This is a genomic window from Thermorhabdus hydrogeniformans (genome assembly GCF_049310025.1).
Classification (GTDB): domain Bacteria; phylum Bacillota; class Thermosediminibacteria; order Thermosediminibacterales; family Tepidanaerobacteraceae; genus JBJYKD01.
Map to the genome: position 1 here is coordinate 1 of NZ_JBJYKD010000017.1, position 56,323 is coordinate 56,323.

Consider the following 56,323-nt stretch of genomic DNA (forward strand, 5'->3'; position numbering starts at 1 on the left):
TCTACGTGACCTATGGTCCCTACGTTGACATGCGGTTTTGTCCTCTCGTATTTTTGCTTTGCCATATTTATCCTCCTTGATATGTAAGAATATAAAAAATAAGCTTCTAAAGCCCGTCCACATATATTATAACAAAACTCACACAATTTTACAACTTCGGACCAGCGACCGAAGCGTTTTTACCGCCGCACAAAAAAAAATATTCATTTAAAAATGGAGCCCACGACCGGGATTGAACCGGTGACCTCCGCCTTACCAAGGCGACGCTCTGCCGACTGAGCTACGTGGGCACTGGTGGCGGGGGCTGGATTTGAACCAGCGACCTCCGGGTTATGAGCCCGACGAGCTACCAGACTGCTCCACCCCGCGATATTGTGATGTGTGATGTGCGACTAACGCCGCATTTTTCAATGGAGCGGGAAACGGGATTCGAACCCGCGACACCCAGCTTGGAAGGCTGGTGCTCTAGCCAACTGAGCTACTCCCGCACATTGGAAATCAGATGTCGAAAATCAGATATCAGTACTCGGATTCTTGTCGGATTCTCCGAACGCAAATTCTTCTACTCCGACTTTTCACCTCTGAGTTCTGTGATGGTGGAGAGAGGTGGATTCGAACCACCGAAGGCATTGCCAGCAGATTTACAGTCTGCCCCCTTTGGCCAGCTCGGGAATCTCTCCACACCTTATATATTATAAAAGGAAAAACGACGCCGGTCAATAGTAAAATGTGCCTTTTTACAGATTTAACTCCCTTACTTCCAGGTATTTCTCCAGTTTTCTTTTAACCCTCTGGAGGGCGTTGTCTATGGATTTCACATGCCTCCTCAGGTCCTTCGCAATCTCCTGGTACGACTTGCCTCCAAGGTATGACATCAATACCTGCCATTCCAGCTTGCTGAGGATCTCCCCCATTTTTCCTTCAATATCTTCAAACTCTTCCCTGCTTATTATGAGCTCTTCGGGGTCCGATATCTTAACGCCTGAAAGAATGTCCAGTAAAGTCCTGTCGGAATCTTCATCGTAAATGGGCTTGTTGAGCGATACATATGAATTCAAGGGGATATGTTTCTGGCGCGTGGCGGTCTTAATAGCCGTTATGATCTGCCTGGTTATGCAAAGTTCGGCAAAGGCTCGAAAAGAAGAGAGCTTTTCGGGGTTGAAGTCCCTTATGGCTTTGTAGAGGCCGATCATCCCCTCCTGGATTATGTCTTCCCTGTCTGCACCTATTAAGAAATACGATCGGGCTTTGGATTTTACAAAGTTTTTGTACTTGTTTATCAGATACTCCAGAGCCTGGTGACTCCCCCTTCTGGCTTCATAGACCACCTCTTCATCCATCATATCTTCATAACATGCATAGTCCTCTTTTGGTAGCCCGGCATTCAATACAATCGCCCCCATATAATATTAAAGAGGAACAGAGCTCTTTTTAAATTATATCTCATTTAATCAAATGTAGTCAAGCTTATGTTAACCGTCGTCGCCCGCTCCGTCCTTTAAATGTCTTTCCAGGGTCTCCCATATCCTGGGGTCAATCCTGTCGCCCAGCGTCTCCCGGTTCTCCCGGTTCTTTTTTTCCCTTATTCTGCGCTCTTCCACCAGGCCCCTTACCTCCCGGTACAACTCCATGGCCGAGATGCGCGTGGCCCCCCTTCCCAGGACTATCTGCTGTTCGATCCAGTCGGACGTGGCCACCCTTACCTTCTGCTCCCGGCCAATGGCATCCACCACCTTTTCAATATAATGGTCCGCCGTTTCCCCCTCTTTAGTGAAAACCACTTCCACGCCGTTTATTATGTAACTGGCCCGGCGGCTGTTTTCCACCTGATGGGCGTCAAAGACCACTATCACCGGGATGTTCATCTGGGCCGAGTAGTCGGCCATGATTTCGATCAGTTTTTCCCTGGCGGCTTCAAGGCTGATTTTTTTGGCCTCGTTCAGTTCGGACCATGCATTAATAATATTATAACCGTCGATCAGCAGGATTTCTTCAGGATCTCTGGCCATGTTTCATTTTCCTCTGTCTCATTATGTCGTAACCCAAAATTGCCGCGGCTACAGCAGCGTTAAGCGAATTTATCCTCCCTTTCATGGGTATCCGTACAAGGACGTCGCACCGCTTCTTCACAAGTTTTCCCAGGCCCCGGTCTTCTCCGCCTATTACCAGCGCCGCAGGGCCGGTCAGGTCCGTCTCATAGCAATCCCCGCCTTCGGCGTCGGCCCCATAAATCCATAAACCCCTGCGCTTTAACTCTTCCAGGGTGGAGGGAATATTTGTGACCCTGGCCACTTTGACGTACTCGGCGGCTCCGGCCGATACCTTGACCACCGCCGGGGTTATCCCGCACGCCCTGTGTTTGGGAATTATCACCCCGTGAACCCCCAGGCAGTCGGCGGTGCGGAGAATGCTGCCAAGATTTTGCGGGTCCGTAAGCTCATTTAAAACCATTATAAACGGGTCCTCTTTTAACTCCGCGGCATACTCCAGTATGTCGTCAACGGTGGCGTATTCTCCGGGCGAAACAACGGCCACTACCCCCTGGTGCCCCGGGGTCTGCACCACTGAATAAAAGGCGCCGGCTTCGATTTCCTGCACGGGAATGCCTGCTTTTTTTGCCATATCCAGTATTTTAAATATGGAACCGTGCCGCTCGCCTTTCTTTATGTAAATTTTATTTACGGGCCGTCCCGACCGCAGGGCCTCCATCACGGCGTTTCTCCCTTCAATCCTGTCGTCGCGGATGTCAATCACTCCTCTTATCCTGAAGATCGCTTTTGACGGTTGAGGCGGCCTGGCCGTCACGAACCACCTGCGATGCGTTTTTACACTGGTAATCAAATATCGAAAACAAGCAGAGATATATGTGATATAATTTAAGATAAGGGTTTGTACAAATAATATTTTAATTTTCTATAAAAGTCAAGGAGGTAAGCCATGAAGGTCACCGTTTTAACACACACCCCCGAACCTGAAAAAACCGTCGCGGCCGCTGCGCGCCTTTGCTATTCCAATACGAGCGCGTCAGAACTCATGGAGAATTTTACCGAAGAAAAAGCGTCTTCCTTTATAAAAAAGCTGATGGAAATGGGCCATATGTCTCCCACGGAACATGTCAGCTTCACCTTTGCCATTGACGGAGTGAGCCGCACCCTGCTCGCCCAGCTGACAAGGCACCGCATAGCTTCCTATTCGGTGCAGAGCCTGCGGTACAACAACCCCTTTAAAGATGATATGTCATCCCGGGAAGCGAGCGGGCTGAACCTGCCCGAAAACCTTTATTATCTGGAAGGACTTGCATACGCCGGGGGTAATTCCCCTGAAAAAAACAAATCCAACCCCGATCCGTTACGGAAATACGGCATCCGGGGCAAAGGGCCCGGAGATATACCCTGCCATTATTTCCCCGCATACCTCAGGGGAATTTACGACGGCGCCGGTGTCGCAACCGAAAACCCCGAGCTTGCCATATCCTTCCCCGACAGCCTGACCCCGGTTTTTAGCGGATCTCAATTTAATTTTACTCAAAAGGACGGCAAATTATTATTAAAAAATGACGGAGCCCTGAATTTCGTCCGGTTCATTTACGCCCACCTGGATTTTGTAAACAGCTTTTACCGCGAAGAAAAACTCGTCGAGTTTTGTAAAATGTCCCGGGAGTTTTTCGACATGATATTGAAGGCCGCCGGTGATTACATTGATTCCCGATACTATGCCACCCTGCCCGAAAGTATCGCAAGAAAGCCGGAAGCGGTGATGAAATACATAAAGGGCCTGGAGGCATGCAAGAAAAACTACATAGACCTCGTAAAAATGGGCGTGGACCAGGAAGACGCGCGGTACATCCTGCCCATGGGCACGCAGACCAGGCTGGTGATGACCATGAATGTGAGGAGCCTGTATAACTTTTTCAACCTCCGCTGCTGCCGAAGGGCGCAGAGCGAAATAAGAGAACTTGCCAACCTCATGCTGGCGGAGGTAAAAAAAATAGCCCCCGGCCTTTTCGAAAAAGCCGGGGCTCCGTGCGAGGCCACAGGCTACTGCCCCGAAGGCAAGTTCAGCTGCGGGCGCTTTCCGGCGCAGCCCAAAATCACATAAAGGTGCTGCTTTTTTCAGCAAAAAAGCACTGTTGCTTACGGACTTCAATTCAAAGTTGTTCCCCTCTTCTCTGCCGGAGGCGACCCTGCACCGCAGCTCTCTCCCATTCTAAGGTTCAGCCCTGCTGGTGCGCATCATCCCCCGGGGTTTCCCCGCCGGGGTTATTTTTGCCTTTACCGGTAAATTTTGGTGGTAAATCTTGGGTCCTCGCCAGTTCATATGATGCCATCAGGATTTTATTTAATCTCTCGTTCTGGCCCGTGAGGTACAGATACCCCAGCAGGGCTTCAAAACCGGTGCTGTAGTGATAGTCCATGATGTCCGCGTTTTTGGGGACGGTATTCACTTTGGCGTTGCGGGCGACTCTTACGATATCCTTTTCCCTGTCGGTAAGATACCTCTCAATTTTTCTCAATATGCCGGCCTGAGCCGAGGCCCTCACAAAATTTACGGCGTCTCTGTGAAGGTCTCGCACCTTCTTACCGCTTCCCACCAGCATGGTCCTCACAAACAGGTTAAACACCGCATCTCCCACAAAAGCCAGCGCCAGTGAAGAAAGCCCGTCCGCGTCGACGCCCGGCCTGCCGTTGTTTTGTTTATCACCCATCCAAAGCTCACTCCAAACATAATTTCTACAGGCGCTTCCAGCGGACGCCCGCGGGGGTATCCTCGAGTATGATGCCCCTGGCTCTGAGCTCATCCCTTATCTTATCCGCCAGGGCGTAGTTTTTTGCCCTGCGGGCTTCCTGCCTGAGCCGTATCTTTTCCTCTATCTCCTCATCCAGCAAAAGTTTTTCCGCAAATTTCTTGAAAAACCCGAGGACACCGCCGAGGGAAAGCAGCAGCTCCCTGGTGGACGTTATAACCTTTCGGGCGGAATTTTCATTTACATTCATGTTGAACTCCCTAACCATGTCGAAAAGCGCCGCTATGGCGCCGGCTGTATTAAAATCGTCATCCATGGCCTCAATGAATTTTTCCCTGTTCTGATGCTGGACCGTTAAATACCGCTCTTCTTCCCGGGTAAGGGTTCGTTCCGCTGCCACCTTTTCCAGATGCTCCATGCTGTAAAGGGCATTGTAAAGGCGTTCCAGGGAGCTTTTGGCCTGTTCCATCAGATCCTGGCTGAAGTTGATGGGGCTGCGATAGTGAGATGAGAGCATGAAAAATCTCAGCACTTCGGGATCGTATTTTTTCAATATATCCCTTACCGTAAAGAAGTTGCCGAGGGATTTGGACATCTTCTGGTTGTTTATATTGAGGTAGCCCACATGCATAAAAAATCTGGCGAAAGGTTTGCCGGTGGCGGCTTCACTCTGGGCGATCTCGTTTTCATGATGGGGGAAAATCAGGTCCGGGCCCCCGCCGTGAATATCGATGGTTTCCCCCAGGTACTTCATGGCCATAACGGAGCACTCAATGTGCCAACCGGGCCGGCCCTCGCCCCACGGGCTCGGCCAGGCGGGCTCGCCGGGCTTTCTGGCCTTCCACAGCGCAAAATCCATGGGGTCTTTTTTCTTCTCTCCCGGCTCTATCCTGGCGCCGGCCTCCAGTTCATCCAGGTTCTGGTGGGACAGCTTGCCGTAATCCTTGAATTTTCGGGCCTCGTAGTATACGTCTCCATCCACTTGGTAGGCGTAACCCTTTTCCTGCAGGACCTCGATTATATTTATTATATCGTCTATATGTTCGGTGGCCCTGGGGTGGACGTCGGCCCTCTCTATACCGAGAGCGTCCGCATCGGTGAAATATTCTTTTATAAACCTGTCGCCCAGTTGCTTTACGGTTATCCCCTCTTCATTCGCCCTTTTTATCATCTTGTCGTCGATGTCGGTAAAGTTCTGGACGAATTTCACGTCATATCCCCTGAATTTAAGGTAATTGCGGACCATGTCAAAGGTGATGAAGACCCTGGCGTTGCCCACATGGAAAAAATCGTACACCGTGGGCCCGCAGGTGTACATGGTGACAGTATTACCTTTAAGCGGCACAAATTCTTCTTTTTTACGGGTCAGAGTGTTGTATATCCTCATTTGCAGCAATTCCTCCCTCCAATCTTGCGATGCGCGTCTCCAGGTCTTCCAATTTTTTCTGCAGCGACCGCAGCATGTCGGCCACCGGGTCGGGCAACAGGTGATGGTTTAAATCCACCTTTGTAAAATCCGCCTCGGAATAATCCACCTTTTCCCTCACCACCGCCTTCCCGGGCACCCCCACCACCGTGGAGTTGGGCGGCACGTCTTTTAAGACGACGGCCCCCGCTCCGATTTTGGAGTTGTCGCCTATTTTCACCGGCCCAAGGACTTTGGCCCCGGAACCCACGACAATATTATTCCCGAGAGTGGGATGACGCTTGCCTTTTTCCTTACCGGTGCCGCCCAGAGTAACGCCCTGGTACAAAGTCACGTTGTCGCCGATCTCCGTAGTCTCGCCTATGACCACGCCCATTCCGTGGTCTATGAAGAACCCCTTGCCGATTTTAGCTCCGGGGTGTATTTCAATCCCGGTGATGAACCGGTTTATCTGGGATATTATCCTGGCTATGAGCAACAGGTTCTTTTTATAAAAGAAATGGGCTATCCGGTGCATCAAAATTGCGTGAAACCCGGGGTAACACAGGATAACTTCTATCACGCTTTTTGCGGCCGGGTCTCTCTCAAATACAACTTTTATGTCTTCTTTTATTGTGTTAAACATGCCATCCTCCTCCCCAAATCAAAAAGCCTTTCACCCCTTCAGAGGCGAAAGGCTCGCGGTCCCACTCTGTTTTTTTACTTTATCCTTAACGGCCAAAGCCGCAGTGCCTCTACTTACTTCAAGGCCTGAGCTCCGGGGTGCAATTTCGGTCTCGCCTTCCTTAAAACCGCTCTCAGCCGGTGGCGGTTTCTCTCTGTAAGAGGTCCCGAGCCTACCATCCCCATCAATGCTTATCTCCTTATTAAGTTTTGTTTATATAGTATTAAAATTTTCTATTAAAGTCAAGTGCCCATATATTTCAAATTATAAAACCCAATTAATTAAAAATTGCGTATATCAAAGATAAATGCCGAACATTTTCGCAGCCCAATTCATATAATAGATTGCCTAAAAATCTATCCGGAGGGGAGGGGAATTAGTTTGGGTGAAATTTACCGGCCAAAATACAAGGTAAATGATGCCAAAAAGGTTTACGGCAAAAATAATTTTTTTTCCAGTTCAGTAAAATCCCCCGAAACTTCTGAAAAAGTACTGCTGAATTTTAACAATTTCCTGCCAGTTCCTCTTTATTCCATATATAATATAAATCAGAACGGCACAGCAAATTCATTTAGGAAAAAATCGTGGGAACCCGATGCGGAAGGAAGTATGAAAAACCCTTCTTTATCTTAACGACTATATCTTACAGTTAATTTAAATTACAATAGCATTATTCAGCTTTCAATCATATATTAATATAGAAAATATAGAAATAACAGCAGCAGGGGCACAATCGCCTGCTGGAGTTTATTGCTTCAGTCATATATTAATCAGTCATATATTAATACAGAATACCAGCCGGGGGGTATCGCATTGGGAAAAAATCAACATTTTGATTTCCACAATAAAAAAGAAAATGCACCTCTGTCATCAAAAACAACAGGGTCCGGCATGAGCACAGAAGGTGTCGGGTGGGATTTTGACGATGACCTGAAAACCCTGATTCTGTGGATCTACAATATCAACCAGAACGGAACCGGTAATGCCTTTAAAGAGGAAATAAGTAAATATTTTACCGGTAACGGATTCGGCTGCCTGTCGATTAGAGATCTGAGCAGGGAAGAGCTGGCCAGATTCTTCAATAATTTGAGCACGGCTAAAGAAATAAAACTTCCTGATCTGGGCTTGCGCTTACTCTTGTTGATCTATAACTGCAATCAAAACGGCGCCTCCAACCTTGCCGAAATAGCCAACCCGGGTGTTAAAGCCCTCTAAACGCAGAAAACTGCTCCTCAATTCAACCGGGAGGTGTACACAACGCCCCTTGTTTTTTTATAAATTCGCAAATGGCCCGTCCCGGCGCGAACCACCTCCAAAGCCGCAGGCCGAAGGAATCCCACATCCACGGAAAGCAGAGCGATTTGAAAAATCACTTCTATATTATGGGGAACATTTTCGGGTCGTTCTTTCATAATATATAGCGTAAACGAAACCTTACCCCCGGGGTAAGGTTATACTGAAAAAGGAGGGAAAAACATGACAGAAAAAGATGAGGTAAAGGATAAAGAAGAAGTTAAGCAATCCCTGGCGGAGTTCGAAGAGTATTTTACGGAGTACAATAAATTCCTCGAGGATAAGTTAAAGGATAAGTTTAAGGAAGTCGAGTTCCAGATTCCTGAAGCCGTAGCATGGGGTTTGGCCGCTGCGGCATCCGCCGCCGCCATGTCCAAGTGCAAGTGCAATAACCTCAACATCAACGGCTCCGGCAACAGCGGCAATATCTAGGTAAAAGGCTTTACGATAAAAAGGGCTCCACACTGGAGCCCTTTTGGTTTACTGTTTCAGCGGCCACGCCGTCAGGAAGCGCGGGAGAAAAAGGCGGGTCACCGCCATACAACAAACAGGCCCATGCCCTTCATAAAAGCTCAATATGCGTATAACCTGCCGTAAGGCCTGCTGCTCCTGGGTGACAGCTTGATAAAGGGAGAGGACAATATGTCGTCAATTTCCGTCACCCCAAAATACCTGCAGAAGGCTTCTATGTCACTTTTAATAACAGTTTTTTCTTCATCTCCGACTTCTTCTACGGCCACATCCCTGCCCAGCTGATTTTTGTTGACACCACCCCGGATGTAGATGGCGCCCCCGTGCATACCCGTGGCTATGTAGCGGCCGGCCACGGGGTCTTTTTCCTTCTTAAAGATTCCCAGCACAATGAGTTTTCCGCCGGCCATGTACTCGCCGAGAAAATCGCCGGCCTTGCCCCCGACCACAATAACCGGGCACTGATCTTTATAAGCCTTCATGTGAATGCCTACCCTGTACCCCACGCTGCCTTTCACAAAAATCTTGCCGGTCCTCATGGAAAGCCCTACAACGTTGCCCGCGTCACCGTGGATGGCAATGATGCCGCCGTTCATGGTATTGCCTATGTCGTCCTGTCCGCTGCCGAAAACGTTAATCCGGGGACCGTCCATAAAAGCCCCGAGATCGCTGCCGGGAGTTCCATAAATATTGAGAGTGACCTCCCTGTCAAGGCCCGTGCCGATATACCTCTGGCCCAGCACGTTCACAAGGTCGATCTCCTTAACCCCCTGGGCCACCGCATCGTGAATCCGCTCGTTCAGTTCACGGTAATTTAACCCCTTCGCATCGATTTTCATCCTCATACACCCCTTCCTAAATTTTTTTATATTTTAAAAGCCGCGATTTCCGTTACCTCCCCGCGGGTTTTATGCCCAGTATATCCAGATAAACCTCGTCCAGATCGATGCCCCGGAGCCTCTCCCTGCTGCCCCGGAGGCTTTCAATGGAGTTTACCCCAAGGGCTCCGAGGATTTCCTTGATTTCCAGATTCCATGCTTTTATCATGTTGGTAAGCCTTTTCGCCCCTTCCTCCACATCCAGGCGTTTCACCAGTTCGGGTTTCTGGGTGGCTATGCCCCAGGCGCACAGGCCCGTATGGCACTTCTGGCAGAGGTGACACCCCATGGCGATCAGGGCGGAAGTCCCGATGGCCACCGCATCGGCCCCCAGGGCTATGGCCTTCAAAACATCGGCGCTCTGCCTTATGCCTCCGCTGGCTATGATGGAAGCCATGTGCCTTATGCCCTCCTTCCTGAGCTGTTCGTCCACCCGGGCCAGTGCCAGCTCAATGGGAATACCCACATGGTCCCTTATGGCCTGGGGGGCCGCGCCCGTTCCTCCCCTGAACCCGTCTATGGTAAGTATGTCGGCCCCCGCCCTGACCACTCCGCTGGCGATGGCCGCCACGTTGTGCACCGCCGCAATTTTTACTCCAACGGGCTTTTTATACCTGGTGGCCTCCTTCAAGGCGTAGATGAGCTGCCTTAAATCCTCTATGGAATAAATGTCGTGATGGGGCGCCGGCGATATGGCATCTGTACCGGCGGGAATCATCCGCGTCCTGGAAATATCTTCGGTAACCTTTTCACCGGGCAGGTGTCCGCCTATGCCGGGCTTCGCCCCCTGGCCTATCTTTATCTCTATGGCAGCGCAGGAGTTCAGGTATGAGAGATTTACCCCAAACCTCCCGGAGGCGCACTGAACTATGATGTTATCTTTATATGGAAGAAGCTCCTGCGGCAGGCCGCCTTCTCCGGTATTCATGACCGTGCCCAGTTCCCTGGCGGCTTTTGCCAGTATAAGCTGCACGTTCAAACTTACGGCTCCATAAGACATGCCCGCAAATATGATGGGTGTCTCCAGCTTTATCTGAGGCTCCATCACCGTCGTGAGCTTAATCTCGCCCTTCTTATCCCGCCAGAACTCCAGTCTATCCGGCTTCTTGCCTATATAAGTCCTGAGTTCCATGGGCTCCCTCAGCGGGTCTATGGATGGATTTGTCACCTGACAGGCATCCAGCAGCATTCTGTCCCAGAAGACCGGATACGGCCTGTCGTTTCCCGCCCCGGTAAGTATCTTGGCCCCGGATTCCGACTGCTTCCACAGGTTTCTCATTATTTCCGGGCCCCACAGGCTGTTTTCCTTATACGCCAGCGGAAATTTCACGACGGTTATGGCCCCGGCGGGGCAAAGGCTGACACAGCGGTGGCACGCCACACACTTTTCGTGTTCGGCGACAATCCTGTCTTTATCGAACTTTAAAGCTCCGAAACTGCACTCGCTCACACATCTTTTGCATTTGATGCAATTTTCGTCTATTTTCACCATAAACTCCGGCGGTATCATCTTCATGCTCTCTCCTCCAATCTGGCGTAAACCGGTTCTCCGCCCTGGGGGCTCCAGACTTCGTCGGGGTCCGGGCACACCTCCCTGATGGCGGCCTCCTCGGAAGACATGTAAACCGTATCCTGCTTCCTGGCCACCACCAGCGGCCTCAGCATAATCCTGTCCGTAAGGCCGATCATCGAATTGGTGTTGGAAATGATTATGCTGAAAGGCCCGTTTAAAAGCGCGCTGCCGTATACCATCCTCAGAGCGGTCATGGCCTCCTTCTTGTTTTTATCCATCTCGTCTATTTCCCGCCAGAAAGGGGGGGCAAGGGCCGTGAGGGCTATTTCCTGCGGCAGATTGTGCTTTCTCAACAGCAGGTCCAGCATGTAAACTATTACTTCGGTGTCGGTCATGAGTGTGCACTCATAACCGAACATCTCCAGGTATCTTTTATTGATGCCGTAGGAGGAAATCTCGCCGTTGTGGACCACCGCCCAGTCCAGGAGCCCGAAGGGATGGGCCCCTCCCCACCAGCCGGGGGTGTTGGTGGGAAAACGGCCGTGAGCTGTCCAGAGATACCCCTCATACTCTTCCAGCCTGTAAAAGCGGCTTATCTCCTCCGGATATCCCATTCCCTTAAACACCCCCATATTCTTGCCGCTGGAGAACACAAAAGCGCCATCAAAACGGGTGTTTATTCTCATCACCACCGAAACCACATAATCCTCCTCCGACACCCCCGACAGGAGTTTGCTCTTGGGCACCTCCAGGAAATACCTCCAGAGTATCGGAGTATTAGGCAGGTTCATCTTTTTTCTAATGGGGATGGCCTCGCTTTTGACCAGCACCATTTTTTCCTGCAAAAAGTTTTCCACCGATTCTTTTATTCCTTCATCTTCATAACTTACGTGAAATGCGTAATAGTCCTTGAATTCCGGATATATGCCATAGCCCGCAAATCCGCCTCCGAGGCCGTTGGACCTTTCGTGCATTACCGCAATGGCGTTTGTTATGACATCACCCCGGATGCATTTGCCTTTCTCATTCATTATGCCGACAATGGCGCAGCCCGAAATATCTTTTGACTCCGCTCTTTTATACACCTTTTCTCCTCCCCGTTTTGTCTATAATAAAAAGCCTTTCGAAAGATTCAAAAACTGGAACCTTCCGAAAGGCTTTTATCCTCACGGTGTAACCGGCTACGCCGGCCGGTGCCGCTCGGTCCAGACGCTCCTGCCGGAACCCTAGGCACCCTTCCAATAATCGTTATACTTGCATACGATTATTTATCAATATTTTTTTATAATTATACTTTCGGCTGTATAACTATGTCAAGTTTTTATGTCAGGTTTTATGTTAAATTTGTGTAAAGTTTTTTATCATGCACACGGCCTGAGCGGATATCCCCTCGCCCCGTCCTTCAAAACCCATGCCCTCGGTAGTGGTGGCCTTCACGCTCACCTTTTCCACCGCAATGTTCAACGTCTCGGCAATATTTTTACGCATGTCTTCTATGTAAGGGGCAAGTCGCGGTCTTTCGGCGCAAATTACCGAGTCTATGTTCACCACCACGAAACCCGCTTGCTGCAAAAGCTGGCCCACTTTTTTTAAAAGCAAAAGGCTGCTTATGTCCCTGTACTTCATGTCGCTGTCGGGAAAATGCCTGCCGATATCCCCCAGTGCCGCCGCCCCCAGGAGAGCGTCGTTTATGGCGTGCACCAGCACGTCGGCGTCCGAGTGCCCCAGGAGGCCCTTTTCAAAAGGGATTTCAACACCCCCGAGCACCAGTTTTCTTCCTTCCACCAGGCGGTGGGCATCGTATCCAATTCCTATTCTCACACCGTCACCTCCTGAAATCGCCGTAGCCCAGAGCCACAAAAGTTTCAGCTATTACTATATCTTCCGGCGTGGTTATCTTGATGTTTTCATAGGCCCCCTCTATGACCCGGACCGGAAGCCCCAGCCGCTCCACCAGCACCGTGTCGTCGGTGCCGTAGAACCCCTCGCGTCTCGCCTCTTCATGGGCCCGCAATATGAGGCCGTAATCGAAGGTCTGGGGAGTCTGCATGGCCCACAGGGTTTTCCTGTCGGGGGTGCTTTTTATAATATTCCCTTCCCCCACCACCTTGATGGTGTCCTTCACCGGCACGGCAACCCCCACAGCTTTGTGCTCCCGGGCGGCTTCGATGCTCTTTAAAATTATATCCCTTGTAATAAAGGGCCTTACGCCGTCGTGGATAACAACAATATCGGTTTGAGGAGAAATTTCCCTCAAACCGTTGTAGACGGAATCCTGGCGTTCGGCGCCGCCCTCAACTATTTTTACCTTTTTAAACCTGTACCTATTCACTATTTCCTCCCGGGCATACGGAATGTCCGGTCCTCCTACCACGAGGACAATTTCCTCTATCCGGTCGAGGAATTCGAACACGCTTAAAGTGTAGTAAAGAATTGGATATCCTTTTATCATCAAGAACTGCTTGCTCATGCTGCTTTTCATGCGCTTTCCACGGCCGCCGGCGGCTATTACGGCGCTCACCCGCATAAGCGTTCACCTCAAAGTTACATGGATTTGGGTCTGGCAAAAATCATCCTCCCGGCGGCGGTCTGAAGCACACTGGTCACCATTACGCCTATGGTCTCGCCTATATGCTTTTTGCCACCGTCCACCACAATCATGGTGCCGTCGTCCAGGTATGCCACTCCCTGGCCCGTCTCCTTGCCGTCTTTTATGACCTGCACCACCATTTCCTCGCCGGGCAATACTACGGGTTTTACCGCATTGGCCAGTTCGTTTATATTGAGCACCGGCACGTTGTGAAGTTCGGCCACCTTGTTCAGGTTGAAGTCATTGGTGATTATCTTGCCGTCCAGCACCTGAGCCAGTTTAACCAGCTTGCTGTCAACTTCCGCCACATCTTCAAAATCGCCTTCGTAAATCTCCACATCTACATTTAGCTCTTTCTGTATTTTGTTTAAGATGTCAAGGCCCCTCCTGCCGCGGTTTCTTTTCAATGTGTCGGAAGAGTCGGCTATGTGCCTCAGTTCTTCCAGCACAAAAGACGGTATCACGAGGGTGCCTTCTATAAAGCCGGTCTTGCAGATATCGGCTATGCGGCCGTCGATGATGACGCTGGTATCGAGGATCTTGGGCTTGACCCAGTTTACAATGGTGGGGGGCAGGTTCTTTTTCTGGTTTAATATGCCAGGAATGTTTAACATGCCGGACAGCTCTTCCTTTTTCTTCAGGGCAATGCTCGCCCCCAGATAACCCAGCACCAGGTTGGCCATTATGGGCAGATATCCCCCTATCCACGGGATTGTCACAAAAGCCCTTACGAAAAGATTGGCCACCACAAGGCCCATCAAAAGGCCCAAAAAACCGTATAATATATCTCTTAGAGGGGTTTTCTGCAACCTGTTCTCAATCCACTCTTTCGCCCTGGTTCCACCCCTTATCAGCCCCGGACTTAAAAGATAAAAAATAATTGCAAAAATCAAAGCTCCGGTAAGTTTGATTACCAGTACGGGAGCGGCCTCCAGTCTGAATAAATTGATCAGATCGTTTAAGTAAAACACCAGGGTCAAAATTTCATAACCCAGGAAGAAACCGGTGAGTAACGAAATAACCCGAATAATGGTGTATAACATGGGTTCACCTCCTATTTTAAGTATAGCCTTTTTTCAAGGTTATTTTCTCTATTGCATTCATTATATAACAAAATTTCGTTTTAATCCATATTAACTAGTAAATTTTGGCATGGCCTGAGGGTGAAAAAAAAACAGCACTTCAGTTGAATGCGCTATCAATCAAACGAAGAGCTTCCTGTTCATCTATATTTTTACTTAAAACGATCTCGCTGGCCAGAATCTGCTTGGCGTTCTCAAGCATCTTGCGTTCCCCGGTGGACAGACCCTTTTCCTTTTCCCGCAGAGCCAGGTTCCTCACGACTTCCGCCACCTGAAATATATTCCCGCTCTTGATTTTTTGCATGTTGGCCCGGTAGCGGTGGTTCCAGTTTGACGACATCTTGCTCTTTTCTCCCCGCAGGATGTTGAAGACCTCTTTTATCTCTTCTTCTCCCGCTATCTCCCGCACACCGATTTCTTTAATGTTTTTCAGCGGTATCATAACTTTCATATCCCCGATGGGCATCCTCATGATATAATATTTCTGCCTTTCGCCGAGGATTTCTTTTTCTTCTATGGCTTCAATTATCCCGGCGCCGTGCATGGGATAAACAACCTTGTCGCCAATATTGAACATTTTGAAATTGCCTCCCCGAAACAGCCTTAATAAAAAAATAACATATTCCGAAATTTTTGTCAAGTTAAATTTTAATTATACTACAAAGACAATATCATGTCAATCCAGTTTTTTAGTTTTCATCATAAAATTATTCAATAAATTCATATCTTTCGTTTGACAAATGCCACAGCCCGCGTCTATAATAAATTCAGGTAGAAAAATATTGGGGGGAGTTTAAATGAAAGACGCTATATGCGACGAATTTCAAGACATCGTTTCCACCTGCCTTGTGAGGCACAGGAGCATTATAGATGTACTTACCAAAATTCAGGAAACTTCCGCCAGGGTAAACCGGGCCGTAGCCAAGTCGGTCACCGGTTGCGGTTGTCTGGAGATAGCCGCAAAAAAGCAGCAGATCCCCGCCGAGATAAAGCTTCAGGAACTTTCTTCCTATATGGACACCCATCTTAAGGGAAACTTGTGTCCCAATTGCCGGGAGGTGGTGGAACAGGAACTGGGGAACCACCTGTTTTACCTGGCCGCCCTTTGCAATCTCCTGGACTTAAATCTTTACGACATCCTGCTCAGTGAAAGCGAAAAACTTTCCACACTGGGAATTTACAATATGTCATGATTTCTCAAAAAAAAATACCGGTCCTTACGGCCGGTATTTTACTTAATATGAAGGGGCTTAAAGTCGTTCGCCAAAGTGAAAACGCTGCGCCGTCTTCAAACAGTAGTTACGGCTGAATCAGATAAGCGCCGCTTCGACGGCTTCTTTTACCGTTTTTACCCCCTGGATCCTGATCGTCGAAGTTGCGAATTCCGCCGCATTTTCAAAAGGAACGACAGCCTCCGCAAATCCCAGTTTTGCCGCTTCCTGGATCCTTTTTTCCATGTAACTGACGGATCTCACCTCTCCCGCCAGGCCCACTTCCCCTATGACAACCATATTTTCCTTTACGGGCCGGTTTTTGAAGCTGGAGGCCACGGCGACAGCTACCGCTAGGTCCGCCGCCGGCTCTTCTATCTTTATCCCTCCGGCCACGTTGATGAAGACATCCTCATGGCTTAAGGAATAGCCCAGCTTCTTTTCCAGCACAGCGATAAGGAGCGCCGCCCTGTTGTAATCTATTCCCGATGTCTGCCTGCGCGGTAGGCTGTAGCCGGAAGTCGTCACAAGGGCCTGAACTTCCACCAGAAGGGGTCTTGTGCCCTCCAGCGTACACACAACGGCGGACCCGGCGGTTCCCCGGGGCTTCCCAGAAAGCAGGTACATGGAAGGGCTTTCCACCTCCTGCAGACCTCTGTCCCTCATTTCAAAAATCCCTATTTCGTTGGTGGAGCCAAAGCGGTTTTTTACCGCCCTGAGCAGGCGGTAGGAGTGGTATCTTTCCCCTTCAAAATAAAGCACGCAATCCACCATGTGCTCCAGCAGCCTGGGGCCCGCCAGATTGCCTTCTTTCGTGACGTGGCCTATGATGAATATGGCCGGCCCCAGTTCTTTGGCCATCCTGAGGAGCCTCACGGTGGCTTCCCTTATCTGGCTCACACTGCCGGGGCCCGAATCCATATCCGGCAAATAAACGGTCTGAATGGAGTCGATGACCACCACATCCGGAAAAAGCTCTTTGATGCCGGCCTCTATGGCGCTTAGGTTGTTTTCGGCGGCTATGTAAAGCGATCCGCCCGCCACTCCCAGCCGGTCGGCCCTCAGTTTTATCTGTTTGGCGGACTCTTCGCCGGAAACGTAAAACACCTTTTTATCCCTGCTCAAATTGCCACAGGCCTGGAGCATCAGCGTCGACTTTCCTATACCGGGGTCTCCGCCAATCAGCACCAGGCTGCCGGGGACTATGCCCCCGCCCAGGACCCGGTCCATCTCCCTGATATGGGTGGAAATGCGCTCGTCTTCGGAATACATAATTTCATCCAGCAGCTCGGGTTTTTTATAAGGCGCCGGAGTTTTCTCCACATGATGTACAACTTCTTCCACTATGCTGTTCCAGCTCCCGCACTCGGGGCAACGGCCCATCCACTTCGGGGCGAGCGCACCGCACTGCTGGCATACATATCGCTTTTTATCCTTCACGGCCTCTCCTGGTTCAAAAAACTTAACTGTTTTACAGTTAACGGCCTTCCCCTGACCAGGTTCTCCTCCTTTTGATAAATTTACCCTTTCGGGTATGGAAGACAGGAAGACCGGGCTGGCCCCTAATTATGGAGGCAAATAGCTGTTTATAAAATCATTGTAACAAATTTGTTTTTTAAAGTCCAAGTCAATCTTCATGCAGAATGTTTCTTCAGCAACCGAAATGCCTAAAACCGCCAAAAAGAAAAAGCCCGGTAAACGGGCTTTTTCTTCAGCGATTGGTTAATGTGAGCTCCTTTCTTGCAAAAGTGAGCTCTCCGTCTTTTTCGTCGATGACAACCACATCCCCGCGGGAAATGTTGCCCTTCAGAAGCTCTTCCGAAAGCCTGTCTTCGATTTTTTTCTGAATCACCCGGCGCAGCGGCCTTGCACCATACATGGGGTCAAAGCCCTGTTTCGCCAGGAGATCCTTGGCTTTATCGGTTACTTCAATGGATATGTCGTTTTCCTTCAATCTCTCATTTACCTCGTTTATCATGAGGGATACTATGGCCCTTATGTGCTCTTCGTTCAGGGCGTGGAACACTATGATTTCATCCACGCGGTTCAAAAACTCGGGCCTGAAGGTCTTCCTGAGCTCTTCCATGACGCGGTCCTTCATGCTGGCATAATCTTTGGCTTCGTCGAGGTCGGGGGCAAAGCCCAGCACCCTGGACTTCTGGATGAGGTTGGCTCCCACGTTGGACGTCATGATGAGTATGGTGTTTTTAAAGTCCACAGTCCTGCCCTTGGCATCGGTCAGCCTTCCGTCTTCCAGGATCTGCAGCAGGATGTTGAATACGTCGGGGTGGGCTTTTTCTATTTCATCGAACAGCACCACCGAATACGGCCTCCTGCGGACTTTTTCGGTGAGCTCACCGCCTTCTTCATAGCCCACGTAGCCCGGAGGAGCTCCTATCATTCTGGACACGGCGAATTTCTCCATATACTCCGACATGTCCAGCCTTATCATGGCGTCTTCATCGCCGAACATGGCATCGGCCAGCGCCCTCGCCAGCTCGGTTTTGCCGACTCCGGTGGGGCCGAGGAATATAAAGGAACCTATGGGTCTTGATGGGTCCTTAAGGCCCGCCCTGGCCCTGCGCAGGGCCCTGGCTATGGCTTTTACCGCTTCATCCTGCCCGATAACCCTCCTGTGCAGTATCTCCTCCATCTTCAACAGGCGCTCGGATTCCTCCTCGGCCAGGCGTTTTACGGGGATACCGGTCCAGCTGGACACGATCTGGGCGATATCCTCCTCGGTCACCGTGGTATTGTCCAGCTTGTGCTCATGCTGCCACTTTTCCTTGAGGCTTTCCACCTTGGCCTTGATTTCCTGTTCCTTGTCCCGCATTTTTGCGGCTTTTTCAAACTCCTGGGCCCGTATGGCGGCGTCCTTCTCTTTTCTTATGGCCTCCAGTTCGTCTTCCAGCTCCTTTAGTTCCGGAGGCGCCGTCAGTGTTTTGAGGCGGACTCTCGATGCGGCCTCGTCGATGAGGTCAATGGCCTTGTCCGGCAGGAACCGGTCTGTGATGTACCTGTGGGAAAGTTTTGCCGCAGCTTCCAGGGCTTCGTCGGAAATCTTCACCCGGTGATGGGCCTCGTAGCGGTCCCGGAGCCCCTGCAGGATTTTTACGGTGTCCTCCACGGTGGGCTCTTCCACCATGATGGGCTGGAACCTGCGCTCCAGGGCCGGATCCTTTTCCACATGCTTCCGGTATTCATCAAGGGTGGTGGCGCCAACGGTCTGGAGCTCTCCCCTGGCCAGGGCGGGCTTTAATATGTTGGAAGCGTCTATGGCGCCCTCGGCGGCTCCGGCGCCGATTATGGTATGCATTTCGTCGATGAAAAGTATCACGTTCCCCGCCTGTTTTATTTCATTTATTATTTTCTTTAATCTCTCTTCAAATTCCCCGCGGAATTTGGTGCCTGCCACCAGTGAAGCCATGTCGAGACTTACGACCCTCTTGTCCTTTAAAATCTCCGGCACGTCCTGATCCACTATCCTCTGGGCCAGACCCTCCACCACGGCGGTCTTGCCGACACCGGGTTCACCTATGAGGCAGGGGTTGTTTTTGGTGCGCCGCGTCAGAACCTGAAGCACCCTTTCAATTTCTTTCTCGCGGCCTATGACCGGGTCCAGTTTGCCTTCGGCGGCAAGCTCCGTCAGGTCCCGGCCGAACTGGTTCAAAGTCGGGGTGTTGGCCGGTTTTTTATAGACCCCTGAAGCTTTGGTGTCGGCTCCCAGAAGATTGAGCACTTCCGCCCGCGCTTTATCCAGGCCTATGCCAAGGTTGTTCAGCACCTGGGCCGCCACTCCTTCCCCCTCACGTATGAGCCCCAGCAGTATGTGTTCCGTCCCCACGTAATTGTGCCCGAGCTTCCTTGATTCATCTAGGGCGAGCTCCAGGACTCTCTTGGCTCTGGGCGTATATCCTATGGGTCCCTGAATTATAAACGGACCCACTCCTATCATCATTTCCACCTGCTGGCGGACTTTTCTGAGATCAACCCCCAGGTTTTGCAGGGCTCTGGCCGCAACGCCCTCGCCCTCCCTTATGAGCCCCAGCAGCAGGTGTTCGGTGCCCACCACGTTGTGGTTCAGGCGCCTGGCCTCATCCTGCGCGTAACCTATGACCTTTTGAGCCCTTTCGGTAAACTTCTCGTTCATTTTTTCACCTCATTTCAATATTTTTTTCCTGATGAAATCCGCCCTGCTCAGATCCCTTTCCAGAGGGGATAGGGATCTTCTCGCCATCTCCTGAATACAGGCGGGACCCGACAGTATAAACAGCACGTTGAGGTCATCCGGTTTTAAATCCCTGATGACGCCCATATCAACACCCAGCCTGACATCGGAGATATAAGTCATGGCCTCCTGGGAGGATACAAGCTTTGCATTGGTGAGAAGACCGTAGGATCTCATTATCTTGTCTTCCAGCCGCAGCCTGGCCTCACCCGACAGGTTACGGCGCGCTTTGCGCTCGCTGGATATTATCTGGCGGGCCACCCCTATGAGATTTTGTATTATGTCTTCTTCGGATTTGCCCAGGGTTATCTGATTGGATATCTGGTAAAGATTACCTGTAGCCTGGGTGCCTTCGCCGTAAAGTCCCCGCACCACGAGGCCCACCTGAGAAATGGTGGAAAATATCTGGGCGGTTTGATTTAACATGGTAAGCACCGGCAAGTGCATCATTACCGATGCCCGTATGCCGGTCCCCACATTGGTGGGGCACGCCGTCAGGTAACCGATCTTTTCATCAAAGGCAAAGTCCAGTTTTTCTTCAAGAACATCGTCTATCTTGCTGGCCAGGTCGAAAGCCGCCTCAGGCTGGAGGCCTGAAAAAACCGTCTGTATCCTCAGATGGTCTTCTTCGTTTATCATAATGCTGACCGTCTTGTCTTCGTTTATGATGACGGCGCCTTTATTTGAAGCCGCCATGTCGGGGCTTATGAGGTGCATTTCCACCATGAGGCTTTTTTGCCCTTCCGATAAATCTCTCATGATGTAAAGTTCCGTATCGCGGGATAGTACCGCATTCGCCCTACATGCGCCGTATATCTTTTCTATGACTTCCTGCGCCCGGGATTCGGACAGGAGGTGGGGAAAAGGGACATCCTTTAGGTTTCGGGCAAGCCTAATGCGGCTGCTTATGACAATATCGCTGTCTGGCCCGCTGGAATTTATCCATTTAATTCGGGAAGGGTCCATGAGCCTTTCTACATCCATTTGCCCACCCCCTATTCCTTATTTTTCTTTTGTTCCAGCTCTTTTATTCTGTCCCGAAGCACCGCCGCCCTCTCGTATTCTTCGGCGTTGATGGCTTCCTGGAGTTCCCGCTTCAATCTGTTCAGCTCGTTTTTAATCCTTATTTCGCTGCCGCTGCGGCGAGGTACCTTGCCCACGTGGAAGGTCTTCCCGTGGATTCTCCTCAGCATGGGGTCCAGCTGCCCTTTAAAGGCATCGTAACAGTGGCTGCAGCCGAACCGCCCCGTCTGCGTAAACCTGGGGAAGCTCAGGCCGCACCGGTCGCACTTGAGGCTGTCAGGCGTTTGTTTATAACCCTGGTTTTCGGGCTCGAAGAAGCTTGAAAGCAGCTTGCCAATGGAAAAATCGGTTTCATCGTCAAAACCAAAGGGGTTCAGCCCGGCCGAAAATCCCAGGTGCTTTTCCCTGGCGCATTCCTCGCACAGGTGCATTTGAGATTTTTCGCCGTTGACTATTTTTGTAATGTGAACGGTGGCCGGCCTTTTTTGACATTCCTGACACATCATGATAAATTTCCCCCTTTTCTTGCTTGAAAATCCATAATTGTGGTAATCATGGCCTTCAAAATCCCGGCCCTGATTTTATCCCGCTCGGGAAGGCCGATATGCAGATTGTGCCGGTTCACGGCCGCCCTGAGGATATGGGCCTCCCGTTCGGTTACTATGCCTTCTTCCCATAATCTGTTGATGACCGCCAGCGCCCTGGTCCCTGATATGGAATCCCCTATAAAATCTATGATTTCCCTTAAAAATTCATCTTCCCTTATTTTTAACTTTTTGATTCGAATATATCCTCCGCCGCCCCGGCGGCTTTCGACAAAGTAACCCCTCTCCAGGGTGAAGCGGGTCGTCAGCACATAGTTTATCTGAGAGGGAGCGCAGCCGAACCGGCTGGCCAGCTCGTTTCTCTGGATCTCAAGTATGCCGCCGGGCATTTCCCGGAACATCTCTTTTATAAAATTTTCGATGATGTCCGCAAGGTTTGCCATGAAATCCCCCTCTCTGTTAGGGCTTTATGTAATTTGACTTTCTTTGACCTTCAGTTCAGTTATATTATATTTTAATATGGGGAAATTTGCAAGGGCTTTAAATAACTTAATAAAAATTCAGAGGGAGAAATTCCAGCTTCTCCCTCCAAGCGGCGCTATCTGTCCTTTACTTTCTTCTTTTTTTAGACGAGATTTCTTCGGATATTTCTATCAGGCGGTTGGTCCTTTCTTCCTGTTCTTCGGAAGAAGTCCAGCCCATGAGGCTGGGGATTATTTCCCCGTACATGGTGTCGTCTAAAAGTTCGTCCTCTACCACACTGTCAACCTTTTTCTTGTGGAGGTCCTCAACCCGGTCCGGAGTGTGCCTCACGCGTATTTTCGGGGTTTTGCCCATAATGCGCCCTCCCTTTTTTTATATTTTAAGTTTTTCCTGAAAAAAAAACTTAAATACTCGCAAAGGGAAGGCATATTATGGAAATCCTTAGCCCGCCGCCTGGTTGGCCTCCTGTATTATCTTTTCGGCAAGCTGCGAAGGCACTTCTTCGTAATGGCTGAACTCCGAGGTGAAGGAACCCCTGCCCTGGGTCATGGACCTCAAGTCGGTGGCGTAGCGGAACATCTCCGCCATGGGCACCTGGGCTTTTATGTGCTGCACACCGTCCCTGAGCTCCATGCCCATTACCCTGCCGCGGCGCTTATTGAGGTCGCCGATGATGTCGCCCATGTAGGTTTCGGGCACCACCACTTCAATGTTCATGATGGGTTCCAGCAGCACGGGTTTTGCCTGGGCGGCGCCCTTCTTGAAGGCCATGGAGGCGGCTATCTTGAAGGCCATTTCCGAAGAGTCCACGGGGTGGAAGGAGCCGTCGTACAGCACGGCCTTTACACCCACCACCGGGTAACCGGCAAGGACGCCCTCTTTCAGCGCCTCCCTTATACCCTTCTCTACCGCCGGGATGTATTGCTTCGGCACCGCACCGCCGAAAATCTTGTCCTCGAATTCAAATCCGTCTTCGGAATCCAGCGGCGAAAGTTCGAGCCACACGTGGCCGTACTGGCCGCGGCCGCCGCTCTGTTTTTTGTGCTTGCCTTCCACCTTGACGGTGGCCCTAATGGTCTCGCGGTAAGGCACCCTGGGTACATCCAGCACCACTTCGGTGCCGAACTTATTCGCCAGTTTCCCTGCCAGTACCTCGAGGTGAATTTCTCCCATTCCGGATACCAGGAGCTGGCCGGTTTCGGTGTTTTTGATGACCTCAAAGGTCTTGTCTTCTTCCATAAGGCGTGAAAGCCCCGCGGATATTTTTTCCTCATCGCCCTGGGCCTTGGGCTGCACCGCCATTGCCAGCACCGGTTTGGGAAATTCAATACCGGCAAGCACCACGGGGTGTTCCCTGTCGCTTAAGGTATCGCCTGTGGAGGTGTACTGTAGTTTGGCCACTGCAGCAATGTCTCCGGCCACCACTTCGCCAACGCTTTCCTGTTTTTTGCCTCTCATCACATATAGCTGGCCGAATTTTTCCGTTTCCCCTTTGGTGGCGTTGTATACGAGGGAATCGGATTTTAAACTGCCGGAAAACACTTTGAAGAGGGTCAGTTTGCCCACGAAGGGGTCCGCCATGGTCTTAAACACCAGTCCCGAAAAAGGCGCGTCAACCCTGCATTCCCTTGTTTCTTCCTGCTTTGTGACGGGATTCATTCCTTTTTCTGCGGGTTTATCCTGCGGTGAGGGCATGTAATCGCAAATGGTGTCCAGCAAAAGCTGAATCCCCCTGTTGGTCAAAGCCGAACCGCAAAGAATGGGGTAAATCTGGCCGGTCATGACGCCCTGACGGAGGCCCTTCTGCACCTCGTCATCGGTCAGTTCTTCACCTTCCAGGTATTTGGTAAGAAGTTCGTCGTCGGTTTCGGCCACGGCCTCCACTATCATGGAGCGGTAATTTTCCATTTCGGCTTTCAAATCTTCAGGTATGGGGCACTCTTTTACCTCTTTGCCCTCAAAGGTGAAGGCCTTCTGATGAACGATGTCCACAACACCCTTAAAAGCCGCTTCGGCTCCTATGGGCAGCTGGAAGGGTACAGCCTTCTGGCCGAAAAACTGCCTTATCTGGTCCAGAACCTTTTGAAAATTGGCGTTTTCGCGGTCCATCTTGTTTATAAAGAATACGCGGGGAAGATTGGCGTCGTCGGCGTATTTGAACACCTGTTCCGTGCCCACTTCCACTCCGGAGACGGCGCACGTGACTATCACAGCACTATCAACCACCCTGAGGGCGCTTTTTACTTCACCTACAAAGTCAAAATATCCCGGTGTATCAAGAATATTAATCTTGTGGCCCTTCCACTCGCAGGGAGCCACGGCGGTGGATATGGATATCCTTCTCTTTATTTCTTCTGGATCGTAATCGCAGGTGGTGTTGCCTTCATCGATTCTGCCGAGGCGGTCAACGGCTCCGGAACAATACAGCATGGCTTCGGCCACGGAAGTTTTCCCCGCTCCGCTGTGGGCGATCAGGCTTACGTTTCTTATCATGTCGCTTTTGTAACTTTTCAAACCGATCTCCTCCTCAAAGTTTACCTACGGTAAAAAATTAATTATTATTTTTATATTATATACTATTCTACTAAAACGAAGTTTTTTCCTGCAAGAAGCATATGGAAAAATGGTTTTATTCTTAATTTTTATGGTTATCATTCCCAAAAATCGTTTTTATATTCCGTAATTTTCTAACTTCAGTCACTTCTCATAGGCTCTACCGGAGCTTTGATTTTTTGCCATTTCAAATTCTGAAAGGTGTGAAAAGGTGTGAATAAACAACAAAAAATCTCTACAAGCAAGAAGTGCTTGTAGAGATTTTTATTTTTGTGCAGCGTTGCCGGCGGTGTCCGAAAAAAGTTGTCAGGTGCAGCTTTAAAGCTGGGTGTAATTGGGTGATTCTTTCGTAATATATATATCATGGGGATGGCTTTCCCTGAGGCCCGATGGTGTAATCCTGACAAATTTCGCCTTCTGCAGCTCCGTTATATTCCTGGCGCCGCAGTAACCCATGCCGGCCCTGAGACCCCCGACCAGCTGGTAGACCGTCTCCGAAAGGGGCCCTTTGTACGGCACCCGGCCTTCCACTCCCTCGGGCACCAGTTTCTTCATATCTTCCTGGAAGTAGCGGTCTTTGCTGCCCTGCTCCATGGCGCCGACAGAACCCATGCCCCGGTAGACTTTGAAGCTTCGGCCCTTGTATATTTCTATCTCTCCGGGGCTTTCTTCGGTGCCCGCGAAAAGGCTCCCTATCATGACCGAATCGGCTCCGGCGGCGATCGCCTTTACTATGTCTCCGGAATATTTTATGCCGCCGTCGGCGATAATCGGGATATTGTAAATCTGAGCCTCCTGAGCGCAGTCATATATGGCCGTAATTTGAGGTACTCCGATGCCCGCCACCACCCTGGTGGTGCATATAGAGCCAGGACCCATGCCGACCTTTACCGCATCGGCACCCGCCTTTATGAGTTCTCTGGTACCTTCGGCCGTAGCCACGTTACCGGCTATGACCTGCAGGTCGGGATACATTTCTTTAATCCGGTATACGGCTTCCAGGACGCCTCTGGAATGCCCGTGGGCCGTATCGACCACCACCACGTCCACCTTGGCCTCCACCAGGGCTCTAACCCGGTCTTCCATATCCCTGCTCACGCCCACAGCGGCCCCCACCAGCAGCCGACCGTTCTTGTCTTTGGCGGAATTGGGGTACTTGATGGCCTTCTCTATATCCTTTATGGTTATCAGGCCCTTGAGATTGAAATTCTCATCGACAATGGGCAGTTTTTCAATCTTGTGCTTTTTCAGGATCCCCTTGGCTTCTTCCAGAGTCGTCCCTTCGGGCGCCGTTACGAGGTTTTCTTTTGTCATTACTTCTTTTATTTTCTTGTTCATATCGTCTTCAAAGCGCAGGTCCCGATTGGTGATGATCCCGACCAGCTTGCCGTTTTCCGTAATGGGGACCCCGGATATCTTATATCGCTCCATGAGCTCCAGCGCTTCGCCTATGCGGTTGTCCGGCGACAGGTAAAATGGGTCCACTATAACTCCATGCTCGGACCTCTTTACCTTGTCCACTTCCAGCGCCTGTTTTTCAATGGACATGTTTTTGTGAATTATGCCGATGCCGCCTTCCCGGGCGAGGGCAATGGCGAGTCTGGCTTCGGTGACTGTGTCCATCCCGGCGCTGATGATGGGGATGTTCAGCCGGATTTTATTTGTAAGGCGGGTGCTTACATCCACATCCTTCGGCAAAACTTCGGATTTTGCCGGCAGGACTAAAACATCATCAAAACTTAAGCCCTCCTTTTGAAATTTATCCAAAACATCGCCCCCAGTTAAATACTAAATTTATTATGTCAAAGTTTATCAAAGTTTAGAAGCGGTGTCAACCGTCTCCGCCAGTGCACCGCAGTTGTTTCTGACACCAATTATAAAATCATTTATAATACCATCCTTTTATTTTACCGCAGCGAGTGGCATTTTAGCTGAGGAATTTTAAGATGACATTATCACAGAATAACTGCATGAGTTTTGCATAAGTATTGTAAAGAATACACTTTTATGGTATTATCTATCCTGAAAATATAAAACAACATTATATAAAGCGACATTTTGAACCATCAGCTGGTGATGCACCTGCAGCAGGATGTAAAAAAAATTTTTGTCTGTCTAGGATAAAGGGGAGTAGTTCGGCCTTTTTAGGCCCATGAAGGCTCAACATACTGGCGACTTTGCCCGCAGGGGCATTTTGCCTGGGCCTTCACCGCAAGCGGGAACGAGACCTTTATCCCGGGAGATTACCGGGATAAAGGTCTTTTTATTTAACATTCTTTCCGGGGTAAGATCATGCCGGCCGAATCGGGTTTGGCTCATTTAAGGGGGGTGGATTTAACACATGATTTAATTACATACGGGGCAGCTTAATTAAATAGAACGAAACAAGAGGTGATAATATGGACCTAAAACTTTTCCTTATGGCCTTTGGAATGCTTTTTTTAGCCGAAATAGGGGACAAGACCCAGCTGGCGGTATTCACCCTGGTCACCCAGTATAATAAACCTCTCCCCATATTCCTGGGGGCGTCGATGGCGCTGGTCCTGGTCACCCTTATAGGCGCGCTATTCGGCAATATTGTCGCCCGGTACGTGCCTACCGCCTTCCTTAAACTCATAGCCGGCATATTATTCGTGGGCATAGGAATTTTCGTGCTCATCGAGGCGGTGCCGGGAGTCATCCACCAGCTGGGGAGGGGATGATAGCCAGTTGCAATGTAAAGAAATAGAGGCCCGTTTGGGGCCTCTATTTCTTATCCGCATTTTTTCCTATCCGCATTTGGAATACCCGCAGGTCCTGCACATGACACATCCGCTTTCATGCTCCAGGGCGCTGCCGCACTCGGGGCAAACGGCGCCGCTGGTCTGTTTGGCCGGAGAGCCCGAAGGCCGCGCGGCGTCCTTTGAACAAGCCGTCTCTTCGTCGAAGTAAGGCCTGTCTATGATTTCAACGGCGTTGCCGTTGGGCACCAGTTTTTTTCCGATGCTTCGCTCTATGGCCCGGCCTATGGCGTCGGGGCAGGACAGCACTTTAATATCTTTGTTGTTGGCCATCTGGCGGAGTGTGGAGTGGCATCTGATGCCCTTTAGCTGCTCCACGATGGATTTCACGTCTATCCCGGACCTTAAAGCCAGGGATATAAGGCGGCTGGTGGCTTCCGATTGAGACGGACATCCCCCCGCCCTGCCCAGGTTCGTGAACACCTCGCATATGCCGTTTTCGTCGGAGTTTACGGTGATGTACAGGTTGCCGCAGCCTATCTTGACCTTTTCGGTGTTGCCGTAGGTTATGCTGGGGCGCGGCCGGGGCTTTATCTCCCGGCGAAGCTCGCAGGATTCGCAGGCCTCGCAGTATGCGGGGGGGAAACCGGCCTGTCCGGGGGACCGGCCGCCCTCGCCGGTGTGGCCGGCGCTCTGGCCGCCTGAGACGGCGGGCGCCAGGTTTTCCTCGTGGTCTCGGGCAGGGGCGCGGCTTACGGTTTTCGCCGCCCCCTTGTGCAGCACCTGCTCTTCCCGGCTGCCGTCCCTGTATATGGTAACACCCTTGCAGCCCATTTCGTAGGCCATGAGGTATACATTTTTGACATCTTCCCGGGTGGCGCTGTGGGGGAAATTGACGGTCTTGGAAACGGCGTTGTCGGTGTACTTCTGAAACGCCGCCTGGATTTTTATGTGCCATTCGGGCGAAATGTCATGGGCCGTCACATACACCCTTTTTATATCTTCCGGTAGTTCTATTTCCCTGAGCGTCCCGCGGGATAGCACTTCTTGCATGAGCTCGTCACTGTAAAAGCCTCGCTCCCTGAGCTGGCGTTCAAAAATCGGGTGCACCTCCACCAGTCGCTGGTTGTCCAGCACATGGCGCTCAAAGGCCAGGGCAAAGAGCGGTTCTATGCCGCTGGAAGCCCCCGCGATGATGCTTATGGTGCCGGTGGGGGCTATGGTGGTGGTGGTGGCGTTTCTAAGCCTTCGCCCCCGGGCCTTGTATATGCTCTTTTCCCAGTTGGGGAATACGCCCCGCTCCACCGCCAGTTCTTCGGAAGCCTTTTTAGACTCTTCGTTTATAAAGCCCATCACCTTTTCGGCGGTATCCACGGCCTCATCGGAATTGTACGGAATCCCCAGCTCTATAAGCATGTCCGCAAATCCCATGACCCCGAGCCCTATCTTGCGGTTGGCAAGAGTCATCTTTTTGATTTCCGGCAGCGGGTAGCGGTTGACGTCGATGACATCGTCCAGGAACCTGACGGCGGTATGCACCGCTTCTTTCAGCCCTTCAAAATCTATCTGCTTTTTGCCTTCCACCGATTTTACAAATTTGGCCAGGTTTATAGAACCTAGGTTGCATGATTCGTACGGCAGGAGAGGCTGCTCTCCACATTGGTGAACTACAATTCCGTTGCATATCATCGAATGGGTAAACGGTTCTGTCAAATCATAAACCATTTCTCGGCCTGATTTTTCTACAAGTTCCACTTCATCGTAGAACTTTTCGGTATAAAATCTCTTAAATTTTATACCGTCAAGGGTTTGCTGTTTTTTGGCAGACAAGAACCCGATTTTTTCCCTAAATCTTTCTCTGTTTGCCCCAAAAATTCCCAACTCATATAAAATTCCATCAGAATCATAATACTTTTCTTCACCTTTTACAGTAACATATTTAAAACTGGCTTTTTTAAACCCTTTTGACCTGTCTATAATTTGACTCTTTATACCAAAATTAAGAAGAAGTATTTGTACTTGCTTGAGTAATTTTTGGCTCTTTGATGACAGCGCTATCCACTCACTGTTTGGTTTTGGGTTTTTCCTCACCGTACCGTCAGCGGTGAACAATGCTTGGAGAAAGCCTCTCACAGCTTCTTCAGGTGCAGTAAAAATGCTTGGAGGTACCTGTTTCTCACTAGCTTTGGTATCTCTTATTCCCAGCTTTTCGAAAAATTCCACAAAGTATTTACTGTGATAAGAAAGATGAAATACACCATTATCTCTTTCGACTTCTTGAATCTCGCTGCCGTACATGTCATTTATAATGCGTTTTAGGTGATGTAAAACCTCTATATCATCCTTGCCGAATGTGAAACCAACCCGGCAGTTTTTATCGCCCGATCTTAACCAACCGTCTCCCACAAGCCAGCCCAGAACCTGACCCAGCTCCTTTGACCATTTATTCGGGAGATTCATGGTGTAAAGCCTTCCATTATTGCCTTTAAAAACATTTTGTACAGCAAACGGAAGTTTATAATCTTTAGAAAAAACTCCTGCTCCTGATTGAATTAAAACCTTGTCTCCTTTTTTAATATCTTTGAGCTGTTTCCATCCCTGATTAGTCAGGAATTCATGATCAGGAGTTGCTTTTATTTCATAACCGGATTTGGTAACAAGACGTAGCACATCTTTTTTCCCATTTTTATAGACCTGTATTACCCTGTGTAAAGTCGTACCAATGTTTGCCATATTGGGCACTGCCTCAGTAAGCACGCCCCCATTTACCACCATCAATCTGGTCAAGGGTACCCTGTTATCTGTTACAATCCTAAACCCGCCCTTTTTAGATCTTGCGTAGAGCTCATCAATACGCATCAAACCATATTCAGTTGCCACCAGGGTATCCCCCGTAACACATGGGTTTGTGCTCTCGATCTGGCCTACCTCCGGCGTGGGGTTTTTCTCATTCATCCGGTCGATGAATATGATTCCCGGCTCTCCGTTGTTCCAGGCCATGTCCACTATGAGGTCGAAGACCTCCCGGGCTTTCAGGCTGCCGGTTACTTTTTTGGTGTGGGGGTCCACCAGTTCGTAGGTGCCGTCGTTTTTCAGCGCTTCCATGAATTTATCGGTGATGGCCACACTTATGTTGAAGTTGGTTATATCCTTGTCATTTTTCTTGCACTGGATGAAATCCAGGATGTCGGGATGATCCACCCTGAGGATGCCCATGTTGGCTCCGCGCCGGGTTCCCCCCTGTTTTACGGCTTCGGTAGCCGCGTTGAACACCTTCATGAAGGAAATGGGGCCAGAAGCCACCCCGCCGGTGGATTTCACGGTGGCTCCTTTCGGGCGCAGGCGGGAAAAACTGAAGCCCGTCCCACCACCCGACTTATGGATAAGGGCGGCCGATTTGATGGAATCAAAAATCCCCTCCATGGAGTCTTCCACAGGCAGCACGAAGCAGGCCGAAAGCTGGCCCAGTTCACGGCCGGCATTCATAAGCGTAGGGGAATTGGGCAGAAATTTCAATTCCGCCATTATGTCGTAAAATTTTCCGGCCCATTTTTCAGCATCGCCTCCGCTGTATTTTTTTTCGGCTTCGGCGACAGCCCGGGATACTCTTTCCAGCATGTCCTCGGGCGATTCCACCACCTTCCCGGCGGCATCCTTTGCCAGGTAACGTTTTTGCAGGACCACTCTGGCGTTTTCAGTAAGATTCATTTGCTTTTTTTTCACAAGATTTCACCCCGCATCAACTAAATCTACAACCCGTAAATATCGTAAAAGCCCAATTTCTTTCATAGAGTTCTTGCGGTTATACGCGTTGTTGAACTGCTGCCGGGATTAGAAGCACAATATGTAGTAGCATTACTATTATATATGTCAATATATTGACTTTCAACCTCCGGCAAAGGCAAACCCGGTTAATTTTTTCAGTGGCAGGTTTAATTACTTCCTCAATCTCCATTTTTGACAGTCTCACTAAAAAAGCGGTCTTTTTAAGACCGCCGTTAATTTCTGCTCTGGTGTCTTTCCCTTTTGCACTCAGCGCAAATGCCGTAAAATTCGGTTCTGTGGAAATATACCTCCACATTATTTTCTCTGGATACCTTTTCGTCAAGGCCCTTGTCCACGGGGCACCCCTCCACGTCAAACACTCTGCCGCATTCCGTGCAGACAAAGTGATAGTGGTTTTGGGGATTGCCGTCGAAACGGCTGTACTTGCTGCCGTAGTTGAGCTCGAGAATCTCACCCATCTCCTTCAGAGTGCTCAAGTTCCGGTACACTGTGCCCAGACTGATGTTTGGTATCTCCTTCTTGACTTTTTCGTAGATCCAGTCAGCGGTGGGATGCGACTTTGTGCCGCGCAAAGTCTTGAGAATCAAATCCCGTTGTCGCGTTTTCCTTATGAATCCTTTCTTTTCTTGCATCAAAATTTTTATTTTTCCTCCTTAGGTTCCTCAACCTTTACGAAGGTATCTTTTGCTTCGCACTCCGGGCATTTTCTCGGCTTGCAACGGCTTTCCTTCTCATATCCGCATGCGCTGCATTTATATACCGCCATTTAAACACACCTCCCAGAAACTAATGATAATAGTTATTAATATAAGTATATATTAAAAACCTGCTGGTGTCAACGACAGTCTTTTTTACTTTAAAATTTGCTTTAAAACGGCCAGCTGGACAGCGGGCTTTCGGACAACCCGGCTCCCATGCCGGCTTTCCAGCCGGTCAGGTATATACCTTTCACCTTCAGGAGGGTTGTAAATCTGAGGCGCCCGGTACGGCTGGGATGGGATAAAAAGTGTTTCCACAGGTCGGTAAACGCTGTCTACCGACGCCGTCTGAACTCCGGCCCCGCTACCACACCCCGTTATGAATAGTATAGCAAAATAAATCGCGACCAATTCAAAAATTTTTGCTCTAAATGTGGACATAATATTCTACATAGGAATTTTTCCACCGCCCCGTTTTTTATAAGATATTCGACATGCGATTGGCAAATCCTTTAAAAAAAATTATTTTTTTATTGACTTCCATTGCATCGCGGTGTATAATGAAACTATGATACATGTATACAATTATGCAAAAGGGGGTCGGCATTTATGAGATTCGACGCGGAGGATGCAAAAATTATCCAGAGAGATGATGCCGCTGCCAAGAGCATCGAGGATTACATGCTGGACCTTTTATATAACTCGGCTTATATGGAACATTAAAAAAGAAGCCCTGACAGCTTCTTTTTTTTATATTTATTTACTTTTTATATTTATTTACAACTTTGTAATTGAGCGGCCGGGCAATAGCAAAGGAAAACCAGACCTGCACGGCAGGCGTGAAGTCTGATGGATAGTTCAAGGCAAAAAGTTAAATACTATTTGCTAGATACTCATTTCAACAGGAGGAAAAGGTATGCCCTATGAAATTAAAAAAGTTGAGAACCCGTGTGAAAATTGCGAGGGCGATTGCCCGCTTATTGTCGGCGTCTGTTAGGTTCTTACGCGTTCTGCTCGCCGGAAAATAGGCTTTATCCCGCGACCAGAAACCTCTTTATATCCGGCAAAGCTTTTTTCCCCACTTCTTCACCGTATTTTACGAATTCGGGAATCCTCGCAAAATCCTTATATCCCACTCCCTTTAGATCCGGGTAAATATATAAACCCGGATAATTTTTCTTTATGTAGTTTGAAAGTTCATCCCCCATGATGTCCACCGAAGCCATGAGAATCTCCACCAGGGAATCGGCTTTGGCCCTGCCCTTTGTAACCCCAAGGTCCACGCCCACGATTTTCCTGGCTCCCTGATGGTGAAGGATATCCACCGGTATGTTGTTTTTTATCCCACCGTCCACCAGCCGGTGCCCGCCGACCTGTCTGGGCACGAATATTCCCGGCAGAGACATGCTGGCCCGTACGGCGGTTGAGAGCCTGTATCCCGTAAGAAAGACGGTATTAGGGATTTCCCTGTAAGGGACGTTTTTTTTGGGGCAGAACACCACCGTCTCGCCGGTATTTATGTCGGCACTGACCACAGAAATTGGCAGGTCGACATCCTCAAAAGTTTTTCCATCGAACAGCCGGTCCAGGTATCCCTCGATTTTTTCTCCTTTGAAAAGCCCGTCGGGAAAACTCCACATCACCATGGGCCTGTGGGTCCAGAAATAGTATATCAACATCAAAATGTACGCCGGCGTGAATGTAGGGTCCAGCAGCTGATAGACCTTCAATTTTTTTAATTCCTCAAGGTATTCGTCTATGTCTTTGCCGGAGGCGAAAAAGGCTGCCGCTATGCTCCCCGCGCTGGTGCCGGACAGGATGTCGGGAAAAATGCCGTTTTGCTTCAGCACTTTCAATATCCCCAGGTGCACGGCCCCTCTGACTCCTCCCCCGCTCAAAGCAAGGCCGAAGTCGTATCTTCTTCTGGTAGCCATTGAAGCGCCCCCCTTCAGGTCAATTCAGCTTTTAATTTAGCTTTTAGTAATAAAATTATTTAGATAATGAGACCCTTGAAACAATAAGTAGCAAAATATAAAAAACATAAAAATGAACATCTTTGCTATATATATTATTAAGTTGCAATGATTTGTTGACTGTCTACCCCAAAAACTACCGGCAGCTGAATTTTTTAAGCGCCACTTTTACCGTGAATAAATCCGGAAAAAATGCTTTTTTTATCAGGTCCCGCTGGTGTTGTGTGTAAAGGGCGGCAAAGAGCGGATATCCGGAAAATGGTCCACCTCTCAAGGTCACCGGCGAGGTATTATGGATCTCTACCAATGAAAATAAATAAGACCCCCTGTGATTTTTTCACAGGAGGTCCGTCGTTTTTCCTTATTTCGGCGATTTTGCCGTTATCTCGGCGGAAGTTCGGGAGTCTCGCCGCACCTCTCCAGGAGCGACAGCCACCTTTCGTCTACCTCTTCCTGGATCTTCTTTATAACTTCCTCCTTGCCGGGAGCGAAAAGGTGGCGGAACCGTCCCTGGGGTTTTAAGAATTCCTCGATGGGAACGTATTTCTTGGGTTTGTAGTTTAATTTCCACTTTCCGTTTTCCACTTCATAAAGCGGCCAGAAGCGGGTCTCTATGGCTAACTTGACAATCTCAACGATATCCGGCGTATTGTATCTCCAGCCTCTTGGGCAGGGAGACAGCATGTTTATAAAGGCGGGGCCTTCCGCTTCAAAGGCCTTCTTTGCCTTCCTGTGCACGTCCTGCCAGTTGCTCAGTGCGGTTTGGGCCACATAGGGGATATTGTGAGCCGCCATAATGGCGGTCAGATCCTTTCTGGGCTGCTGCTTGCCGGGAACCACCTTCCCAGCCGGGCTGGTGGTGGTGTCGGCTCCCATGGGGGTGGCGCTGGAGCGCTGAATACCGGTGTTCATGTAAGCCTCGTTGTCAAGGCATACATACACCATTTTGTGACCGCGCTCCATGGCGCCGGAAAGCGATTGGAAGCCTATATCGTAAGTGCCGCCGTCGCCGCCGAAGGCGACAAACTTGAAATTATCGTCTATTTTGCCCTGTTTTTTGAGGGCCCTGTACGCCGCCTCTACGCCGCTCAACGTGGCTCCCGCGTTTTCAAAAGCGCTGTGAATAAAGGAGCAGTTCCACGCCGTATAGGGGTATATGGTCGAGGCCACTTCAAGGCAGCCGGTGGCGCATCCCACCACCACATTGGAATCTTCCACCGCGTTTAATATCATTCTCACCGAAATGCCGTGACCGCAACCGGCGCACAACCTGTGGCCGCCTACAAATCTTTCCTCAACTTTTGACAACTCCTTTAATGTAGCCATCTTTGCACCTCCCTATTCTCTGAGTCCAATGTATCTTACAAAGTTGTCGACCCTGCCGGTCTTTATGATGTCTCCCAGGTCGTTGTAAACCTTCTCCACATCTTCAAGCCTCAAATCCCTGCCGCCAAGGCCATATACGTAGTTGACAACTTTTATGTCGTTCTTGAGGTCGTACAGGGCGGTCCTTACGTCTGCAAACATGGGGCCTCCCATCGTGGAAAAGGTCTCGGCTCTGTCGAGGACCGCAACGGCCTTCACGCTTTTAAGCGCGTCCTGGATGGCTTCATAGGGGAAAGGCCTGAACGCCCTTGGTTTCAAAACTCCCACCTTAAGCCCTCTGGCCCGCAGTTCATCGGCCACACCCTTGGCGCTGCCTGCGGCGGAGTTTAAGACCACCACGGCCATATCGGCGTCTTCCAGTTTGTAGGCGTCGATCAGGCCGTACTTCCTGCCGGAGATGGCCTCGTATTCTTTGCCCACCTCTTCGATAACTTTCTTGGCGGCTTCCATGGCGGCCACCTGCTGGCGCTTGTGCTCAAAGTAGAAATCGTACATATCGAAGTTGCCCATGGATACCGGTTCTCTGGCGTTGAGCAGGTATTCTTCGGGCTTGTATACGCCGATAAAGTTCTTCACGGTTTCGTCGTCCAGCACTTCCAGAACGTCCAGGGCATGGCTGGTGATAAATCCGTCGAAGTTTACGGAAACGGGCAAGAGGACGTCGGGATGTTCGGCGATCCTCACAGCCTGTATCATGTTGTCGTAGGCTTCCTGGGCATTTTCCGAAAAGAGCTGGATGACCCCGGAACTTGCAATACCCATAGCGTCGCTGTGGTCGCAGTGGATGTTGATGGGGCCGCTCAAAGCGCGGTTTACCACCGGGAACACTATGGGAAGCCTCAGTGAGGCGGCAATATACACCATTTCGAACATCAGAGCAAGGCCCTGGCTGGATGTGGCCGTCATGGCGCGGGCTCCGGCGGCGGAAGCGCCTATGGCTGCGCTCATGGCGCTGTGCTCGCTTTCAACGGTTACGAACTCGGTGTCCACCTGCCCGTTGGAGACAAAAGAGGAAAAAATCTGCACGACCTCCGTCTGGGGTGTAATCGGGTAGGCGGCCACCACGTCGGGATTTATCTGTTTCATAGCCTGGGCTACGGCTTCATTTCCGGTGATGGCGACTTTACTCTTCATTTCTTCTCGCCTCCTTTTGCTTGTCAATTTCATCTTCCGAGAACATGTCTATGGCATGGACGGGACAAACGTTGGCGCAAATGCCGCACCCCTTGCAGTGTTTGTAATCGAAGGAATCGAATTTTCCATCGGTGGCTATGATGGAGGCATCGGGGCAGTAGCGCCAGCAAATAAGGCAGTGAATGCACCTGTCCTTGTTCCAAACCGGTCTGATGGTGCGCCAGTCGCCGGTTTCGTAAGTATTGGCGTTGCCGGGTTCATAAATGTTTCCGGCCTTTGTTAGTTCTTTCCAGCCCATGTCCGGCCGCACGGCTTTTGTCCTCCGGCCCTGACCGAAATTCCTGTTAAAAGGGGTCATTCGCCCTTCACCTCCTGATAAGCCCTCTCAATGGCTTTTAGGTTGCCGTCGATGACTTCGGGCTTGCTCTTGAACTTCTTGGCCAGTTCTTTCTTGACGCTCTCAATAAATTCCTCATAGGGTATGAGGCCTGTGGCCTTTATAAAGGCCCCCATGATGGGCGTATTGGGTATCACCCTTCCTATGGTCTCCAGGGAAATCTGGTTGGCGTCCACAGTAAAAATTCTGCCGCCATTTAGCTTCAAGATCTCTCTTACCTGCTGCGGGGTTTTGGTGGTGTTGACGATATAAATGCCGTTTTCGGGCACGCCGGCGGTTACTTTGGGGCCCAGAAGGGTTGCATCCAGCACTATTACTATATCGGGGTTGATGACATTGGAATGAATGTGAATCGGTTGGTCACTGATGCGGTTAAAAGCCAAAATGGGCGCCCCCATTCTCTCGGGGCCGTATTCGGGGAAACCCTGTACGTATTTTCCCATCTCGGCGGCGGTTTCCGCCAGCATCAACGCGGCAGTCTTGGCGCCCTGGCCGCCCCTGCCGTGCCAGCGAATTTCAATTACTTTTGCCATGTTTTAGAATCCTCCCTTCACTTTTCTTATAAATGAATTTTTTGAAAGGTTCATTTATATTTTACCTAAAAAAAATAATACTACACGCGGGCGGGAGCTGTTATAGAACATCAATTGTTATATATGTTCTGTTATAATACACTGTCTGCATCTATATAACACAGTTCGGTCAAAAGCCGCTGCCGTTGCTAATTTTGATTGTAACAGCAAATCCCATTCCAGTATAACAGAGTAAAAAAAAGTAGTCAAGACACTAAATAAGACGTAAAAAAAAATAATCCTCCGACCGCTGCGAAGGATACCTGCAGGAAAAATTTTTTATTTTTTTCAGCCCGCCGACAGTATGTATTTTAAGACGAGAAGCAGAATTATCCCGGGGATGCCCAAAAAGCCCACCAGCAGCGCCGTAATGGGGTTTACGGCTATGTGGAGGCCGATGTAACCCCCCAGGAAATTGAGAGCAATCAAAACAATTCCGCCCACGATGGCGTTGTAAATCAATTTAACTACGATCTTCAGGGGCACGATGAGAATCCTTCCAACGACATAGAGCAGTATAAGGCCGACGGCATACGCTATGACCGCAGCATAGTCTATATGCATTGCTATCACCCCCGCCTGTTTCTCATTAATAATTATACTATTACGGCTTTTCCACAGTTATGCCTTGTTCTCTCGCCTTTTTCAAAAGGTAAATGTATTTTTTCCTGGCGGCCTCTTCGGTGAAGATGGCGTGGTCCACCAGGTCGGGGTCGGTCACGCATTCGAAATATTTCTGGGCCCTGACCCATTCCTGGTGCGCCTTTTTTACTTCGTCGGCCAGGAGTATTTCTGGGGTCTTTACCGTTCCTTCATCTTCCCCTAAAAAAAGGCTTGAAGAAATATCCGACAGAAAGCGAAAAACATCCTCTCTTTTCATAAACTCATCTCCTCATATGAAATTGTAACCACTTTCAATTTCATTATTCAGAGATGAGTGCTGTGAGTTAAAAGTTGTAGGTATTTTGGTTAATAAGGATTTTGCTTGGAATTCACAGCATGGGTGAATGCATGCTCTGAAAAGGCTATCAAATATGGGAGGGCATAAATTTTATTAATATTTTATAAAAGATATGAGTTAAAATGACTATACCTCCCGGCGGCCCTCCAGCGCCTTGCTCAGGGTAACTTCGTCGGCGTATTCCAGGTCGCCGCCCATGGGGATGCCGTGGGCTATGCGGGTAACCTTCACCCCTAGGGGCTTCAAAAGTTTGGCGATGTACATGGCCGTGGCCTCGCCCTCCACATCCGGATTGGTGGCCAGGATTACTTCGCTCACCCCCGACGGGATCCTCGCCAGCAGCTCTTTTATCTTTATATCGTCGGGACCGATTCCTTCAAGCGGAGAAATGGCGCCGTGCAGCACGTGGTAAAGCCCCTTGTAATCCCTGGTCTTTTCCATGGCGATTACGTCTTTAGGGTCTTCCACCACCATTATGGTGGTTTTATCCCTGTACGGAGCCCTGCAGATGCCGCAGGGGTCTTTATCGGTGAAATTTCCGCACACCGAGCAGTAGGTAATGGACTCTTTGGCGTTTTTTATGGCTTCGGCCAGCTCCGCCACCCGCTCTCCGGGCATCTTCAGTATGTGAAATGCCAGCCGCTGAGCCGTCTTGGGCCCTATGCCCGGCAGGCGGGAAAGCTCTTCGATAAGTCTCCCGAGAGGTTCTGCGTAATACGACATCAAAAACCCTTCCTTATACCACTCAAACGGGATTGATTCTTTTAAAACAGGCCGGGGATATTCAGCCCGCCGGTGAGTTTGCCCATCTCCTGGCTCACCATCTCTTCGGCCTTCTGCAGGGCTTCGTTGGCGGCCGCCAGAATAAGATCCTGGAGCATCTCTATATCGTCGGGGTCCACGGCTTCAGGCTTTATCTCGATGCTGACCAGATCCTTTTTCCCGCTGGCCACCACTTTCACGACTCCGCCCCCCGCGGTGGCTTCCACGGTCCTGGACTTCAGTTCCTCCTGGAGCTTCATCATGTCTTCCTGCATCTTCTGGACCTGTTTCATCAGCTTGTTCATGTTGCCCATGTTCCTCAAAGAAATCGCCTCCTTAATATACTCCTTAATATAGTTGAGTGGCGTATAAATTCTTTTTTTACATCACACTATTATCACTCCGAAATTTATTACTTCGAATCCGAACCCGCCATGCAGTTACAATATCTCTACGATATCTTCTCCAAAAAAGTTTATTACATTTTGATAAAATTGTTCGTCGGAAATATAACTTGCATTTTCTTCTCGAACAATATCTGCCCTTCCGCCTTCATTCTCTTTTTCTGAAACGAATTCAATCACGGAATTTTTTTTTGAGCCGGCGGCCCCTTCGCCGGATTCTTCCGGCGCAAAGTTCGGAGCGGGGGCGGCGCTTTCAATACCTTCGGGGTCAATTTCGCGGCCGGATTTACCCTTTTCTCCCCCGGACGCCCCATCCGGCGGTTCCTGCTCAAATCCTTTGATAACTGTATCAAAACCCGCTATTTTTTTCACGGTCTCTTCTATTATATGCTTTTCGGCCTCAACTTTTTCTTTATACACGGAATTTCCGTTGTAATACAAGTACAATTTATTCTTTTCCATTCTGCCGGGCCTGATGTTACCCGCATTGATAAAACTTACCAGCGTCATTTTTCGCTGCCTTTCCAGTTCTTGGATCACGGCGGGCCAGGACTTCATGATTTCACTCAAGACGGCTTTATCGTCAAGGGCCGGTCTGCCCTCGGGCTCAGACACCGCTTCACCCTGATTCACGCCTGCGCCGGCCCCATTAACGCCCGAACACGGTTCTTCAGTCTTCTCTTCTTCCTGTGAAACGGCCGTCCCGACTTCCTCTGCCTTTAAGGGTGAGCTGGCTTCTCCCTCGACATCAAAAGGCCTTCCAGCATCTTCCATAGCTGCGGACTGCGCCCTGACCCCATCCATTGTCCCGATCAACTTTTGCATTTCTTCCTGCAGTTTTTCCACCCGTTCCTCCAGCACCTGAATGCGGCCTGCCATGCCGCTGTCCCCTTCCCACAGCTCGGGCAGGGTCAGCTTCGCCAGGGAAGCTTCCAGCACGATGCGGGGCTGGGATGACCATTTCAGATCCGAGGAGGCGTTTTTCAATATATCTATTATGCTCAGCAGTTTCTCCACCGAATAGTTTTCGGCAATTTTTTTAAGTTCGTCATAATCCTCGTCGGCCACATCCACCAGGGAACGGTCACCCCCCAGGCGTATGACCAGGATGTTCCTGAAGTGCTCCAGCAGGTCGTCCATAAAGCGCAGCAGGTCTTTGCCCTGGGCCGCCACCTCTTCCACCACGTCCAGAAGGCGTGCGCAGTCCCGCCGGTAAACCGCCTCCAGCGCCCGGTAAAACACATCCCGGCTGACAGCCCCCAGGAGGCTCAGGGCATCTTCATAGGAAAACTTTTCCCCGCCGAAGGCAAAAGCTTTATCCAGGAGGCTCAGGGCGTCCCGAACAGAGCCCTGGGAATTTCTGGCTATAAGCATCAGGGCCTTTTCGTCGGCATTTATACCGTTTTCCCCGGCTATCTCTTTCATCCGACCGACGATTTCCCTGGCGGAGACCCTCCGGAAGTCAAACCTCATACACCTTGAAAGAATGGTTGCGGGAAGTTTATTGGGCTCGGTGGTGGCAAGGATGAACACCACATGTCTGGGAGGCTCTTCCAGAGTTTTTAACAGGGCGTTAAAGGCCTCGGTGGTAAGCATGTGGACTTCGTCGATTATGTAAATCTTGTAGCGGCCTTCGGACGGCGGGAAATTAACACTGTCCCGGAGGTCACGGATGTCGTCGATGCCGCGGTTGGACGCCGCGTCCATCTCAATGACATCCATCATGTTGCCGCTGTTAATGGCCCGGCAGGAAGGACACTCGTTGCATGGATTTACCGTTGGACCCTGCTGGCAGTTCAGGGCCTTGGCGAAGACCCTCGCCGTGCTGGTTTTGCCCGTGCCGCGCATGCCGCAAAAAAGATAGGCATGTCCTATTTTGCCGCTCTTTATCTGGTTTTTCAAAGTGGTGATGATGGGCTGCTGGCCTACGATTTCTTCAAAATCTCTCGGCCTGTACCGCCTGTAAAGAGCCACATAGGACATAGAAGATCTCTCCAATCTTAAAAAGCCGCCGGTAGTTCCGGCGGCTGAACTTTAGCCGTGCACCCTCCGTCGATCTATCCCTCCGGGCGTTACATTGATAGTTAGCTCCGGCCAGGCTTCCCCGCGGCACATGGAAGGGCTTCCTTACCGCTGCTTCCTCCCGGACCTGACGGGGTTCGAAAGTTTCCATTGCGCGGGACCCGACCCTCTTTGCCACTTGTCAAAGCCGGACCCCACAGGAATAAGACCTCGGGAGGGAGTTCGACCCCACTGTAGCGGATTGTGGGTACAGGGCACCGCTGCCTCCCCGTCTAGCACGGCAAAATTTTTTTCATGATTCGGACTGTATAGATACAAAAATGGCGGAGAGAGCGGGATTCGAACCCGCGAGACGGGGTTTTTCCCCGTCTACTCGATTTCCAGTCGAGCGCCTTCGACCAACTCAGCCATCTCTCCACATCTAATGTCACAGAAGTCAGATGTCATATATAGATGTATAGATGTGTAAATGGCGGAGAGAGTGAGATTCGAACTCACGAGGCGGTATTGCCGCCCACTCGCTTTCGAGGCGAGCGCCTTCAACCTCTCGGCCATCTCTCCACACAGAGAATCCGTATATTAAAAATCTTCTATTATAAAATCTTCCAACCTGCAGATGAATTTTGTCGGGAATATAATTCAATCCGCTTTTTCTTGCGTTCTCCTGGCCCTGAAGAAATTTTTCAGGATTTCGCCGCACTCCCCCGCCAGCACCCCGGCCACCACTTCAGGCCGGTGGTTGAACCGCCCATCCGCTGGAAGGTTCAGAAGGCTTCCGCACGCCCCGGCTTTGGGGTCAAAAGCGCCGAAGACGAGCCTATCCAGCCTGGACAGGATCACCGCTCCGGCACACATGGGGCACGGCTCAAGAGTCACATAGAGACTGCAGCCGTTAAGTCTCCAGCTGCCGATAGCCTCGCAGGCCTTCCTTATAGCCAGGAGCTCCGCATGGGCCGTGGCATCCTGGCTGGTCTCCCGCAGGTTGTGAGCCCTGGCGATGATTTTACCGCCCATGGCCACCACCGCCCCGACGGGCACCTCATCCAGTTCAAAGGCCCTGCAGGCTTCCTTCAAAGCCTCCCGCATAAAATAAACATCGTCCAAAGCGACGTGTTCCCCGTGCATGTGTCACTACGTTCTTTCGATTTTGTCAAAAATATGGTGCGCCCGGGAGGACTCGAACCCCCGACACGCGGTTTAGGAAACCGCTGCTCTTTCCTCCTGAGCTACGGGCGCCCGCCGAGAAATGAGAGGTAAAAGATTTGTTTTGGCGCGCCTGGCAGGAGTCGAACCCACAGCCTTCTGATCCGTAGTCAGACGCTCTATCCAGTTGAGCTACAGGCGCATGAATGGCGGAGAGAGCGGGATTCGAACCCGCGACACGGATTTTAGGTCCGTGTAATCGCTTAGCAGGCGACCGCCTTCGACCTTCTCGGCCATCTCTCCGCAAATGGTATCGAAATCTGGGTTTCGGATGTCAGAATTCACATACCCGCTGGATTTGCGGGCGCGGCAAATCTTCTTCTGACTTCTCTCCGCTGACCTCCGCTTCTGACCTCCATAAATGGCGGAGGGGGTGGGATTCGAACCCACGGCTCTTTCGAGACACTGGTTTTCAAGACCAGCTCCTTAAACCACTCGGACACCCCTCCTACCGGTGACTATTTAAAAGTATAGCATATAAAAACACCATTTGTCAACCGGACGCAATTGCTTCAGTTTCGGCATCCACCGATATTTTACCCGCTTCAATTTTAAATCAAGAGGTTTACTTGCTTAATATAATATACATGATAATAGCAGCAAAATCAACCGGAAAATTCCGAAAGCGGAGCATTGATTTTGCAAAATAAGTTTGTTAAGATAAAAATGCATCTCAATATTATCTCAATACACATTATAAAACTTATTGAAACCGGAGGAATGGAATTGCATATTCATATAAACACGCCTTACATACCCCAGTGGCAGAGGAATTTGTTCCTCATCGCACTGGGAGTTTTTGTGGCGTCCATCGCCTTCAGCATCATCACGCCCTTTCTGCCGATTTTCCTGCTGCAGCTGGGCTTAAAGAACGATACATCCCTCTGGTCGGGCCTTATTTTTTCCATAAATTCCCTCACTTTCGGCTTAATGGCCCCCATTTGGGGCTCCATATCGGATCGCTACGGCAAAAAGCCCATGATGCTGCGGGCCGGCATAGGCATGGGCGTTACTTATTTTTTAATGTCAATGGTAAACAACCATATCCAGCTTTTCATACTAAGGGGCGTAAACGGCATCCTGTCGGGGTACATCCCCGCCGCCATTACCCTCGTGGCTTCCACCAGTCTCCCGGAAAACCTCAACTACAGTCTTGGAATAGTCCAGGCCGCCTCGGCCATTGGCAACATCACCGGCCCTCTGGTGGGCGGAGCCTCCGCAAAGCTGTTCGGCATAAGGGGGAGCATGATATTCACGGGAATGCTGCTGTGTCTGGCAGCCGTGCTGCCCTTTGCCGCCAGGGTAAAAGAGGAAGTCACCCCCGGGCACAGGACTTCCATCCTCGAAGATATAAGACGTGCCGTTCAAAACCGGCAACTTCTGCTGCTTTTTCTGGCCTGGCTTTTAATACAGGCCGCCCTCATGGCCGTCTACCCCACTCTGCCCCTGTTCATCGGCAAGATAACCGAAAAAGATGCCGAGCTTTACACCGGCATTGTGTTCTCCATAGTCGGCATTTCCACCGCCCTGGGAGCGCCGCTGGTGTCAAGAATCCGGAAAGTCCCGGTGGCAGCCATTTTCAAGTGGTCCCTTTTTTTCTGCGCTGTGCTCACCGCCCTACAGGGGCTGGCCGCTTCCATCTTTACTCTGGGCTTGCTGCGCTTCATGTTCGGGTTCTTCAACTCCGCCGTCACCGTGGCGGGCAACGTGCTGGTAGCCGAGAACAGCGAGAGGGATAACCAGGGCAGTTCTTTCGGAGTGCTGAACAGCATAATGTCCATCGGTTCCGTGCTGGGGCCCATTCTCGGGGGCTACCTGGGGGATCACATGGGTCTTTCCTACTCATTTTTCGGCGGGGCCGTGCTCCTGCTCCTCGCCTTTTTCCTTTCGACTTTTATCGAAAAAAGCGCGGGGGATTACGCGTAGCCGTTATAACCGTTAATAAACGTCCTCCCCCGCCTGGGTTTTCCACGAAATAATCTTTATATAGGTATCTGAAGACCCGGGAAGATAGTAACCGGGATCTTTTATTTTCCCGTTATAAATTACGGATATGTTGCCGCTGGCCGAAAAATTTCCGGCGAGAATGCTCCCTTTTATAACGATGTTACCGTGAATTTTTTCATTATGGTTTATGAATATACGGCCCGGCGTGTATATGGTGCCGTCTATATCAATGTTCCCCTGCTTTTTAATATCCACGTCGCCCTTTGTAATTATGGTCAGCACCTCGCCGGTGTCGCTGTAAACGCCGCCCTTTGTCAGATGCAGGTCCCCCGTCACGAAAAGCACACCTTTTCCGCTCAGGCTGCGGGCATAAACATCGCCGTCGACAAACAGTACCCCGTCCACCACTATTTCGTCGCCGGTGAGGTCGCCATCGATGTACTTACCTTCCCCCTCGCCGGCCTCATCATCTCCCCCTCCGGCCCCCGCCATCTCCCTGTATCTGTGTTCATCGAGGGGCGGGGGTTCTATATCTTCCGCAAAACTTTCGGCGCCGCCGGTTATGTTATCTTCACCGCGGATCTGGCCGGTGGCTCTCACATTGCCGTAAATCTTGGCATTCCCCTTTAAATCAAGATTTCCGTTCACATACACATCTCCCGTGATTTCCACGCTGCCTTTAAACTGCGTGTCCTGGAGATCCGAGTATACGTTGACCGCGTTGTAAAACGCCGGATGGGTGCGGGAAACGTCGGCGGTGACGGAAAGCCAGCTTTTGCTTTTGCCTGCAAAACCTGTCGACCGGATTTCCAGCGTGTCAAAATCCAGTTTGGTTATGTCAACACTGTATGAACCGTCTCCCAGGGCGTGGGATTTGCCCAGGAAACCCCGCCACACTGCCCCGGCCTTATAGTCCGGGTTTTCTTTCAACATCGAAAGCGTCTTTTGTATCCCGGCTTCCGCCAGGTAGTGGGCCTTCGTGCTGTCCCTGTAGTAGGAAGCCGTTTTTGTTTCTCCGGTAGCCATTTCCAGTATGCCCACCGCCAGGAGCATTAGGACGAGCACCGCAAAAAGCACTGCCACCAGTACGGCACCCTCCTGGCTTTTTTTATTTTTTAAATTATTATCAAACCGGTGCACCATAATTGCTCCTCCCGACAATTCCTAAATCCGGTAATGTTTAACCGGCTACGGCGGGCGCGGCGTTTTTCCCGCTGTAAAGCTGTAAACCTTTAATCATGCCGGATCGGGTCCTAAAATCCGGCACCTAGCGGCGTGAACATTCCCGGACCATTATGAGCCAGTCCCCCTGAAGGTCTCTGGCCCTGCCGGCCGGGCGAAACCCGTACTTTTCATACATGTTGACGGCGGGGGTGTTGTCCGGCCTCACTTCCAGTTTTATTTTCTTAATCCCCAGCGATTCCATATAATTTATGCCCGCCTCCAGCAGCTTCCTGCCGATCCCCCTGCCCTGGTGTTCCGGCTGAACCGCAATGGACAGGAGCTGCGCACAGGGAAGGGTAGACATCTCAAATTTCATGTAAAAAAGCTTGTTCCTTATAACCCTGAAAATGGTGGCCGGATTGAGGCCGTATGCCCCGAAAGCGGCCCTTGCGGCCATTTTCACAATAAATCCGGAAAAAACCGCTCTAAGCCAGAGCCTTTTAATATCGTCGGCCATCACGATGTACCCGCATACCTCATCGCCCGCCACCGCCACCATGAAGCCCTTGCCGAACACCGAATGAAGCAGGGTAAACATATCCCTGAAGGCCTTTTTTAATTTGGCGTTCACCGGTGCAAAAAAAGATATGCTGCTTTCAAAAGCCGAGCAGAAAATGTCCACAACGGCCTCAATATGCTGGATTGTCGCGGGGATTATTTTCATATCCCTGCTCCTCCGTCTCCATAAGCTCTGTAAGGAATATCATCTGGTCCACCGTAACAAACTCATATCCGCCGGCCCTGAGATTGTCTATGATTTCCGGGAGGGCTTTTACTGTAGACGAGCGGTTGCCCCCTTTAAATGTAACGATGTCCCCGCTGTCGTGCAGCAGGATTATGGACCCAGGCTTTACCCTGCCGGTCACATTGGCCACTATATTCTTCGGCGGCAGTTCGGCCCAGTCCATGGCCGAAACATCCCAGAGGACTATTGTATATCTTTCGTCTCTCAGCATTTTTGTCGCGTAGGAAGAGTACAAGCCTCTCGGCGGGCGAAAAAGGGTGGGCCTGATGCCGGTGGCATCTTCTATGGCCTTTTCCGCTTTTTTTATCTCTTCATAGGTAGCTCTGGCGGAAAGCGGTATCAGGCTTTTATGGGTATAGGTGTGGTTCCCGATGGAATGGCCCTCCCGCACAATCCTCCTTGCGATATCCGGATACGCCTCGACGTTTTTGCCTATGAGAAAAAACGTGGCGGGAACATTCTTTTCTTTTAATATATCCAGGATCTCGGGGGTATACACCGGGTCCGGCCCGTCGTCAAAGGTGAGCGCCACGTATTTAAAATGGTGAGGCCCGTGCCTTATGATGTCTTTTTGAACTCCGAATCCCTTGTAAACATATTTGTTGAAATATAACAGCAGCAGGAATCCCATTACCATTAGCCCGAAAGCCATTCGGGTAAAAAAAACGGGTTTTATCCTTTTTTCGAGGAACGAGGGCCAGAACTGGACGGCAAGCCCGGCAAATATTATGAAGGTTATGGCTATGAAGGAATCGCTCCGGAAAAACTTAAAGGACAGAGCCGGAACAAGAAAAGATGCAGTAAATACGGCATTGTCATAATCCTTTAACAATTTTAATATGAGCAAAAAGCTAAAAAGCAGCAGCAATCCCATAACAGGCGACATCAAAAAAACAATCCCCAGGGCCACCGCTTCGGCGGTATTCCCCCGGAATTTATAAAATAAGGGCCTGGTATGGCCCGCCAGCACTCCCGCCGATGCGAAAAGATACGAAAGGCCGGAATGAAGGTACAATCCCGACACCAGCAGCGTAAGATACCCTTTGGCAAAGTCCAGCAGATATTTTTTTCTTTCATCACCGACCATAAAATAACTGCCTATGACATAGGACAACGCCGCAATGATCCATAACCGGTACATAGAGGTTACTCCCCACAAGCAAGATTACCATTTTACCGCTTTATTTTATATTATCACATTCATATCCTATTTCAACCTTTTAATCTTAATAATTTGATACACGAAATAAAACCGGACTGTTTCACTATACTTTCTCTTATTGAATTTTATTGCTAAAATGAATTAGAAAAAGAAAATTTAAACTGAAATTTAAAGCATTAAGGTGATGTTATGGTAATCGGTGTTTTAACGGTGGAGATTTTTCTGGGGGAAAGCTTTTCTCTAAAAGACAAGAGACAGGTGGTAAAAAGCGTTATAGACAGACTGAAGAGCCGTTACAACATCTCGGTGGCGGAGGTGGAAAAGCAGGACGACATGCGGCGGGCGGTTATAGGCATAGCATGTCTGTCAAACAGCGGCGAGCACGTCAATAGCCAGCTGGACCATGTCATTGACTTTCTCGAATCCGACGGAAGGTTCGCAATAGAACATATCCAGAAGGAATTGCTATAAAGGCACACCAGACTGGCCCTTCTGGTGGACCGGGTTTTTAAAGACCGGTTTTTTCTATGCCCGCTTTAAAGAAAAAATTTATGCTGACACCTTATATACAGGTTCCCATATTTAAAATTATTTCATATTGTGTATTAGAAACCGAAAAGAAAAAGGAGGGTTAAGAGATGCCAAACAGGCTTTTTTATAATCTTTTTGCCACGGACGGCTTTATTTACCTGCCAACAGACCCCACGGGAACTGAGAAGCGTCAAAAAGTATATGTCTTCGGTTTTGCAGGCGGTCTTTTTAAAATCCAGCCGATTAATATTTTAGGCAAACCTGCAGGGCCGGAGATTATTGTAAACCCGGAATTTGACACAACCGTACCAGACAATCTCGAAGCTCTCAGGGGAAAGGCAGTCATCCCATCCCCAAGAATAGATATGGACGTGGGTGATGAACTCTACATTACCCTCACGAATCTGGGATTTTACCTCACCGACCCCCCCATCCTCGACGTTCATACGTTGCACGTTCACGGCGGACATGTGGCCAGCCAGGTTGACGGCGTCCCTGAAACCTCTTTCGGGGTGCCGGTAACTCCACCTGGTTCCCCGGCAATAAGTATAACCTACTACTTTAAACCCGAAAAACCGGGAACTTACTTCTATCACTGTCATCAGGAGGCTTCGGAACATGTCCAGATGGGGATGTATGGCGCATTAATCGTTTATCCTTCCATGTTAAGTTTAATCTCCTCCGGTATTTCGAAAAAATCATTTTCCGGGGAATGGCTGTACAGGGGCAGCCCCATAAGTCACATCCCACCCACCGCCACAAATAGAAATTTTGCCTACAACGACGTTAATTCTTACTACGACAGTGACTGGGTATTGCTCTTTTCCGATATAGATTCGGCATGGCATGATGCAGTTTACGCCCAGACGGATTTTAACCCTGTGGATTACAAACCAAATTACTGGCTGGTCAACGGCCGCGCCTTCCCCGACACCCTGCTGCCGACAAAAATACCCAAAGCCCTGGAACCGGATTTCGGTTACAGTATCCCGGACGGATATGATTGTTTCGTCAAAGTATCTACCGGAAATCCCTCGAAACACATTAGACCTGATAAGTTTCTTCTACGGATGATAAACATCGGTTATCAACCGGTACCGTTCCATGTTCACGGCTGGCACGGCATGATAGTGGGAAAGGACGCAAACCCGAGAACCGCGGGTGAAATGAACTTCACCACCCTGGTCGGCTCCGGCGAAAGTTATGATGTGATTTACTCCGCCGATGACAAGAGAAAGCTGTATGCTGATTATATCTTCTGCGGCAGGGCGGGTTTCCCATCTCTGAAACAGCAGGTTGCCACCGCCACCGCCCAATCTAAAGAAGCCGGCACCTTTATCCCGCCTTTCCCCAACGCTGATGATTTGTGGGCAAACATCCTCCTGAAGACGAGCTTTAATAAGGGTACGTTTATACCGCCTTATAACTGGAAAGCATGGAACTATGGTTCCCAGATGTCAGATAACTTTATGTATCCACAGTTTTACCTGGCTCACAACCACGATGATTACAAGGTCACCAATAACGGCTCATATCCGGGCGGGCAATTAATCTTCATTGAGACCGATTTCCCCGGCACCAACTATAAATCCGACCCTCCGGTCATAACCGAACCAGACCATGTATGCCGCATTCATCCAGGCAGAACCATGTCAAGCGGAATTATACATTATCCTGCAAACAGGAAATTTTGAATATAAATTTTGAACATTAACATCTATGGTTAAATCAAACAAAACATCTTCGCACCCGCACACGCTTTTTCTGTATATCATATCTTCACTTCAGTCTCTGCTTCAGCATTTCTTTGCTCTCACCATGTAATTTTTCTTCAATATCCACACTGCCGCCGGCATCCACAATACTGTATATAACGCCGTCTGCAAAATGCTGCCCGACACGGCGTAAAAGGGGACTCCCTTAAAGATAACATCCGCAAAGGGCCTCTGGAAATTGACCAGCGGCCAGAGCGCCTTTATAATCACCTGCAATGCCACCGGCATCTGGTCAAGAGGCCAGACGTATCCGCTGCTCACAAAAGTGGGGAGCGACAGCATAAAAGACATTTGATATACTTTCAGCCGGTCTTTAAGAAGCGATGCAAGGACAACCATCGGGCAGCTTACCGCAAAGACAAAGACGGTGCACATCAATAATACTGTGAGTAAATTCCCCCTCACCGGCACTTTGAAATATCTGTTCACGACAAGCAATGATATAAAGGTGGAGGAAATGGAAACCACCGAACAGGCAAGTATCTTTGAAGCCAGTTTCAAAAAGGTGTTCCCCTCCGCAAGATATGCGCCGTCGCTTACAACCGACACTCCCGCGCTGGACGCCATCACCTGCTGTAAAAAAACCGCCACAAAACCCAGCATGAGATAATTCATATACGTCAGGCGCGGGTCGTACAGCATCCTGTCGTTGAAATTGAACACCATCGCCATTTTTTCAGCCTGTCCGGGGGCGATACCTTTTGCCTGCAGCAGCTTTATCTGTGTGCCCGCAGCTACCGTCTGCACAATTGCCGCCGCTGCGGCATAGGCGTTGTTCCCTACAACCAGATTGGAGCCGTCCACCAGAATCATCACCTGAGAGGATTTTAAAGAAATAACGTCTTTATGAAAATCCGGCGGTATGTATATTCCTATTTGCGCCTTTCCCGAATCGATAAGGCATTTTAATTCTTCCCTGGATGCGGGATAGTATTTTACGTTAAACCTGTCGCTTTCGTCAAACTGGCTGACGACATACCTGCTCATCGAGGAATTGTCCTCGTCAAGCACCGCAGCCGGAATATCTTCCACGTAATCGTGAAGATAGATTCCGCCAAACAGTAATGTGAGGAATATGGGACCGCAGAACAGCACGACAATGAGAATAGGCTGCCTTATAAGCACTGAAAACTCTCGTTTAATCATGTCATAAAGCCGCATTTTCCCCTCCACCACCTGTTTGCGCCGATACTTCCATTTTTATCCTCGCCATGCCTATAAGCACTGAAAAGAGCGTCGTGACGGCAATAGCCCACTCAAGCCATGCCATATCACGGCCCATATAAGACAGGTTGGTTCCTTTTAAAAACATGTCCCTCAAATTGTCAGCGTAGTGGTAAAAAGGAATATAGCGGGCGAGCCTCTGGTAAATATCCGGCATTGCAATCACCGGCCATGTATAACCTACAAGGATGGTATCCGGCACAAACAGGACCGCCGCAGCCAGTGTGGAAAGCATCTCGTTTTTCACAAGGACGGAAATCAGCAGGCCGCATGAAGCTACGCTGAAAGAAAAAAGCAGACTCAACAATACGGCACCGGTGAAATTTCCTCTGAACGGGATGGAAAACACTTCCTTTTGAAGCATTACAGTCATCATAAGCGATAAAAATCCTGCCAATCCGTAAAAAGTTATTTTACCGGCTATATGCCCCGGTATTTCGGCAGGGTGCCCCTTAACTTCATTTTTGCGAAAGGCGGTTGACGCCATGAGAGCTATACCTGACTGCACTATGGCGGCGCCCAAACCTATGTTTAAAAAATTTTTATATCCCCTGGTGGGGTTATAAAGCGTCCTGTTGCTGAAACCAACGGCCAGGGCCATTTTTTCCGCCGTTTCCTGAGGAACATTCAATTTTGCCTCTATAAGTTTAATAAGCATACCTGTCTTTAATGTCATCAATATTTCTGAAGCCCTCGTCTTTGCTGCGCTGGCCATGGGCATGTGGCTGCCGTCGTAAATCATCAGGATTGTGGGGGATTTCATCTCCACCACATCTTTATGAAAATCCGGCGGGATGACCATGCCCACCCGCACCCTGTTTTCATTGAAAAGTTTTTCCATATCGCCCGGTGTGTTCAAAAAGTATTTTACTTTAAACGTCTCGTTGTCAGAAAACTCCTGCACGATCATCCTGCTGAGGGATGAATTGTCAAGGTCGCATACGGCCATGGGTATGTTCTTCAACTGGTTGCCGGAAAGCTCATATCCAAGCATTATATTTGTTAAAAGGGGGATGAGAAAAATTACAATAAAAATCATCTTCTCTTTTACGGCCAACTGCCATTCGAATTTTACCGAATTTATAAAACCTCTTGCCACGGCAGTCACCGCCCGTTCGGAAACTGTACAAAAGCCGTCATACCCGGCCTCAGCACTTTATCATTGTTTTCAAGCTCAATTTTCACACCGAACGACACAATGTCAAAAGACCCGTTGTCATTTGTGGCTCTCTTCACCGCAAAATCGGGCTTCTGGTTTACCCGGACGACTTTGCCCTTAAAAAGCCTGTCCGGAAACCCCGGCACCTTCACCCTGACCTCCTGACCCAGTGAAACCTTCTCGAGGTCGGTCTCCTTTACTTTTACCTCCACCCACGTATTTTTAAGATCCGTGACGGTCGCTATCGACATGCCCGTAGACACCAGCTCTCCGGCGTCGGCGTTTATTTCCGTGACCACCCCGTTTATCGGGGAGTAAATTTTCGTATCCTTCAGGTAGGCCCTTACCTCTTCCAGCCCGGCTTCTGCCTGTTCAAGCTTGCTCTTTGCAGCCTGTTCCATTGAAACGGCCTGGACCACCAGGGCCTGCGCCCCGCTTATATCCTCCTTCCTCGCCCCTTCCTTCGCCATGCTGAGCTGCTGGGCGGCGATTTCAAGCTGGGCCTTAACCTCGTCCCTCTTCTGCGCCGAAACCGCGCCTTTCTCGTAAAGCTTCTCGACTCTTTCGTATGTCTTTGCCATGAGGTCGTAATAAGCCTGGGCCTGGGCGATTTCCTGCTTCCTTGCGCCGTTTTCAGCCTTTTCAAGCGTGGCCCTTGCGGCCTCCACCTGACCCTTTGCCGCCTCATAGGAAGCCCTTGCCGCCTCCACCAGTGCCTTCGCCTGATCTTCTTTAGCCTTTAATTCGTCGCTCTGTATCTCCACCAGCAGGTCTCCAGCCTTAACTTCGTCTCCTTCCTGGACGTAAATTTTTGCTATCTTGCCCGGTATCTTACTGTTGATACTGACTTCCTGAGCTTCGACGGTCCCCTGAGATACAAGACCTTCATTTTCATTGAAATAAGAAGCGGCTGCCTCGTTTTTACCGGCGGAGTAACCGCATCCGGCTGTAAAAAATACGGCCATAATCAGCATTAATACCGCAAAACCCGCTCTATATTCAGCTTTATATTTGTATGTAAGCATCGTTTTCCCCACCCCATCAATACCTGAATTTGCCGATGTCGTTGTAGTATTTCATCCTGGCGAGGTTGTATCCGTAGGTGATTTCCACCACTTTTTCCTCCACGTCGGCCAGGTTTTCTTCTGCCGCTAAGACCTCGACAATTGTGCCCGATGCCGACTCCAGGTCGAGCTTTTTCAAGAGGCTGTTCTCAATGCCGTAGCCTTCATTGTATTTGAATCTTGCTATATCCACCACTTCTTTTGCCTCTTCAACCATAGACCTGGCGGTTTTCAGCATGTCGGCCGCACTCTGCATCGTCTCGTATGACTGCCTTATGGAACTTTCCACATCAAGTCTTGCCTTTTCAAGGTTAAGTTCCGCTTTCTCTTTCAGCAGCTTCGCTTCCCTGTACTGGAAGGTGTTTTCCGGATAAGTTTTTTTCGTTGCTTCAAAGTTCAAATTATATACTATAACCTGCCCAAATGCCTGCTTTATCTCCAGCCTGTTTTTCATGCCGCTCAAAAGCCCCTGCTCAAGGTCTTCCTGCTGCGGCTCCTCGGCCAGCGCATCTTTAAGCTCTATCACTGTATCCTGGGGAACGTTCAAATTCTTTTTAAGCTCTGTGAATGCATTGTTCAGGTTCTCCTGCGCCTGCCGGTATTCTATCTGAGTTTTTTTATAGTAAAGCTCGGCTAGAAGCATGTCATCCTTTGCCTTCATGCCTTTTTCATAGCTTTCTTTTGTAAGGTTGAACTGCTCCTGAGCCCTTTTCACCGCCTTATCTTTAACTTCCAGCATCTTCTTCGCCTTTAAAACATCGTAATAGCTTTTCTGAATGAGAAGGGCAACCTGATTTTTATATATGTCGTACGACGCCCTGGTGACTTCGTCTGACACTTCCGCCATGGTGGTCATGATATCGCGGGTGGAATTGATATCCAGAGACTTGAGGCTTTCGAAATTCAGTTTTTCCGAGAATTCGGCCCCCGCCTCTTCCAGAGCGCTGTCGATTTTTGAAATCCCCTGTTCAAGTTCTTTTCTTGCGCTGTCTATTTGACTTTGAATTCCTTCTATTATCTGTTTTTTCATGTCTTCGGGGAGCGGCAGGCTGTTTATATTCGTCCCCTTCTTTATCACCGTGCCGTCGGGAAGGGTGACATCCACAGGAGCATATCCCATATTAAGCACAGACTGCGCCTGACTTAATTCTTCTCTTCCCTCACTTATCCTTTTGTCCGCGTCTTTTAGCTTTTTGCTCTGATAGCGGGCCCTGTCAAGGTTTAAATCGCTGATATCTATCTGATTCTGCACCTGTTTTAAGGCTATGCTGTTGTTTATGCCGAGCCTCACTGCATCTTCAATGGAAAGCTCCAGAACCCCCTCTTTTTCCGCCTGGCTCCGGCCATCAGCCGGCTCCGTCCCGGCTTCGCCCTTGCTTTGAGGAGCATCTTTGGCAAAACCAACGGTTCCCGCAGATAGTGTAAGAATCAGGCACAATATTACCGCCATGTATCTTGAAAGCCGCATATCATGCATCCTCCCGCTTGTTAAAACTCAACAAGACCTTTCTGCAATTTTCTCAAAACATTTATCATACAGTTCTTCTCATTCTCATCCAGTATTTCCATGATTTTTTCCGTCCATTCCCTGTATTTCTCGATTATGTTTACGGTAAACTCCCTTCCCTTGCCCGTCATGACTGCTTTTATGATTCTCCTGTCGCCGTCGTCCCTCACTCTCTTAACAAAACCCTGCTTTTCAAGGCGGTCCACCATCCCCGTGATGTTGCTTTTTGTGACAAGCATTTTTTCTCCCAGCTCGGACAGCATCAAACCTTTATCACCTTCCCTGTACAAAAGCACCAGCATATTAAATTTGGCATTGGAAATGCCGTATTGTTGAAAGCATCTGTTAAAAATCTCATCCAGCATATCATGAGTCTTCTTTAGCTCAATCACCATTCTGCTGCCTATCTCACTGACCCATGTATAACTTTCAGACAGCTTTTGAAGCTTACTCATCCTCATCCCCTTCAGACAAAGCATATTATAAATATTATAATCCCTTACAATTCATATGTAAATAATTTATATATTAACTATTTATGAACAAATAAACTTTTTAATCTTCATTCCAAGCATATCGGCCGCCATCTCGACCTCCGGCCAGAGGCGGCTTTTTTTACTTAAGGGACAACAAACCCCGGGAGCATACCATCGCGCATGACAAGTTTTTGGTCACGGCCTTTCTCTCCGGCCTGTTTGCAAGTCAAACCCCGTTTTTTAAGACAGTAAAGAATAATTTTACAGGATTGCGTAAAAATAAAATGAGAGAACTTTCGGAGGTGAAATTATGAAGATTAAACTAACACCCCATGAAGCCCTGGAGGTCCATGAACTCCTGTCCACAAAAACCCTTTGTATGCAAAAGTCCATTACCTACCTCGACGCGACTGACGACCCGGATCTGAAAGACCTCATAAAGACCGGCCTGATTGAAGGAAGATTAATGGTTACCGAACTGCAAGACACCTTGAGTTAATACAGGCATCCTATTTGTAAAGGAGGGATCCCTATGCTCGACGACAGAACCATTACAATGGATCTTCTGACGGCGGCGAAAGAAGAGGTGAACGCTTACGCCCGGGCATGCAACGAGACCGCATCTCCGGAACTCAGGGACATACTTGCCAAACAACTTCAGATGGCCCAGAAAGCCCAGGAGAGGATTTTCAACTTTGCCAAAAAGGCGGGTTATTACGACCCGTATGCGGCACCGGAACAGATGCTTTCGAACGATATGCAGCAGGCGAATAAAATAATCCAGCAA

Annotated in this window: 55 protein-coding genes, 10 tRNA genes, 1 other RNA gene and 1 pseudogene (1 of these 67 cut by a window edge); 12 read left to right on the top strand and 55 right to left on the bottom strand. The window is 49.7% G+C overall.

Features of this window, described 5'->3' with window-relative positions; genetic code table 11:
- Nucleotides 1-214: 214 nt before the first annotated feature.
- The 7 genes from ACKX14_RS09430 to rlmB all read right to left on the bottom strand — a co-directional run bounded on the left by ACKX14_RS09430 (nt 215) and on the right by rlmB (nt 2,805).
- Nucleotides 215-290, bottom strand: a tRNA-Thr gene (locus ACKX14_RS09430).
- Between the two features lie 2 nt (nt 291-292).
- Nucleotides 293-369 (bottom strand) — tRNA-Met (locus tag ACKX14_RS09435).
- 42 nt (nt 370-411) lie between these two features.
- Nucleotides 412-488: transfer RNA gene (locus tag ACKX14_RS09440), tRNA-Gly, on the bottom strand.
- A 106-nt stretch (nt 489-594) separates the two neighbouring features.
- Nucleotides 595-680: transfer RNA gene (locus ACKX14_RS09445), tRNA-Tyr, on the bottom strand.
- A 57-nt stretch (nt 681-737) separates the two neighbouring features.
- Nucleotides 738-1,388, bottom strand: a complete 651-nt coding sequence (gene sigH / locus ACKX14_RS09450; protein WP_422446974.1) for an RNA polymerase sporulation sigma factor SigH — start codon at nt 1,386-1,388, stop codon at nt 738-740.
- 84 nt (nt 1,389-1,472) lie between these two features.
- Nucleotides 1,473-2,009 (bottom strand): NYN domain-containing protein, encoded by a 537-nt coding sequence (locus ACKX14_RS09455; protein ID WP_422446976.1) that lies wholly within the window; start codon nt 2,007-2,009, stop codon nt 1,473-1,475.
- Nucleotides 1,993-2,805: a 23S rRNA (guanosine(2251)-2'-O)-methyltransferase RlmB gene (gene rlmB, locus ACKX14_RS09460; RefSeq protein ID WP_422446978.1), complete on the bottom strand. Its 813-nt coding sequence runs from the start codon at nt 2,803-2,805 to the stop codon at nt 1,993-1,995. The genes ACKX14_RS09455 and rlmB overlap by 17 nt, the downstream gene beginning before the upstream one ends.
- A gap of 132 nt (nt 2,806-2,937) precedes the next feature.
- Between rlmB and thyX the strand changes: the two are divergent.
- A pseudogene (gene thyX, locus ACKX14_RS09465) lies at nt 2,938-3,219 on the top strand (FAD-dependent thymidylate synthase); the annotation flags it as partial.
- A gap of 15 nt (nt 3,220-3,234) precedes the next feature.
- The gene (locus ACKX14_RS09470) at nt 3,235-4,098 is read left to right on the top strand and encodes an FAD-dependent thymidylate synthase (RefSeq protein WP_422447090.1); all 864 of its coding nucleotides are present in this window, start codon (nt 3,235-3,237) and stop codon (nt 4,096-4,098) included.
- A gap of 115 nt (nt 4,099-4,213) precedes the next feature.
- Here the strand turns inward: ACKX14_RS09470 and ACKX14_RS09475 are convergent, their stop codons facing one another.
- Genes ACKX14_RS09475 through epsC form a run of 3 tightly spaced genes read right to left on the bottom strand, consistent with a single transcriptional unit; the run spans nt 4,214 to nt 6,795 of the window.
- Nucleotides 4,214-4,705, bottom strand: a complete 492-nt coding sequence (locus tag ACKX14_RS09475; RefSeq protein WP_422446980.1) for a Mini-ribonuclease 3 — start codon at nt 4,703-4,705, stop codon at nt 4,214-4,216.
- A gap of 25 nt (nt 4,706-4,730) precedes the next feature.
- Complete coding sequence (cysS, locus tag ACKX14_RS09480; protein ID WP_422446982.1) at nt 4,731-6,131, bottom strand: cysteine--tRNA ligase; 1,401 nt, start codon at nt 6,129-6,131, stop codon at nt 4,731-4,733.
- The gene (epsC, locus tag ACKX14_RS09485) at nt 6,103-6,795 is read right to left on the bottom strand and encodes a serine O-acetyltransferase (protein WP_422446984.1); all 693 of its coding nucleotides are present in this window, start codon (nt 6,793-6,795) and stop codon (nt 6,103-6,105) included. Before epsC ends, cysS begins: the two co-directional genes overlap by 29 nt.
- 420 nt (nt 6,796-7,215) lie before the next feature.
- On the opposite strand from epsC, the gene ACKX14_RS09490 reads away from it, so the two are divergent.
- The 3 genes from ACKX14_RS09490 to ACKX14_RS09500 all read left to right on the top strand — a co-directional run bounded on the left by ACKX14_RS09490 (nt 7,216) and on the right by ACKX14_RS09500 (nt 8,559).
- Nucleotides 7,216-7,467 carry a hypothetical protein gene (locus ACKX14_RS09490; RefSeq protein WP_422446986.1) on the top strand — a complete coding sequence of 84 codons (252 nt, stop codon included), beginning with the start codon at nt 7,216-7,218 and terminating at the stop codon, nt 7,465-7,467.
- Between the two features lie 180 nt (nt 7,468-7,647).
- Entirely contained in the window at nt 7,648-8,049 is a 402-nt protein-coding gene (locus ACKX14_RS09495) for a hypothetical protein (RefSeq protein WP_422446988.1), read from the top strand.
- 261 nt (nt 8,050-8,310) lie between these two features.
- Entirely contained in the window at nt 8,311-8,559 is a 249-nt protein-coding gene (locus tag ACKX14_RS09500) for a hypothetical protein (RefSeq protein WP_422446990.1), read from the top strand.
- Nucleotides 8,560-8,699: 140 nt separating this feature from the next.
- On the opposite strand, the gene ACKX14_RS09505 is transcribed toward ACKX14_RS09500, so the two are convergent.
- The 7 genes from ACKX14_RS09505 to ACKX14_RS09535 all read right to left on the bottom strand — a co-directional run bounded on the left by ACKX14_RS09505 (nt 8,700) and on the right by ACKX14_RS09535 (nt 15,238).
- A complete protein-coding gene (locus tag ACKX14_RS09505) occupies nt 8,700-9,437 on the bottom strand; it encodes a GltB/FmdC/FwdC-like GXGXG domain-containing protein (protein WP_422446992.1) in 738 nt (245 codons plus the stop codon).
- A gap of 52 nt (nt 9,438-9,489) precedes the next feature.
- Complete coding sequence (locus ACKX14_RS09510; RefSeq protein WP_422446994.1) at nt 9,490-10,992, bottom strand: glutamate synthase-related protein; 1,503 nt, start codon at nt 10,990-10,992, stop codon at nt 9,490-9,492.
- A complete protein-coding gene (locus tag ACKX14_RS09515) occupies nt 10,989-12,074 on the bottom strand; it encodes a class II glutamine amidotransferase (protein WP_422446996.1) in 1,086 nt (361 codons plus the stop codon). The genes ACKX14_RS09510 and ACKX14_RS09515 overlap by 4 nt, the downstream gene beginning before the upstream one ends.
- 253 nt (nt 12,075-12,327) lie before the next feature.
- A complete protein-coding gene (gene ispF / locus ACKX14_RS09520; protein WP_422446998.1) occupies nt 12,328-12,810 on the bottom strand; it encodes a 2-C-methyl-D-erythritol 2,4-cyclodiphosphate synthase in 483 nt (160 codons plus the stop codon).
- 4 nt (nt 12,811-12,814) lie between these two features.
- Complete coding sequence (gene ispD / locus ACKX14_RS09525) at nt 12,815-13,516, bottom strand: 2-C-methyl-D-erythritol 4-phosphate cytidylyltransferase (protein ID WP_422447000.1); 702 nt, start codon at nt 13,514-13,516, stop codon at nt 12,815-12,817.
- A gap of 17 nt (nt 13,517-13,533) precedes the next feature.
- Nucleotides 13,534-14,622, bottom strand: coding sequence for a PIN/TRAM domain-containing protein (locus ACKX14_RS09530; RefSeq protein WP_422447002.1), 1,089 nt, complete (start codon nt 14,620-14,622; stop codon nt 13,534-13,536).
- A gap of 139 nt (nt 14,623-14,761) precedes the next feature.
- On the bottom strand, nt 14,762-15,238 hold the full coding sequence (locus ACKX14_RS09535; RefSeq protein WP_422447004.1) for a CarD family transcriptional regulator: 477 nt from the start codon (nt 15,236-15,238) through the stop codon (nt 14,762-14,764).
- 220 nt (nt 15,239-15,458) lie between these two features.
- Here ACKX14_RS09535 and ACKX14_RS09540 point away from each other — a divergent pair, with 220 nt between their 5' ends.
- Nucleotides 15,459-15,854 carry a nucleoside triphosphate pyrophosphohydrolase family protein gene (locus tag ACKX14_RS09540; protein WP_422447006.1) on the top strand — a complete coding sequence of 132 codons (396 nt, stop codon included), beginning with the start codon at nt 15,459-15,461 and terminating at the stop codon, nt 15,852-15,854.
- Between the two features lie 117 nt (nt 15,855-15,971).
- Here ACKX14_RS09540 and radA read toward each other — a convergent pair whose 3' ends face one another.
- From radA to guaB, 8 genes are all read right to left on the bottom strand, one after another.
- On the bottom strand, nt 15,972-17,312 hold the full coding sequence (gene radA / locus ACKX14_RS09545; RefSeq protein ID WP_422447008.1) for a DNA repair protein RadA: 1,341 nt from the start codon (nt 17,310-17,312) through the stop codon (nt 15,972-15,974).
- A 271-nt stretch (nt 17,313-17,583) separates the two neighbouring features.
- Nucleotides 17,584-20,022, bottom strand: coding sequence for an ATP-dependent Clp protease ATP-binding subunit (locus ACKX14_RS09550; protein ID WP_422447010.1), 2,439 nt, complete (start codon nt 20,020-20,022; stop codon nt 17,584-17,586).
- Between the two features lie 9 nt (nt 20,023-20,031).
- Nucleotides 20,032-21,084: a protein arginine kinase gene (locus tag ACKX14_RS09555; protein ID WP_422447012.1), complete on the bottom strand. Its 1,053-nt coding sequence runs from the start codon at nt 21,082-21,084 to the stop codon at nt 20,032-20,034.
- Nucleotides 21,085-21,095: 11 nt separating this feature from the next.
- Nucleotides 21,096-21,629: a UvrB/UvrC motif-containing protein gene (locus ACKX14_RS09560; RefSeq protein WP_422447014.1), complete on the bottom strand. Its 534-nt coding sequence runs from the start codon at nt 21,627-21,629 to the stop codon at nt 21,096-21,098.
- A complete protein-coding gene (locus ACKX14_RS09565; protein ID WP_422447016.1) occupies nt 21,626-22,111 on the bottom strand; it encodes a CtsR family transcriptional regulator in 486 nt (161 codons plus the stop codon). The genes ACKX14_RS09560 and ACKX14_RS09565 overlap by 4 nt, the downstream gene beginning before the upstream one ends.
- A 166-nt stretch (nt 22,112-22,277) precedes the next feature.
- Nucleotides 22,278-22,505: a hypothetical protein gene (locus ACKX14_RS09570; protein WP_422447018.1), complete on the bottom strand. Its 228-nt coding sequence runs from the start codon at nt 22,503-22,505 to the stop codon at nt 22,278-22,280.
- An 87-nt stretch (nt 22,506-22,592) separates the two neighbouring features.
- Nucleotides 22,593-24,665 carry an elongation factor G gene (fusA, locus tag ACKX14_RS09575; protein ID WP_422447020.1) on the bottom strand — a complete coding sequence of 691 codons (2,073 nt, stop codon included), beginning with the start codon at nt 24,663-24,665 and terminating at the stop codon, nt 22,593-22,595.
- 357 nt (nt 24,666-25,022) lie between these two features.
- A complete protein-coding gene (guaB, locus tag ACKX14_RS09580) occupies nt 25,023-26,471 on the bottom strand; it encodes an IMP dehydrogenase (RefSeq protein WP_422447022.1) in 1,449 nt (482 codons plus the stop codon).
- Between the two features lie 632 nt (nt 26,472-27,103).
- Here guaB and ACKX14_RS09585 point away from each other — a divergent pair.
- Nucleotides 27,104-27,406, top strand: coding sequence for a TMEM165/GDT1 family protein (locus ACKX14_RS09585; RefSeq protein WP_422447024.1), 303 nt, complete (start codon nt 27,104-27,106; stop codon nt 27,404-27,406).
- 66 nt (nt 27,407-27,472) lie between these two features.
- On the opposite strand, the gene ACKX14_RS09590 is transcribed toward ACKX14_RS09585, so the two are convergent.
- The 22 genes from ACKX14_RS09590 to ACKX14_RS09695 all read right to left on the bottom strand — a co-directional run bounded on the left by ACKX14_RS09590 (nt 27,473) and on the right by ACKX14_RS09695 (nt 43,171).
- Nucleotides 27,473-31,132: an adenosylcobalamin-dependent ribonucleoside-diphosphate reductase gene (locus tag ACKX14_RS09590; protein ID WP_422447092.1), complete on the bottom strand. Its 3,660-nt coding sequence runs from the start codon at nt 31,130-31,132 to the stop codon at nt 27,473-27,475.
- Between the two features lie 290 nt (nt 31,133-31,422).
- Nucleotides 31,423-31,842 (bottom strand): Fur family transcriptional regulator, encoded by a 420-nt coding sequence (locus ACKX14_RS09595; protein ID WP_422447094.1) that lies wholly within the window; start codon nt 31,840-31,842, stop codon nt 31,423-31,425.
- A gap of 8 nt (nt 31,843-31,850) precedes the next feature.
- Nucleotides 31,851-31,976: an RCKP-type rubredoxin-like domain-containing protein gene (locus tag ACKX14_RS09600; RefSeq protein ID WP_422447026.1), complete on the bottom strand. Its 126-nt coding sequence runs from the start codon at nt 31,974-31,976 to the stop codon at nt 31,851-31,853.
- 85 nt (nt 31,977-32,061) lie between these two features.
- Nucleotides 32,062-32,319, bottom strand: a complete 258-nt coding sequence (locus tag ACKX14_RS09605) for a hypothetical protein (RefSeq protein WP_422447028.1) — start codon at nt 32,317-32,319, stop codon at nt 32,062-32,064.
- Between the two features lie 620 nt (nt 32,320-32,939).
- On the bottom strand, nt 32,940-33,842 hold the full coding sequence (locus ACKX14_RS09610; protein WP_422447030.1) for a patatin-like phospholipase family protein: 903 nt from the start codon (nt 33,840-33,842) through the stop codon (nt 32,940-32,942).
- 420 nt (nt 33,843-34,262) lie between these two features.
- Entirely contained in the window at nt 34,263-35,207 is a 945-nt protein-coding gene (locus ACKX14_RS09615; RefSeq protein WP_422447032.1) for a thiamine pyrophosphate-dependent enzyme, read from the bottom strand.
- Nucleotides 35,208-35,219: 12 nt separating this feature from the next.
- Nucleotides 35,220-36,401 carry a pyruvate ferredoxin oxidoreductase gene (porA, locus tag ACKX14_RS09620; protein WP_422447034.1) on the bottom strand — a complete coding sequence of 394 codons (1,182 nt, stop codon included), beginning with the start codon at nt 36,399-36,401 and terminating at the stop codon, nt 35,220-35,222.
- Nucleotides 36,391-36,759 carry a 4Fe-4S binding protein gene (locus ACKX14_RS09625; RefSeq protein WP_422447036.1) on the bottom strand — a complete coding sequence of 123 codons (369 nt, stop codon included), beginning with the start codon at nt 36,757-36,759 and terminating at the stop codon, nt 36,391-36,393. The genes porA and ACKX14_RS09625 overlap by 11 nt, the downstream gene beginning before the upstream one ends.
- On the bottom strand, nt 36,756-37,331 hold the full coding sequence (locus ACKX14_RS09630; protein WP_422447038.1) for a 2-oxoacid:acceptor oxidoreductase family protein: 576 nt from the start codon (nt 37,329-37,331) through the stop codon (nt 36,756-36,758). The genes ACKX14_RS09625 and ACKX14_RS09630 overlap by 4 nt, the downstream gene beginning before the upstream one ends.
- Before the next feature lie 327 nt (nt 37,332-37,658).
- Nucleotides 37,659-37,934: a pro-sigmaK processing inhibitor BofA family protein gene (locus ACKX14_RS09635; RefSeq protein ID WP_422447040.1), complete on the bottom strand. Its 276-nt coding sequence runs from the start codon at nt 37,932-37,934 to the stop codon at nt 37,659-37,661.
- Between the two features lie 40 nt (nt 37,935-37,974).
- Nucleotides 37,975-38,250: a DUF2508 family protein gene (locus ACKX14_RS09640; RefSeq protein WP_422447042.1), complete on the bottom strand. Its 276-nt coding sequence runs from the start codon at nt 38,248-38,250 to the stop codon at nt 37,975-37,977.
- A 207-nt stretch (nt 38,251-38,457) separates the two neighbouring features.
- Nucleotides 38,458-39,054, bottom strand: a complete 597-nt coding sequence (gene recR / locus ACKX14_RS09645; RefSeq protein WP_422447044.1) for a recombination mediator RecR — start codon at nt 39,052-39,054, stop codon at nt 38,458-38,460.
- Nucleotides 39,055-39,095: 41 nt separating this feature from the next.
- A complete protein-coding gene (locus ACKX14_RS09650) occupies nt 39,096-39,407 on the bottom strand; it encodes a YbaB/EbfC family nucleoid-associated protein (protein WP_422447096.1) in 312 nt (103 codons plus the stop codon).
- Between the two features lie 126 nt (nt 39,408-39,533).
- A complete protein-coding gene (gene dnaX / locus ACKX14_RS09655) occupies nt 39,534-41,480 on the bottom strand; it encodes a DNA polymerase III subunit gamma/tau (protein WP_422447046.1) in 1,947 nt (648 codons plus the stop codon).
- 55 nt (nt 41,481-41,535) lie between these two features.
- Nucleotides 41,536-41,800: signal recognition particle sRNA large type (gene ffs / locus ACKX14_RS09660), an RNA gene on the bottom strand.
- Between the two features lie 40 nt (nt 41,801-41,840).
- Nucleotides 41,841-41,936: transfer RNA gene (locus ACKX14_RS09665), tRNA-Ser, on the bottom strand.
- A gap of 53 nt (nt 41,937-41,989) precedes the next feature.
- A tRNA-Ser gene (locus tag ACKX14_RS09670) sits at nt 41,990-42,080 on the bottom strand.
- 78 nt (nt 42,081-42,158) lie between these two features.
- Nucleotides 42,159-42,623, bottom strand: coding sequence for a tRNA adenosine(34) deaminase TadA (gene tadA, locus ACKX14_RS09675; RefSeq protein ID WP_422447048.1), 465 nt, complete (start codon nt 42,621-42,623; stop codon nt 42,159-42,161).
- A 55-nt stretch (nt 42,624-42,678) separates the two neighbouring features.
- Nucleotides 42,679-42,755: transfer RNA gene (locus tag ACKX14_RS09680), tRNA-Arg, on the bottom strand.
- A gap of 32 nt (nt 42,756-42,787) precedes the next feature.
- A tRNA-Arg gene (locus tag ACKX14_RS09685) sits at nt 42,788-42,864 on the bottom strand.
- 5 nt (nt 42,865-42,869) lie between these two features.
- Nucleotides 42,870-42,965: transfer RNA gene (locus ACKX14_RS09690), tRNA-Ser, on the bottom strand.
- A gap of 119 nt (nt 42,966-43,084) precedes the next feature.
- Nucleotides 43,085-43,171, bottom strand: a tRNA-Ser gene (locus tag ACKX14_RS09695).
- A 277-nt stretch (nt 43,172-43,448) separates the two neighbouring features.
- On the opposite strand from ACKX14_RS09695, the gene ACKX14_RS09700 reads away from it, so the two are divergent.
- On the top strand, nt 43,449-44,648 hold the full coding sequence (locus tag ACKX14_RS09700) for an MFS transporter (protein WP_422447050.1): 1,200 nt from the start codon (nt 43,449-43,451) through the stop codon (nt 44,646-44,648).
- Nucleotides 44,649-44,660: 12 nt separating this feature from the next.
- On the opposite strand, the gene ACKX14_RS09705 is transcribed toward ACKX14_RS09700, so the two are convergent.
- The 3 genes from ACKX14_RS09705 to ACKX14_RS09715 form a co-directional block, all read right to left on the bottom strand.
- Nucleotides 44,661-45,812 carry a DUF7305 domain-containing protein gene (locus ACKX14_RS09705; RefSeq protein ID WP_422447052.1) on the bottom strand — a complete coding sequence of 384 codons (1,152 nt, stop codon included), beginning with the start codon at nt 45,810-45,812 and terminating at the stop codon, nt 44,661-44,663.
- 124 nt (nt 45,813-45,936) lie between these two features.
- A complete protein-coding gene (locus tag ACKX14_RS09710; RefSeq protein WP_422447054.1) occupies nt 45,937-46,557 on the bottom strand; it encodes a GNAT family N-acetyltransferase in 621 nt (206 codons plus the stop codon).
- The gene (locus ACKX14_RS09715; protein ID WP_422447056.1) at nt 46,523-47,779 is read right to left on the bottom strand and encodes a glycerol-3-phosphate acyltransferase; all 1,257 of its coding nucleotides are present in this window, start codon (nt 47,777-47,779) and stop codon (nt 46,523-46,525) included. The genes ACKX14_RS09710 and ACKX14_RS09715 overlap by 35 nt, the downstream gene beginning before the upstream one ends.
- A 210-nt stretch (nt 47,780-47,989) precedes the next feature.
- On the opposite strand from ACKX14_RS09715, the gene ACKX14_RS09720 reads away from it, so the two are divergent.
- Complete coding sequence (locus tag ACKX14_RS09720) at nt 47,990-48,271, top strand: DUF503 domain-containing protein (RefSeq protein ID WP_422447058.1); 282 nt, start codon at nt 47,990-47,992, stop codon at nt 48,269-48,271.
- Nucleotides 48,272-48,438: 167 nt separating this feature from the next.
- A complete protein-coding gene (locus ACKX14_RS09725; protein ID WP_422447060.1) occupies nt 48,439-50,025 on the top strand; it encodes a multicopper oxidase domain-containing protein in 1,587 nt (528 codons plus the stop codon).
- A gap of 102 nt (nt 50,026-50,127) precedes the next feature.
- Here the strand turns inward: ACKX14_RS09725 and ACKX14_RS09730 are convergent, their stop codons facing one another.
- From ACKX14_RS09730 to ACKX14_RS09750, 5 genes are read right to left on the bottom strand one after another with little or no spacing between them, the layout of a single operon-like run.
- Nucleotides 50,128-51,267: an ABC transporter permease gene (locus tag ACKX14_RS09730; RefSeq protein ID WP_422447062.1), complete on the bottom strand. Its 1,140-nt coding sequence runs from the start codon at nt 51,265-51,267 to the stop codon at nt 50,128-50,130.
- On the bottom strand, nt 51,254-52,429 hold the full coding sequence (locus ACKX14_RS09735; RefSeq protein WP_422447064.1) for an ABC transporter permease: 1,176 nt from the start codon (nt 52,427-52,429) through the stop codon (nt 51,254-51,256). Before ACKX14_RS09735 ends, ACKX14_RS09730 begins: the two co-directional genes overlap by 14 nt.
- Before the next feature lie 5 nt (nt 52,430-52,434).
- Nucleotides 52,435-53,514 (bottom strand): HlyD family secretion protein, encoded by a 1,080-nt coding sequence (locus tag ACKX14_RS09740; protein ID WP_422447066.1) that lies wholly within the window; start codon nt 53,512-53,514, stop codon nt 52,435-52,437.
- Nucleotides 53,515-53,530: 16 nt separating this feature from the next.
- Nucleotides 53,531-55,021, bottom strand: coding sequence for a TolC family protein (locus ACKX14_RS09745; protein ID WP_422447068.1), 1,491 nt, complete (start codon nt 55,019-55,021; stop codon nt 53,531-53,533).
- Nucleotides 55,022-55,041: 20 nt separating this feature from the next.
- Nucleotides 55,042-55,515, bottom strand: coding sequence for a MarR family winged helix-turn-helix transcriptional regulator (locus ACKX14_RS09750; RefSeq protein ID WP_422447069.1), 474 nt, complete (start codon nt 55,513-55,515; stop codon nt 55,042-55,044).
- Between the two features lie 331 nt (nt 55,516-55,846).
- On the opposite strand from ACKX14_RS09750, the gene ACKX14_RS09755 reads away from it, so the two are divergent.
- Together ACKX14_RS09755 and ACKX14_RS09760 are read left to right on the top strand one after the other, a co-directional pair.
- On the top strand, nt 55,847-56,035 hold the full coding sequence (locus ACKX14_RS09755) for a hypothetical protein (RefSeq protein WP_422447071.1): 189 nt from the start codon (nt 55,847-55,849) through the stop codon (nt 56,033-56,035).
- A 33-nt stretch (nt 56,036-56,068) separates the two neighbouring features.
- On the top strand, nt 56,069-56,323 hold the 5' portion of the coding sequence (locus ACKX14_RS09760) for a spore coat protein (RefSeq protein WP_422447073.1). Its footprint extends 18 nt past the window's final position; 255 of the gene's 273 nt are visible here — the first part of the coding sequence; the start codon lies at nt 56,069-56,071; its stop codon lies off the right edge, out of view.

Excerpts from the sequence above, each read along its gene's own strand:
- ACKX14_RS09455 (WP_422446976.1), bottom strand. The coding sequence starts at position 2,009 with ATGGCCAGAGATCCTGAAGAAATCCTGCTGATCGACGGTTATAATATT.
- ACKX14_RS09470 (WP_422447090.1), top strand. The coding sequence starts at position 3,235 with ATGTCATCCCGGGAAGCGAGCGGGCTGAACCTGCCCGAAAACCTTTAT.
- ACKX14_RS09475 (WP_422446980.1), bottom strand. The coding sequence starts at position 4,705 with ATGGGTGATAAACAAAACAACGGCAGGCCGGGCGTCGACGCGGACGGG.
- cysS (WP_422446982.1), bottom strand. The coding sequence starts at position 6,131 with ATGAGGATATACAACACTCTGACCCGTAAAAAAGAAGAATTTGTGCCG.
- epsC (WP_422446984.1), bottom strand. The coding sequence starts at position 6,795 with ATGTTTAACACAATAAAAGAAGACATAAAAGTTGTATTTGAGAGAGAC.
- ACKX14_RS09500 (WP_422446990.1), top strand. The coding sequence starts at position 8,311 with ATGACAGAAAAAGATGAGGTAAAGGATAAAGAAGAAGTTAAGCAATCC.
- ACKX14_RS09505 (WP_422446992.1), bottom strand. The coding sequence starts at position 9,437 with ATGAAAATCGATGCGAAGGGGTTAAATTACCGTGAACTGAACGAGCGG.
- ACKX14_RS09510 (WP_422446994.1), bottom strand. The coding sequence starts at position 10,992 with ATGAAGATGATACCGCCGGAGTTTATGGTGAAAATAGACGAAAATTGC.
- ispD (WP_422447000.1), bottom strand. The coding sequence starts at position 13,516 with ATGCGGGTGAGCGCCGTAATAGCCGCCGGCGGCCGTGGAAAGCGCATG.
- ACKX14_RS09530 (WP_422447002.1), bottom strand. The coding sequence starts at position 14,622 with ATGTTATACACCATTATTCGGGTTATTTCGTTACTCACCGGTTTCTTC.
- ACKX14_RS09535 (WP_422447004.1), bottom strand. The coding sequence starts at position 15,238 with ATGTTCAATATTGGCGACAAGGTTGTTTATCCCATGCACGGCGCCGGG.
- ACKX14_RS09540 (WP_422447006.1), top strand. The coding sequence starts at position 15,459 with ATGAAAGACGCTATATGCGACGAATTTCAAGACATCGTTTCCACCTGC.
- ACKX14_RS09550 (WP_422447010.1), bottom strand. The coding sequence starts at position 20,022 with ATGAACGAGAAGTTTACCGAAAGGGCTCAAAAGGTCATAGGTTACGCG.
- ACKX14_RS09555 (WP_422447012.1), bottom strand. The coding sequence starts at position 21,084 with ATGGATGTAGAAAGGCTCATGGACCCTTCCCGAATTAAATGGATAAAT.
- ACKX14_RS09560 (WP_422447014.1), bottom strand. The coding sequence starts at position 21,629 with ATGATGTGTCAGGAATGTCAAAAAAGGCCGGCCACCGTTCACATTACA.
- ACKX14_RS09565 (WP_422447016.1), bottom strand. The coding sequence starts at position 22,111 with ATGGCAAACCTTGCGGACATCATCGAAAATTTTATAAAAGAGATGTTC.
- ACKX14_RS09570 (WP_422447018.1), bottom strand. The coding sequence starts at position 22,505 with ATGGGCAAAACCCCGAAAATACGCGTGAGGCACACTCCGGACCGGGTT.
- ACKX14_RS09585 (WP_422447024.1), top strand. The coding sequence starts at position 27,104 with ATGGACCTAAAACTTTTCCTTATGGCCTTTGGAATGCTTTTTTTAGCC.
- ACKX14_RS09590 (WP_422447092.1), bottom strand. The coding sequence starts at position 31,132 with ATGAATCTTACTGAAAACGCCAGAGTGGTCCTGCAAAAACGTTACCTG.
- ACKX14_RS09595 (WP_422447094.1), bottom strand. The coding sequence starts at position 31,842 with ATGCAAGAAAAGAAAGGATTCATAAGGAAAACGCGACAACGGGATTTG.
- ACKX14_RS09600 (WP_422447026.1), bottom strand. The coding sequence starts at position 31,976 with ATGGCGGTATATAAATGCAGCGCATGCGGATATGAGAAGGAAAGCCGT.
- ACKX14_RS09610 (WP_422447030.1), bottom strand. The coding sequence starts at position 33,842 with ATGGCTACCAGAAGAAGATACGACTTCGGCCTTGCTTTGAGCGGGGGA.
- ACKX14_RS09615 (WP_422447032.1), bottom strand. The coding sequence starts at position 35,207 with ATGGCTACATTAAAGGAGTTGTCAAAAGTTGAGGAAAGATTTGTAGGC.
- porA (WP_422447034.1), bottom strand. The coding sequence starts at position 36,401 with ATGAAGAGTAAAGTCGCCATCACCGGAAATGAAGCCGTAGCCCAGGCT.
- ACKX14_RS09625 (WP_422447036.1), bottom strand. The coding sequence starts at position 36,759 with ATGACCCCTTTTAACAGGAATTTCGGTCAGGGCCGGAGGACAAAAGCC.
- ACKX14_RS09630 (WP_422447038.1), bottom strand. The coding sequence starts at position 37,331 with ATGGCAAAAGTAATTGAAATTCGCTGGCACGGCAGGGGCGGCCAGGGC.
- ACKX14_RS09635 (WP_422447040.1), bottom strand. The coding sequence starts at position 37,934 with ATGCATATAGACTATGCTGCGGTCATAGCGTATGCCGTCGGCCTTATA.
- ACKX14_RS09640 (WP_422447042.1), bottom strand. The coding sequence starts at position 38,250 with ATGAAAAGAGAGGATGTTTTTCGCTTTCTGTCGGATATTTCTTCAAGC.
- recR (WP_422447044.1), bottom strand. The coding sequence starts at position 39,054 with ATGTCGTATTACGCAGAACCTCTCGGGAGACTTATCGAAGAGCTTTCC.
- ACKX14_RS09650 (WP_422447096.1), bottom strand. The coding sequence starts at position 39,407 with ATGGGCAACATGAACAAGCTGATGAAACAGGTCCAGAAGATGCAGGAA.
- dnaX (WP_422447046.1), bottom strand. The coding sequence starts at position 41,480 with ATGTCCTATGTGGCTCTTTACAGGCGGTACAGGCCGAGAGATTTTGAA.
- ACKX14_RS09705 (WP_422447052.1), bottom strand. The coding sequence starts at position 45,812 with ATGGTGCACCGGTTTGATAATAATTTAAAAAATAAAAAAAGCCAGGAG.
- ACKX14_RS09710 (WP_422447054.1), bottom strand. The coding sequence starts at position 46,557 with ATGAAAATAATCCCCGCGACAATCCAGCATATTGAGGCCGTTGTGGAC.
- ACKX14_RS09715 (WP_422447056.1), bottom strand. The coding sequence starts at position 47,779 with ATGTACCGGTTATGGATCATTGCGGCGTTGTCCTATGTCATAGGCAGT.
- ACKX14_RS09720 (WP_422447058.1), top strand. The coding sequence starts at position 47,990 with ATGGTAATCGGTGTTTTAACGGTGGAGATTTTTCTGGGGGAAAGCTTT.
- ACKX14_RS09725 (WP_422447060.1), top strand. The coding sequence starts at position 48,439 with ATGCCAAACAGGCTTTTTTATAATCTTTTTGCCACGGACGGCTTTATT.
- ACKX14_RS09730 (WP_422447062.1), bottom strand. The coding sequence starts at position 51,267 with ATGCGGCTTTATGACATGATTAAACGAGAGTTTTCAGTGCTTATAAGG.
- ACKX14_RS09740 (WP_422447066.1), bottom strand. The coding sequence starts at position 53,514 with ATGCTTACATACAAATATAAAGCTGAATATAGAGCGGGTTTTGCGGTA.
- ACKX14_RS09745 (WP_422447068.1), bottom strand. The coding sequence starts at position 55,021 with ATGCGGCTTTCAAGATACATGGCGGTAATATTGTGCCTGATTCTTACA.
- ACKX14_RS09750 (WP_422447069.1), bottom strand. The coding sequence starts at position 55,515 with ATGAGTAAGCTTCAAAAGCTGTCTGAAAGTTATACATGGGTCAGTGAG.
- ACKX14_RS09755 (WP_422447071.1), top strand. The coding sequence starts at position 55,847 with ATGAAGATTAAACTAACACCCCATGAAGCCCTGGAGGTCCATGAACTC.